General features: G+C 73.0%; 53 protein-coding genes and 1 pseudogene (2 of these 54 running past the window's edge). 14 read left to right on the top strand and 40 right to left on the bottom strand.

The window, feature by feature from the left end:
- Positions 1-306, top strand: the 3' portion of a protein-coding gene (locus V4Y03_RS32980; RefSeq protein ID WP_317877757.1) for a MarR family winged helix-turn-helix transcriptional regulator. Its footprint begins 150 nt before the window's first position; 306 of the gene's 456 nt are visible here — the last part of the coding sequence; its start codon lies beyond the left edge, outside the window; its stop codon occupies positions 304-306.
- 58 nt (positions 307-364) lie between these two features.
- On the opposite strand, the gene V4Y03_RS32985 is transcribed toward V4Y03_RS32980, so the two are convergent.
- Positions 365-733 (bottom strand): YrdB family protein, encoded by a 369-nt coding sequence (locus V4Y03_RS32985; protein WP_332437634.1) that lies wholly within the window; start codon positions 731-733, stop codon positions 365-367.
- Positions 734-940: 207 nt separating this feature from the next.
- Here V4Y03_RS32985 and V4Y03_RS32990 point away from each other — a divergent pair, with 207 nt between their 5' ends.
- Positions 941-3,931 carry a carbohydrate binding domain-containing protein gene (locus tag V4Y03_RS32990; protein WP_332437635.1) on the top strand — a complete coding sequence of 997 codons (2,991 nt, stop codon included), beginning with the start codon at positions 941-943 and terminating at the stop codon, positions 3,929-3,931.
- 18 nt (positions 3,932-3,949) lie between these two features.
- Here V4Y03_RS32990 and V4Y03_RS32995 read toward each other — a convergent pair whose 3' ends face one another.
- Complete coding sequence (locus V4Y03_RS32995; protein ID WP_317877754.1) at positions 3,950-4,528, bottom strand: TetR/AcrR family transcriptional regulator; 579 nt, start codon at positions 4,526-4,528, stop codon at positions 3,950-3,952.
- Entirely contained in the window at positions 4,525-4,887 is a 363-nt protein-coding gene (locus V4Y03_RS33000) for a DUF1304 domain-containing protein (protein WP_317877753.1), read from the bottom strand. The genes V4Y03_RS32995 and V4Y03_RS33000 overlap by 4 nt, the downstream gene beginning before the upstream one ends.
- 207 nt (positions 4,888-5,094) lie before the next feature.
- Between V4Y03_RS33000 and V4Y03_RS33005 the strand changes: the two genes are divergently transcribed.
- The 3 genes from V4Y03_RS33005 to V4Y03_RS33015 all read left to right on the top strand — a co-directional run bounded on the left by V4Y03_RS33005 (position 5,095) and on the right by V4Y03_RS33015 (position 9,761).
- The gene (locus tag V4Y03_RS33005) at positions 5,095-6,870 is read left to right on the top strand and encodes a S8 family peptidase (protein ID WP_332437636.1); all 1,776 of its coding nucleotides are present in this window, start codon (positions 5,095-5,097) and stop codon (positions 6,868-6,870) included.
- 229 nt (positions 6,871-7,099) lie between these two features.
- A complete protein-coding gene (locus V4Y03_RS33010; RefSeq protein WP_317875393.1) occupies positions 7,100-8,005 on the top strand; it encodes an AurF N-oxygenase family protein in 906 nt (301 codons plus the stop codon).
- A gap of 91 nt (positions 8,006-8,096) precedes the next feature.
- The gene (locus tag V4Y03_RS33015) at positions 8,097-9,761 is read left to right on the top strand and encodes an FAD-dependent oxidoreductase (RefSeq protein WP_332437637.1); all 1,665 of its coding nucleotides are present in this window, start codon (positions 8,097-8,099) and stop codon (positions 9,759-9,761) included.
- Positions 9,762-9,944: 183 nt separating this feature from the next.
- Here the strand turns inward: V4Y03_RS33015 and V4Y03_RS33020 are convergent, their stop codons facing one another.
- Together V4Y03_RS33020 and V4Y03_RS33025 are read right to left on the bottom strand one after the other, a co-directional pair.
- Entirely contained in the window at positions 9,945-10,523 is a 579-nt protein-coding gene (locus V4Y03_RS33020) for a Type-2Aa cytolytic delta-endotoxin (protein WP_332437638.1), read from the bottom strand.
- Between the two features lie 64 nt (positions 10,524-10,587).
- Entirely contained in the window at positions 10,588-11,430 is an 843-nt protein-coding gene (locus V4Y03_RS33025) for a LysR family substrate-binding domain-containing protein (protein WP_442809666.1), read from the bottom strand.
- A gap of 64 nt (positions 11,431-11,494) precedes the next feature.
- Between V4Y03_RS33025 and V4Y03_RS33030 the strand changes: the two genes are divergently transcribed.
- Positions 11,495-11,896, top strand: coding sequence for a DUF5997 family protein (locus V4Y03_RS33030; protein WP_317875397.1), 402 nt, complete (start codon positions 11,495-11,497; stop codon positions 11,894-11,896).
- Between the two features lie 98 nt (positions 11,897-11,994).
- Positions 11,995-12,936 carry a universal stress protein gene (locus V4Y03_RS33035; RefSeq protein ID WP_332437639.1) on the top strand — a complete coding sequence of 314 codons (942 nt, stop codon included), beginning with the start codon at positions 11,995-11,997 and terminating at the stop codon, positions 12,934-12,936.
- A gap of 25 nt (positions 12,937-12,961) precedes the next feature.
- Here the strand turns inward: V4Y03_RS33035 and V4Y03_RS33040 are convergent, their stop codons facing one another.
- Positions 12,962-13,639 (bottom strand): formylglycine-generating enzyme family protein, encoded by a 678-nt coding sequence (locus V4Y03_RS33040; protein ID WP_332437640.1) that lies wholly within the window; start codon positions 13,637-13,639, stop codon positions 12,962-12,964.
- 118 nt (positions 13,640-13,757) lie between these two features.
- Here V4Y03_RS33040 and V4Y03_RS33045 point away from each other — a divergent pair, with 118 nt between their 5' ends.
- The gene (locus tag V4Y03_RS33045) at positions 13,758-14,558 is read left to right on the top strand and encodes a VOC family protein (protein WP_332437642.1); all 801 of its coding nucleotides are present in this window, start codon (positions 13,758-13,760) and stop codon (positions 14,556-14,558) included.
- Between the two features lie 61 nt (positions 14,559-14,619).
- On the opposite strand, the gene V4Y03_RS33050 is transcribed toward V4Y03_RS33045, so the two are convergent.
- The 11 genes from V4Y03_RS33050 to V4Y03_RS33100 all read right to left on the bottom strand — a co-directional run bounded on the left by V4Y03_RS33050 (position 14,620) and on the right by V4Y03_RS33100 (position 25,919).
- Positions 14,620-16,206 (bottom strand): hypothetical protein, encoded by a 1,587-nt coding sequence (locus V4Y03_RS33050; RefSeq protein WP_332437643.1) that lies wholly within the window; start codon positions 16,204-16,206, stop codon positions 14,620-14,622.
- Between the two features lie 136 nt (positions 16,207-16,342).
- Positions 16,343-16,537: a hypothetical protein gene (locus V4Y03_RS33055; protein WP_317875402.1), complete on the bottom strand. Its 195-nt coding sequence runs from the start codon at positions 16,535-16,537 to the stop codon at positions 16,343-16,345.
- A 113-nt stretch (positions 16,538-16,650) separates the two neighbouring features.
- Positions 16,651-17,316, bottom strand: coding sequence for an ABC transporter ATP-binding protein (locus tag V4Y03_RS33060; protein WP_332437644.1), 666 nt, complete (start codon positions 17,314-17,316; stop codon positions 16,651-16,653).
- Entirely contained in the window at positions 17,309-18,304 is a 996-nt protein-coding gene (locus V4Y03_RS33065) for an ABC transporter ATP-binding protein (protein WP_332437781.1), read from the bottom strand. Before V4Y03_RS33065 ends, V4Y03_RS33060 begins: the two co-directional genes overlap by 8 nt.
- A 29-nt stretch (positions 18,305-18,333) precedes the next feature.
- Positions 18,334-19,170: an ABC transporter permease gene (locus V4Y03_RS33070; protein ID WP_317875404.1), complete on the bottom strand. Its 837-nt coding sequence runs from the start codon at positions 19,168-19,170 to the stop codon at positions 18,334-18,336.
- Complete coding sequence (locus V4Y03_RS33075; RefSeq protein WP_317875405.1) at positions 19,163-20,155, bottom strand: ABC transporter permease; 993 nt, start codon at positions 20,153-20,155, stop codon at positions 19,163-19,165. Before V4Y03_RS33075 ends, V4Y03_RS33070 begins: the two co-directional genes overlap by 8 nt.
- The gene (locus V4Y03_RS33080) at positions 20,152-21,768 is read right to left on the bottom strand and encodes an ABC transporter substrate-binding protein (RefSeq protein ID WP_332437646.1); all 1,617 of its coding nucleotides are present in this window, start codon (positions 21,766-21,768) and stop codon (positions 20,152-20,154) included. Before V4Y03_RS33080 ends, V4Y03_RS33075 begins: the two co-directional genes overlap by 4 nt.
- Positions 21,769-21,902: 134 nt before the next feature.
- Positions 21,903-23,117 carry an acyl-CoA dehydrogenase family protein gene (locus V4Y03_RS33085; protein WP_332437647.1) on the bottom strand — a complete coding sequence of 405 codons (1,215 nt, stop codon included), beginning with the start codon at positions 23,115-23,117 and terminating at the stop codon, positions 21,903-21,905.
- Positions 23,114-24,298 (bottom strand): acyl-CoA dehydrogenase family protein, encoded by a 1,185-nt coding sequence (locus tag V4Y03_RS33090; protein ID WP_317878495.1) that lies wholly within the window; start codon positions 24,296-24,298, stop codon positions 23,114-23,116. The genes V4Y03_RS33085 and V4Y03_RS33090 overlap by 4 nt, the downstream gene beginning before the upstream one ends.
- Complete coding sequence (locus V4Y03_RS33095) at positions 24,295-25,263, bottom strand: NADPH:quinone oxidoreductase family protein (RefSeq protein ID WP_332437648.1); 969 nt, start codon at positions 25,261-25,263, stop codon at positions 24,295-24,297. The genes V4Y03_RS33090 and V4Y03_RS33095 overlap by 4 nt, the downstream gene beginning before the upstream one ends.
- 68 nt (positions 25,264-25,331) lie before the next feature.
- Positions 25,332-25,919: a helix-turn-helix domain-containing protein gene (locus tag V4Y03_RS33100; RefSeq protein ID WP_317878497.1), complete on the bottom strand. Its 588-nt coding sequence runs from the start codon at positions 25,917-25,919 to the stop codon at positions 25,332-25,334.
- A 66-nt stretch (positions 25,920-25,985) separates the two neighbouring features.
- Between V4Y03_RS33100 and V4Y03_RS33105 the strand changes: the two genes are divergently transcribed.
- A complete protein-coding gene (locus V4Y03_RS33105; RefSeq protein WP_332437649.1) occupies positions 25,986-26,969 on the top strand; it encodes an NAD(P)/FAD-dependent oxidoreductase in 984 nt (327 codons plus the stop codon).
- A 126-nt stretch (positions 26,970-27,095) separates the two neighbouring features.
- A complete protein-coding gene (locus V4Y03_RS33110) occupies positions 27,096-27,869 on the top strand; it encodes a VOC family protein (protein WP_317878717.1) in 774 nt (257 codons plus the stop codon).
- A 48-nt stretch (positions 27,870-27,917) separates the two neighbouring features.
- Here V4Y03_RS33110 and V4Y03_RS33115 read toward each other — a convergent pair whose 3' ends face one another.
- The 18 genes from V4Y03_RS33115 to V4Y03_RS33200 form a co-directional block, all read right to left on the bottom strand.
- Positions 27,918-28,670 (bottom strand): PIG-L deacetylase family protein, encoded by a 753-nt coding sequence (locus V4Y03_RS33115; protein WP_317878718.1) that lies wholly within the window; start codon positions 28,668-28,670, stop codon positions 27,918-27,920.
- Positions 28,667-29,599, bottom strand: a complete 933-nt coding sequence (locus V4Y03_RS33120; RefSeq protein ID WP_332437650.1) for an SIS domain-containing protein — start codon at positions 29,597-29,599, stop codon at positions 28,667-28,669. Before V4Y03_RS33120 ends, V4Y03_RS33115 begins: the two co-directional genes overlap by 4 nt.
- A gap of 93 nt (positions 29,600-29,692) precedes the next feature.
- Positions 29,693-30,826 carry a GntR family transcriptional regulator gene (locus V4Y03_RS33125; protein ID WP_332437651.1) on the bottom strand — a complete coding sequence of 378 codons (1,134 nt, stop codon included), beginning with the start codon at positions 30,824-30,826 and terminating at the stop codon, positions 29,693-29,695.
- Between the two features lie 57 nt (positions 30,827-30,883).
- Positions 30,884-32,215 (bottom strand): alpha/beta fold hydrolase, encoded by a 1,332-nt coding sequence (locus V4Y03_RS33130; protein ID WP_332437652.1) that lies wholly within the window; start codon positions 32,213-32,215, stop codon positions 30,884-30,886.
- Between the two features lie 127 nt (positions 32,216-32,342).
- Positions 32,343-33,476, bottom strand: a complete 1,134-nt coding sequence (locus V4Y03_RS33135) for a glycoside hydrolase family 5 protein (RefSeq protein ID WP_332437653.1) — start codon at positions 33,474-33,476, stop codon at positions 32,343-32,345.
- A gap of 159 nt (positions 33,477-33,635) precedes the next feature.
- Positions 33,636-34,598, bottom strand: a complete 963-nt coding sequence (locus V4Y03_RS33140; protein ID WP_332437654.1) for an ABC transporter substrate-binding protein — start codon at positions 34,596-34,598, stop codon at positions 33,636-33,638.
- On the bottom strand, positions 34,595-35,269 hold the full coding sequence (locus V4Y03_RS33145) for an ABC transporter permease (RefSeq protein WP_332437655.1): 675 nt from the start codon (positions 35,267-35,269) through the stop codon (positions 34,595-34,597). Before V4Y03_RS33145 ends, V4Y03_RS33140 begins: the two co-directional genes overlap by 4 nt.
- Positions 35,266-35,946, bottom strand: coding sequence for an ABC transporter permease (locus V4Y03_RS33150; RefSeq protein ID WP_317877416.1), 681 nt, complete (start codon positions 35,944-35,946; stop codon positions 35,266-35,268). The genes V4Y03_RS33145 and V4Y03_RS33150 overlap by 4 nt, the downstream gene beginning before the upstream one ends.
- A 58-nt stretch (positions 35,947-36,004) precedes the next feature.
- A complete protein-coding gene (locus V4Y03_RS33155) occupies positions 36,005-36,394 on the bottom strand; it encodes a VOC family protein (RefSeq protein ID WP_332437656.1) in 390 nt (129 codons plus the stop codon).
- 82 nt (positions 36,395-36,476) lie between these two features.
- Positions 36,477-37,307, bottom strand: coding sequence for an ammonia-dependent NAD(+) synthetase (gene nadE / locus V4Y03_RS33160; RefSeq protein ID WP_317877414.1), 831 nt, complete (start codon positions 37,305-37,307; stop codon positions 36,477-36,479).
- Between the two features lie 203 nt (positions 37,308-37,510).
- Positions 37,511-38,647, bottom strand: coding sequence for a sulfite oxidase (locus V4Y03_RS33165; protein ID WP_332437657.1), 1,137 nt, complete (start codon positions 38,645-38,647; stop codon positions 37,511-37,513).
- Positions 38,648-38,689: 42 nt separating this feature from the next.
- Positions 38,690-40,780: an ATP-binding protein gene (locus V4Y03_RS33170; protein WP_332437658.1), complete on the bottom strand. Its 2,091-nt coding sequence runs from the start codon at positions 40,778-40,780 to the stop codon at positions 38,690-38,692.
- A 51-nt stretch (positions 40,781-40,831) separates the two neighbouring features.
- Complete coding sequence (locus V4Y03_RS33175) at positions 40,832-42,448, bottom strand: molybdopterin-dependent oxidoreductase (protein ID WP_332437659.1); 1,617 nt, start codon at positions 42,446-42,448, stop codon at positions 40,832-40,834.
- A 127-nt stretch (positions 42,449-42,575) separates the two neighbouring features.
- Positions 42,576-43,490 (bottom strand): amino acid ABC transporter permease, encoded by a 915-nt coding sequence (locus tag V4Y03_RS33180; protein WP_332437660.1) that lies wholly within the window; start codon positions 43,488-43,490, stop codon positions 42,576-42,578.
- Positions 43,487-44,152, bottom strand: a complete 666-nt coding sequence (locus V4Y03_RS33185; protein ID WP_317877933.1) for an amino acid ABC transporter permease — start codon at positions 44,150-44,152, stop codon at positions 43,487-43,489. Before V4Y03_RS33185 ends, V4Y03_RS33180 begins: the two co-directional genes overlap by 4 nt.
- A 13-nt stretch (positions 44,153-44,165) precedes the next feature.
- Complete coding sequence (locus tag V4Y03_RS33190) at positions 44,166-45,038, bottom strand: glutamate ABC transporter substrate-binding protein (protein ID WP_332437661.1); 873 nt, start codon at positions 45,036-45,038, stop codon at positions 44,166-44,168.
- A gap of 46 nt (positions 45,039-45,084) precedes the next feature.
- Positions 45,085-45,840, bottom strand: a complete 756-nt coding sequence (locus V4Y03_RS33195; RefSeq protein WP_332437662.1) for an amino acid ABC transporter ATP-binding protein — start codon at positions 45,838-45,840, stop codon at positions 45,085-45,087.
- 153 nt (positions 45,841-45,993) lie between these two features.
- Positions 45,994-46,689, bottom strand: coding sequence for an alpha/beta hydrolase (locus tag V4Y03_RS33200; protein WP_332437663.1), 696 nt, complete (start codon positions 46,687-46,689; stop codon positions 45,994-45,996).
- A 214-nt stretch (positions 46,690-46,903) separates the two neighbouring features.
- Between V4Y03_RS33200 and V4Y03_RS33205 the strand changes: the two genes are divergently transcribed.
- Both V4Y03_RS33205 and V4Y03_RS33210 read left to right on the top strand, forming a co-directional pair.
- A complete protein-coding gene (locus V4Y03_RS33205; protein WP_317877936.1) occupies positions 46,904-47,362 on the top strand; it encodes a Crp/Fnr family transcriptional regulator in 459 nt (152 codons plus the stop codon).
- Positions 47,363-47,411: 49 nt separating this feature from the next.
- A complete protein-coding gene (locus V4Y03_RS33210; RefSeq protein ID WP_332437664.1) occupies positions 47,412-48,809 on the top strand; it encodes a carboxyl transferase domain-containing protein in 1,398 nt (465 codons plus the stop codon).
- A 75-nt stretch (positions 48,810-48,884) separates the two neighbouring features.
- On the opposite strand, the pseudogene V4Y03_RS33215 reads toward V4Y03_RS33210, so the two are convergent.
- A pseudogene (locus tag V4Y03_RS33215) lies at positions 48,885-48,989 on the bottom strand (response regulator transcription factor); the annotation flags it as partial.
- 73 nt (positions 48,990-49,062) lie between these two features.
- Positions 49,063-49,749, bottom strand: a complete 687-nt coding sequence (locus V4Y03_RS33220; protein WP_332437665.1) for a 4'-phosphopantetheinyl transferase family protein — start codon at positions 49,747-49,749, stop codon at positions 49,063-49,065.
- Positions 49,750-49,918: 169 nt separating this feature from the next.
- On the opposite strand from V4Y03_RS33220, the gene V4Y03_RS33225 reads away from it, so the two are divergent.
- Positions 49,919-51,595 (top strand): FAD-dependent monooxygenase, encoded by a 1,677-nt coding sequence (locus V4Y03_RS33225; protein WP_332437666.1) that lies wholly within the window; start codon positions 49,919-49,921, stop codon positions 51,593-51,595.
- Between the two features lie 43 nt (positions 51,596-51,638).
- Here V4Y03_RS33225 and V4Y03_RS33230 read toward each other — a convergent pair whose 3' ends face one another.
- Positions 51,639-53,288: a glycosyl hydrolase family 8 gene (locus V4Y03_RS33230; protein ID WP_317877027.1), complete on the bottom strand. Its 1,650-nt coding sequence runs from the start codon at positions 53,286-53,288 to the stop codon at positions 51,639-51,641.
- 147 nt (positions 53,289-53,435) lie between these two features.
- Positions 53,436-54,500 (bottom strand): AI-2E family transporter, encoded by a 1,065-nt coding sequence (locus V4Y03_RS33235; RefSeq protein WP_317877028.1) that lies wholly within the window; start codon positions 54,498-54,500, stop codon positions 53,436-53,438.
- Positions 54,501-54,637: 137 nt separating this feature from the next.
- Here V4Y03_RS33235 and V4Y03_RS33240 point away from each other — a divergent pair, with 137 nt between their 5' ends.
- Entirely contained in the window at positions 54,638-55,330 is a 693-nt protein-coding gene (locus V4Y03_RS33240; protein ID WP_332437667.1) for a hypothetical protein, read from the top strand.
- Between the two features lie 20 nt (positions 55,331-55,350).
- Here V4Y03_RS33240 and V4Y03_RS33245 read toward each other — a convergent pair whose 3' ends face one another.
- Positions 55,351-56,410, bottom strand: the 3' portion of a protein-coding gene (locus V4Y03_RS33245; RefSeq protein WP_332437668.1) for a serine/threonine-protein kinase. The gene runs 449 nt beyond the window's last position; 1,060 of the gene's 1,509 nt are visible here — the last part of the coding sequence; its start codon lies off the right edge, out of view; it ends in the stop codon at positions 55,351-55,353.

Genomic DNA, 56,410 nt, shown 5'->3' on the forward strand with positions numbered 1-56,410 from the left:
TCCATCGGACAGCTCAGCGAGGCCTTCGGCCTCGACGCCTCCACCCTCAACCGGCAGACGGCGGCGATGCTGCGCGCCGGAGTCGTGGAGCGCATCCCCGACCCGGACGGCGGGATCGCCCGCAAGTTCCGCATCACGGACGAGGGCGAGCGCCGCCTGGAAGCCGACCGGACCTCGAACATCGAAGGCCTGGAACGGGTGATGGAGCACTGGTCCCCCGAGGACGTGGCCCACTTCGCCGCCTACCTGGAACGCTTCAACCGGGACATCGAACGCCTGGAGGGCCGCCCCTGGCCCCGGCCGTGACCCACCCCGTCAGGCGTGGCGCGGCGCCACCTCCCAGGCGCCGCGCCGACCGAACCCCTCAGGCGCCCCGCCGCATCGCCGCCCGCCGGTCCGTCGCCGCCAAGGCCGTGTTGACCAGCGCCACCGCCGCGAACGTCACCGCCCACCCCGGTCGGTCCAGAGCGTAGAGCGCGAGTGCCGCCGCGCCGAAGACCAGGGCCTTCACCGCCAGGACTGCCGCCAGCGACACTTGGAACCGCGCCTTCGGGGCGGCGAACAGGCCCCAGACGACGGCCGCCAGCGCGGGCGCGGCTGCCGCCAGCAGGAGTCGTAGCGCCGTGTTCTCCGCGCTCTCCCAGCCCCACCAGGCCAGCACCGCCAGGGCCGCGAGCTCCAGCAGGAACGCCAGCCCTTCGTTGAACACGCTCAGCGGGGCGGGCAGCTTCATCGGGAACCTCTCGACGTCCATCGCACACGCGGGCCGCCCCGAGCGTAGACGCCGCTTCCGTCAGAAGTCTTTACCTCCGGGTCCCGGCAGCGGTAACTTCCGCCCGACGCAAGACGTTTCAGAAACTTTCCGACTGTGTTTCCAACGGCGCCGATCCCCGTCCCCCCAACCGGCCCGTACGGAACGCGCCTCCGCCTGGAGCATCAGATGAGCCGCATCCCCACCCGTCCGCCCGGACGCCCGCTGGCCGTCCTGGCCGTGGCCGCCGGCCTGGTCGGCCTGCTCGCCGCCCCACCCGACGCCCCCTCCCCCCGCACCGCCCCGGCCGCGGCCACCGCCGACACCACGGCGACCGTCTTCTACTGGACGAAGACGAAGAACTGGGCCGCCTACAACCTGCATTACGCCCCCGACGGCGGCGCCTGGACCACGGTCCCCGGTGTCGCCATGGAGCCCGCCTGCACGGACTGGGTGAAGAAGACCGTCACCCTGGGCACCGCCACCGGGCTGGCGGCCACCTTCAACAACGGCAGCGGTACCTGGGACAACAACGGCGGCAAGAACTACGCCCTGGGCACCGGGAACATCACTGTCAAGGACGGGGTCGTCGCCCACTCCGACCCCTGCGCCGGAACCGGTCCGGACCCGACGCCCTCCCCCGGCGCCAGGGCCACCGTCTACTACTCCACCGAGGCCCTCGGCTGGTCCACCGCCAACATCCACTACCAGCCCGCGGGCGGCGCCTGGACCGCCGTCCCCGGCGTCGGCATGCGGGCCGCCTGCGCGGGCTGGTGGAAGCGCGAGATCGACCTCGGCACCGCCACCTCCCTCAAGGCCGCCTTCAACAACGGCAACGGCACCTGGGACAACAACAAGGGCTCCGATTACGCCCTCGGCACCGGCGTCAGCAGCGTCAAGAACAACGTGGTGACGGCGAACGCCGCCGACCCGTGCGCCGCCGAGGCACCCGACACCCAGGCCCCGACCGCCCCCGCGCGGCTCACCACGGTGGCCGACGGCACCTCGGTGCTGCTCACCTGGGACCCCGCCACCGACGACAGGGGCGTGACGAAGTACCAGGTCACCCGGGTCGGCGGCAGCGGCGGCACGGTCGTGACGGACATCGCCTCCACCGTCTTCTCCGACACGGGCCTCGCCCAGCGGACCGCGTACACCTACACGGTGAGGGCCGTGGACGCCGCCGGGAACGTCTCCGCCGCCTCCGCCCCCGCGACCGCCACCACCGGGGACGCGCCCACGACGCCCGCCACCGGGAAGCCGCTGGGCACCGACCCGCGCAAGGACCCGATCTACTTCGTCCTCACCGCCCGCTTCAACGACGGCGACCCGTCGAACAACCGCGGCGGCAGCCAGCACACCAAGTCGGGCAACGCCGCGAACGACGACCCCATGTTCCGGGGCGACTTCAAGGGCCTCATCCAGAAGCTGGACTACGTCAAGGGCCTCGGGTTCTCCGCGATATGGGTCACCCCGGTGGTCCTCAACCGTTCGGACTACGACTACCACGGCTACCACGGCTACGACTTCTACAAGGTCGACCCGCGCCTGGAGTCCGCGGGCGCCTCCTACCAGGACCTGATCGACGCGGCCCACGCCAAGGGCATGAAGATCTACCAGGACGTCGTCTACAACCACTCCTCCCGCTGGGGCGCCAAGGGCCTGTTCGTCCCCACCGTCTACGGCGTGCGCGACAGCCAGTGGAGCTGGTACTACGACGAGAAGCAGCCCGGCTTCGAGTACGACGGCCTGACGATCGACCCGAAGAGCGGGAAGTCGTACTACAACGGCGACCTGTGGTCGACGGCCGAGCCCACCGGCAACACCTGCGTCAACTGGGGCAAGCCGACCGGCGGGAAGAGCGCCGAGGGCTACACGGTCTACAACTGCCAGTGGCCGAGCCCCACTTCGGGCATGTTCCCGAAGTCGCTCTACCACCAGTGCTGGATCGGCAACTGGGAGGGCGAGGACTCGCGCTCCTGCTGGCTGCACGAGGACCTGGCCGACTTCAACACCGAGAACCCGACCGTGCAGAACTATCTGATCGGCGCGTACGACAAGTACATCGACATGGGCGTCGACGGCTTCCGCGTCGACACGGCCGTGCACATCCCCCGGACGACCTGGAACCGCCGCTTCCTGCCGGCCGTCCAGGAGCGGGTGACCCAGCGGCACGGGGCCGAGGCGGCGAAGAACTTCTTCGTCTTCGGCGAGGTCGCCGCTTTCGTCAACGACAAGTGGAACCGCGGTTCGGTGAACCACTCCGCGCAGTTCCACACCTGGAAGGAGCGCAAGGAGTACGACGCCGACGACACCAGGGCCGCCCTGGAGATGTACGACTACGAACAGCAGCAGGGCACGGGTAACCAGCCCACCTCGACGAACGCCTTCCTGTCCGGGAACAGCTACCACACCCCCGACCACAGCCGGTTCTCGGGCATGAACGTCATCGACATGCGCATGCACATGAACTTCGGCGACGCGTCGAACGCCTTCTTCAACGGCAAGGACTCGGACGACAGTTACAACGACGCCACCTACAACGTCGTCTACGTCGACAGCCACGACTACGGCCCGAACAAGTCGAGCGAGCGGTACGCGGGCGGCACGGACGCCTGGGCCGAGAACATGTCCCTGATGTGGACCTTCCGGGGCATCCCGACGCTCTACTACGGCTCCGAGATCGAGTTCCAGAAGGGGAAGAAGATCGACTGCGGGCCGGCCTGCCCGCTCGCCGACACCGGCCGCGCCTACTTCGGTGACCATGTCGCAGGATCCGTCACGGCCTCCGACTTCTCCCGGGTCGCCTCGGCCTCCGGTGCGGTCGCGACGACCCTGCAACAGCCCCTGGTGCAGCATGTGCAGCGGCTCAACCTGATCCGGCGCGCGATCCCCGCGCTCCAGATGGGCCAGTACTCCACCGAGGGCATCTCCGGCGGCATGGCTTTCAAGCGGCGCTACACCGCGGGCGGCACGGACAGCTTCGCTCTGGTCACGGTCACGGGCAGCGCCACGTACACGGGCATCCCCGACGGCACGTACACGGACGCCGTCACCGGCGAAGTCCGCGTCGTCACCGGCGGCACCCTCACCGTCGCCGCCCCCGGCAAGGGCAACCTGCGGGTGTACGTCCTGAACGGCCCCGGCAGGATCGGGACTTCGGGCCCGTACCTGAAGTAGCCGAAGGGCCCGGCCCCGCTACCCCAGCGGTGTGCGGTGCAGGGTGACAAGGAGGCGCCAGACCTGGTGGGCGATCCGGTCGGGGTCACCCTCGACCAGGCCGTGCAGCCAGTCCGCCAGCACCCCGGCGAAGGTCGCGGCGACGGCCGAGGCGATCAGCTCCGGCTCGGGCGCGCCCGCCAGGCTGCGCTCGTGGAAGCTGCGGGCCCGCAGGTCCTCGTGGAGCACGAGACCGAGCGGCCCGCCGCCCCCCGGGCGCAGCAGGGCGCGGTAGAGGCCCGCGTGCGGGGCGAGGCCGGTGAGGAACTCGCGGAGCGCGGGCGGCGGGGCCGCCGGGTCGGGGACGCCGCGCCAGGCGTGCAGTGCGTCGACCGCCTCGCGGACCACGTCGGCGCAGGCGTCGACGGCCAGCGCCTCCAGGTCGGCGTAGTGGACGTAGAAGGTGGCGCGGCCGACTCCGGCCCGGCGGACCAGGGTGGCGATGGTGACCTCCGGCAGCGGGCGCTCCGCGCACTCGTCGAGGAGGGCCTGCCTCAGCTTGGCCCGGGTCCTGGCGGCGCGGGGGTCGCCCGGCGCCGGCTCCGTCGGCCGGTTCACCGGCTGAGGAGTACGGCGCCGAGGGCGAGCGCGCCGGGGAGCGCCTGGGCGACCAGGATGCGGCGGTTCGCGGTGGCGCCGCCGTACAGGCCGGCGATGACGACGAAGGCGAGGAAGAAGATCTGCACCCGGTGTCCGGTGGGGTCCCCCGCGATCAGCCCCCAGACGAGTCCGGCGGCGAGGAAGCCGTTGTAGAGGCCCTGGTTGGCGGCGAGCGGCGCGGTGGCGCGGGCCATCTCGGCGTCGAAGCCCGACAGTTCGCGCCCCGGCTTCCGCTCCCACAGGAACATCTCCAGGACCAGGATGTACGCGTGCAGGGCGGCCACCAGGCCCACCAGCACGTTCGCGGTCGTCTCCATCGCCTACTCCTTCACCCTGATTTCCTGGACAGATGTCCAGCATACATGGACACCTGTCCAGGATCTCCCTGGGCCGTGTCTGAACGCTTCCTTCCGCCCGGGGAGTCTGGGATCTTGCCTCCACCCCACACACCACAGGGCCCGGCGGGCGCCACCCGCGCCACCGGGCCATCGGAGGACGCATTGTTTTCCCACATATCCGGCCGGATGAGACTCTCGGCCCTCGCGCTCGGCACGACCCTGGCGCTCGGCACGACCGTCGGCCTGGCACAGGCCGCCCCCCTGGACAACGAGCCCCTCGCCGCCCGCTCGGCCGGTCCGGCCGCGGCACCGGCAGCCGCCGCGGCGCCCGCCGCCTGGGCCGCGGGCACCCGCGCCTACCTGGTCGTCACGACCCCGGGCGACACCACCGCCGTCCGCACCGCCGTCGCGAACAACGGCGGCTCGGTCTTCGCCTCGTACGACGCGATCGGCGTGATCGTCGCGCACTCGGCCTCCGCCACCTTCGCCGCCACGATGCGCGGCGTCTCCGGCGTCCAGAAGGTCGGCGCGACGCGCACCTCCGACGTCCCCGCCGACGCCTACAACCCGGCGCTCCCGGCCAATCCGGCACAGTCCGCCGCCCCCACGACCGAGCCGGTCCGCTCGGACATGACCCAGATCAAGGCCGACCAGGCCTGGGCCGTCAACCCGGGCTCCGCCTCGGTGAAGGTCGGCATCCTGGACACCGGCGTGGACGACCAGCACCAGGACCTGGCGCCGAACTTCAACGCCGCGGACTCGGTCTCCTGCGCGTACGGCAAGACGGACACCCGCGCCGGAGCCTGGCGCGATGTCGACCAGCACGGCACCCACGTCGCCGGCACGGTCGCCGCGGCCAAGAACGGCAAGGGCGCCATCGGCGTCGCGCCGGGCGTGAAGATCTCCTCGGTGCGCATCGCCGAGCCCGGCAGCACCCTGTTCTTCGCCGAGAACACCATCTGCGGTCTGGTGTGGGCCGGTGACCACGGCTTCAAGGTCACCAACAACAGCTACTACACGGACCCGTGGCAGTTCAACTGCCCGAACAACCTCGACCAGGCGGCCATCCTGGAGGGCGTGGGCCGCGCCCAGGCGTACGCCGAGAGCAAGGGCTCGCTCCAGGTCGCGGCGGCCGGCAACTCCAATGTCGACCTGGCCAACAAGACCACGGACTCGTCGAGCCCCAACGACTCGACGCCGGTGACCCGGACGATCACCAACGACTGCCTCGACATCCCGGCCGAGCTGCCGGGCGTGGTCACGGTCGCGGCGAACGGCACCAGCGGCTCGTCCAAGGCCTCGTTCTCCAACTACGGCCGTGACGTCATCGAGGTCTCGGCTCCCGGCGAGTCCGTCTACAGCACGATCCCCGGCGGCAAGTACACCTCGATGAGCGGCACGTCGATGGCCTCCCCGCACGTGGCGGGCGTGGCCGCGCTGCTGGCCGGCGCCAACCCGGCGTACACCCCGGCGGACATCCGGGCGAAGCTCGGTGAGCAGGCCACCGACCTGGCCTGCCCGGCGGACAACCGCTGCACCGGCACCACGGCGAAGAACAGCTTCTTCGGCGAGGGCCGCGTCGACGCCCTCAAGGCGATCGGCGGCTCCACCACGCCTCCCGGCGCGTACTTCGAGAACCTCACGGACGTCACGATCGCGGACAACTCCACGGTCGAGAGCCCGATCACGGTCAGCGGGGTGACGGGCAACGCCCCGGCCACCCTCAAGGTGGGCGTCGACATCAAGCACACCTACATCGGTGACCTGAAGGTCGACCTGGTGGCCCCCGACGGCACCGTGTACACGCTGCACAACCACACGGGCAGCGGTACGGACAACATCACCCAGACCTACACCGTCAACGCCTCCGCGGAGGTCGCGAACGGGGTCTGGAAGCTCCGCGTGAACGACAACGCGACCCAGGACTCGGGCAGGATCGACGCCTGGAACCTGACCTTCTAGCACCTCCCGAACAGCACCTCCCGAACAGCACGTCCCTGCCCGGGGAACGGGGCCGGAGCCGCCATGGCTCCGGCCCCGTTCGCGTACCCCGGGTAACCCGGTGGAGAGAAAGTCCGTACCGAGGGGTAGGCCTCCCGCGGCTCTTGCTATACGTTCCGTCTAACAAGCTTGCTAGACGCGGCGTCTAACAAGCGCCCGAGCCGACCGAGCGACCCCGAGGAGCCGCACCATGGCAAGCAGCACCGTTCGCCCGGAGAACCACGACCAGGACGACGTCGCCGAGCGGCTGCTCCGGTCGGCCGCCAAGCTCTCGTACGACCCCGCCGTCGAGGTGGACTGGGACACTCCCCTCGACAAGGACTTCCACGGCCAGAGCCCCGAGTGGAACAGCCTCTACGGCACCGCGTACTGGAACGAGATGACCGAGGACCAGCGCAAGGAGCTGACCCGGCAGGAGTCCGCCTCGGTGGCCAGCACCGGCATCTGGTTCGAGATGATCCTCCAGCAGATGGTGCTCCGCGACATCTACCTCATGGACCACACCGACCCCCGGTTCCAGTGGGCCCTGACCGAGATCGCCGACGAGTGCCGGCACTCCATCATGTTCGCCCGCGGCTCCCAGAAGCTCGGCGCACCCGCCTACCGGCCCCGGCGCGCGGTGCTCGAACTCGGACGCTTCATGAAGACCGTCGGCTTCGGCGAGGCCGCGTACGCCGGCATCCTCGTCGCCGAGGAGGTCCTCGACGTCATGCAGCGCGACTGGATGCGCGACGAGCGGGTGGTCCCCTTCGTCCGCACGATCAACAACATCCATGTCGTCGAGGAGTCCCGGCACATGAAGTTCGCCCGGGACGAGACCCGCCGCCACCTCGCCCGCGCGAGCCGCGCCCGCCGCCAGTTCCAGTCCCTCGTGGTCGCCATCGCCGCGTACTACATCATCACCAACCTGGTGAACCCCGAGGTGTACGTGCGCGCCGGGCTCGACGCGGAACGCGCCCGCCGCGAGGCCGCCGCCAACGAGCACTACAAGTCCCAGCTCCGCGCCAGCTGCGCCGGGCTGATGGAGTTCCTCTCCGACGTCGGCATGCTCACCCGCCCGGCGCTCTTCTTCTACAAGCGCGCCCACCTCCTCTGAGCCGGACCCGAGGACCCGACGCGCGCGCACGCCGCGCGGGACCCGACGCGCCCGACCCGCAGACCCCGACGAGCAGAGCCGAGCCGCTGCCATGACCTACGCCATCACCCAGACCTGCTGCAACGACGCGACGTGCATCGCCGTCTGCCCGGTCAACTGCATCCACCCGACGCCCGAGGAACCGGACTTCGGCACCACGGAGATGCTGTACATCGACCCGCAGACCTGCATCGACTGCGGGGCCTGCGCCGACGCCTGCCCGGTCGACGCGATCTTCCCCGCGGACCGGCTCACCGGACGGCTCCGCGCGTACGAGGCGATCAACGCCGCCTACTACGCGGGCCGGACACCCGCGCCGACGCCCGTCTCCCCCACCTTCCACCCCTGGGGCGCGCCCGCCTTCCCCCGGTCGTTGCCCGCCGACTTCGCGCCGCTGCGCATCGCGGTCGTCGGCACCGGACCGGCCGGCATGTACGCCGCCGAGGACCTGCTCCTCCACACCAACGCCCAGGTGACGCTGATCGACCGGCTCCCGGTCGCCGGCGGACTCCTCCGGTACGGCGTGGCACCCGACCACCCCGCCACCAAGGGCGCGGGCGACACCTTCGCCCGCTTCCACTCCCACCCCCGGGTCACGATGCGGCTCGGCGTGGAGGTCGGCAAGGACGTCACCGCGGGGGAACTCGCCGCACACCACGACGCGGTGGTCTACGCGGTCGGCGCGCCCTCCGACCGGCGGCTCGGCATCCCCGGCGAGGAGCTGACCGGCAGTGTCTCGGCGACCTCCGTCGTCTCCTGGTACAACGCCCACCCCGAGACCGGTGCCGACGCCGTCCCCCTGGACGCCTCCACCGAACGGGTCGTCGTCGTCGGCAACGGCAACGTCGCCCTGGACGTCGCCCGCGTCCTCGTCATGGACCCCGCCGAACTCGCCGCCACGGACATCGCCGACCACGCCCTCGCGGCACTGCGCGCCGCCCCGGTCCGCGAGGTCGTACTCCTCGGCCGCCGGGGCCCCGAGCACGCGGCGTACACCGGCTCCGAACTGCTCGCCCTCAAGCACCTGCCGGGCGTGGACCTCGTCGTCGACGACCGCGACCCGCGCACCGGCGCGGCCGTCGACGCGGCGGCCACCGGCGAGAAGGCGGCGCTACTGAGCGATGTCGTCCGCGAGACGGTGGACTGGACGCGGCCCCCCGCGCCGGGCCGGCGCCGGATCGTCCTCCGCTTCCACTCGGCCCCGGTCGAGGCGGTAGGCGACGGTTCGGTACGGGCGGTGCGGGTCACCGAGGAGGGTTCGCCCTCGGGTACGGAGATCGGCACGGGACTCCTCGTCCGCGCGATCGGCTACCGGGGCGTCCCGCTCGCCGGGCTGCCCTTCGACGAGGCCGGCGGAACGGTGCCGCACGAGGCGGGACGGGTGACCGGGCTGCCCGGGAGCTATGTCGTCGGCTGGATCAAGCGGGGGCCGTCCGGCGGCATCGGCGCCAACCGGTCGTGCGCGGAGGAGACGGTCGGGACACTGCTCGCGGACGCGGTCGCCGGGGCGCTGCCGAAGCCCACGGGTACGGCCCGGGAATTCCGCCGGCTGACGCGGAGCCGCAGCCGGCACCTCGTCGACGCCCGCGGGCTCGCGGCCATCGAACGGACCGAGCGGGCCAGGGGGAGGGACGCGGGGCGCCCCCGGGTCAAGATCGCCACGGTTCCCGAGCTGGTCGCGGCGGCGCGGGCGGGCCGGCGGCGGCTCAAGGGCTGAGGTGTCGCGGGGGAAGCACGGGGGTACGGGGGCACGGGCGGGCGCCCGGGTGCTTGCGCTGCGCGGGGGCTCGTACGGGGTTCCGGCCCGGGACGGCGGGCCGGTACGGCGTAGTACGGCGTACGTCCACGGAGGACGTACGACCTGCCCACGGTCGCGTACGACGGACGGCGACGTGGAACGTCAGGCCGCGAGGCCCAGGGCCTGGCGGACCACGATCGCGTCGAGCCGCACCGCGAAGGGCACCACGTCCGTCAGCTCGAGGGCGACGGCCTCGGCCTTCGGCAGCTCGACGGTCACGTCGATACAGAAGGCAAGCGCGTACATGTGCTCGCCCGTCTCCTCGTCCTGGAGGGCGAAGAACAGGTCCCGGTAGAAACGGGTCCGCTCCCCCGACTCCTCGTAGAAGGAGAGCCCGGGCTGTCCCTCCTGCGCGGCGAGGCCCGTGAAGGCCCGGACGAGTTCCCGCTCGACGGTGGCCCAGAAGCCGGCCTCCGCGCACTCCGGAGGCAGGGCCTGCCGGACGGCCTCCTTGAGCGAGAGCACCATGACGAGGACGGGGGCGTACTCCTGGAGCCCCCAGCCCCGCACCATCTTCACCACGGTGCTGTCGGGGACGGCCGAGGCGGCCTCCCGTATCGCGTCGAAGTCGAAGTTGACGGTCGCCGGGGCGATCGCTTCCTGGAACACCCGGTCGATGGACCGGGCCTGATCGAGGTGGTCCGGTGCGACCTCGACGACGGTCCTGAAACTGGCGGCCAAAGCTCCTCCTGCGTGATCTCGGTGATCAGGAGGGGTCAGTATGCAGGAGGGGTGATGCGGAGGATCAGGACTTCCGGCGCGGCTTCCCGCCGGTACGGCCCTTGCCGGCGCCCCCGGCGGCGCCGCCGCTCCTGCGGGCCGTGGGCCTGCCCGCCGTACGGGAGCCGCTCGCCGGCTTCCCCGCCCTGGCGGGCTTCCCCGACTTCTGGCCGCCCTTCTGTTCCTTCGGCTGCTTCTGGCCCTTCTGGGCCTCGGCGCGGCGGCCCCGGGTGCTATTCACCGTGCGGCCGCGCACGATGCCGATGAACTCCTCCACCAGGTCGGGCGCCTCGTCCGCGGCGAGCCAGGAGAGCGCCACCCGCGACTGCGGGACCTCGGTGAGCGTCCGGTAGGTGAGGTCCTTGCGGTGGTGCAGCCGGGCGAGCGACTGGGGGAGGGCGATCAGACCGACACCGGCGGCGACCAGTTCGATCGCGTCGGCGGTCGTCTCCGGGCGCTCGTTCGCCGCACGGCCCGGCGGGCGCTCCCAGCCGAGGGTGTCGTCGAGGGGGTGCAGGACCAGCTCGTCGGCGAGGTCGTCGGCCGACACCTCCTCGGCGGCGGCGAACAGGTGGTCCTTGGGGAGGACCACGACGGTCGTCTCCGTGTAGAGGGGAATCGCGCTGAGGTCGTCCCCGTCCACGGGCAGCCGGACCAGGCCGGCGTCGGCCGTGCCCTCCCGGAGCGCGCCGAACGCCTCGGCGGGCGTCACGGCGAGAAGCGCCAGCGGCACGTCGGGCAGGCGCTCGTTCCAGACCCGCACCCACTTCGAGGGGGTCACACCGGGCACGTACGCCAGCCGGAACGGCGGGGAGCCGGCGGGGGAATCCGTACGGGGATCTGAGGGGGAAGCGTCCGAGCCTGTCACCCGGCCAGGTTACCGGTAGCTGCCGTGGTCGGAGTTCGTCCGCACGCTCGATACCCTTGACCCCATGACGTCGCACCAGAACACCCAGACGATGAAGCCCGCCACCGCGGCGAAGAAGCTGGGTGTGTACCTCGAGGCCACCCCCGCAGAGTTCCAGGAGGGTGTCGTCTCGCGCACCGAGCTGACCGAGCTCCAGGCGAACCCGCCCGCCTGGCTCCAGGAGCTCAGGAAGAACGGTCCGCACCCCCGCCCGGTGGTCGCGCAGCGACTCGGCATCTCCATCGCCGGTCTGGCGCGCGGCGGCATCACCGAGCCGCTCACCACCGAGCAGATCGACGAGCTGCGCCAGGAGCTGCCCGAGTGGCTCCAGAAGGAGCGCGCCACCCAGGCGGAGGTCCGCAAGGAGACCGTCCGCATCAAGGAGCGTGACGCGGAGCGCGCGGCGCGGAGCGAGCAGGGCGCCTGACCGCCGCGTCCGGGGACCGGGCGGCCCGCCGGGCCGCGACCGGTCCCGACTGCTTCTGACCGGCGTGGCGTACGGGCGGGTGCGGGAGTCATTCCTCCATGAGTGACACGAGCACCGCGCCCGAGCCGCCGGTCGTCGTCGGCGTGGACGGGTCAGAGCACAGCCTCCGCGCCCTCGAATGGGCCCTGAGCTCCGCCGAGCACCTGGGATCACCGCTGGTCGTGGCCCATGTCCGCTCCGACGCCCTCCAGCTCGGCGCCGCCCGCATCGCCTCCCTGGGCCCGGCCCCCGAGCTGCCCGACACGGTGCTGGACGCCGTGCGGACCGTCGTCGAGGAGCGCGGGCACCGCGCACCCGTCCGGTACGAGTCCCTGGACGGGACCGTGAACGACGCCCTGCCCGCGGCGGCGCGAGGCGCCCGGCTCCTGGTGACCGGATCCCGTGGACACGGGGGCGTCGCCTCCCTGCTCCTGGGTTCGACCAGCCGTACGCTCGCCGCGACCGCGCCGTGCCCGCTCGTGGTCGTCCCGCACGAGGCACGGGCGGCCTCCCTGGACGGTGGGGCGGAGGCCGGCCGGGTCCTGCTCGGCCTGCACGTGGAGGAGACGCCGGACGAGGTAGTGGCCTTCGCGTTCGAGGCGGCGCACCACCGGGGCGTACCGCTGGAGGCCGTGACCGCCTTCCGGTTCCCTCCGCAGCCGGGCGCGCTCGTCGTCGCCCCCTCCCCCGCCCTCCAGGTCCCGCCGCCGCCGGCCTTCGCGGACGACACGGAGGAGCTCGTAGGGGAGGCGGAGCGGGAGCAGTCCGAACGGCTGCGCCCCTTCGCCCAGCGCTGGCCCGGGGTCGAGCTGGTCCCGACGGTGGTCCCCGGCGACGCGGCGGGCCGCCTGGTGGAGGGCTCGCGCGACGCGGCCCTCCTGGTCGTGGGCCGCCACCACCGCCACCACCTGGGCTCCCTGCTCATCGGCTCGGTGGCCCACGCGGTCCTCCACGAGGCCCACTGCCCGGTGGCGGTGGTACCACCGCCACCGGCGGGCTGAGAGGACGGAAGGCCCGGGTCGGCTGTCAGCGCCTGCGGGCCAGGCGGAAGCCCACGTCGTCCAGGGTGAGGGTGGGGTGGCTGCGGCGGCGGACCGAGGCGCGGCAGCTCCAGTGGGGGTCGAACCAGCCGCCGCCGCGCAGGACGCGGTACGAGCCGTAGACCTCGGCGTCGTACACGTCCCAGCACCATTCCCAGACGTTGCCCAGCATGTCGTGGAGGCCCCAGGCGTTGGGGCGCAGTCCGGCCACCTCGTGGAGGCGTTCGCCGGAGTTCCCCCGGTGCCAGGCGATCTCGTCGAGCGGGCCGTAGCGGGGCTCGGTGGTGCCGGCGCGGCAGGCATGCTCCCATTCGGCCTCGGTGGGGAGGCGATAGCCCTCGGCGGTCCGGTCCCAGGCGGGCCCGTACGCGTCATCGGGGTCGGTGGGGACCCCGTATGCGGGCCTGAGTCCCTCCCTGGCCGAGAGGGCGTTGCAGAAGCGGACCGCGTCGTGCCAGGACACGCCCTCCACCGGCAGCCGGTCGCCGCGGGCGGTGCCGGGGCGGTCGCCCGTGACCTGCTCGTACAGCTCCCGGGTGACCGGGACGGCGCTCAGGCCGTACGGGGCGAGGTCGACCGTCCAGCTCCGCTCCGTGCGCCGGTCCGACAGCGTGACCCGGCCCCCGGGCACCTCGATCATGGCGTCGCCCCCCTGTGTCCTCATGCCGTGCATGGTCGCAGCATTCGGGGCGGTCACGTCGCGTCACCGAGCGCTCCGGGGCGACCGTGGCTAGCGTGGCACACAGGAACACGTCATCGAATCGGAAGTGGGAGTCACCGTCATGGCCGCACGACCTGAAGGCACGCCGGTCTGGACCGACGCGATGTTCACCGACGTCGAGGGCGCCAAGACGTTCTACGGCGACGTGCTCGGCTGGACCTTCGGCGAGTCCTCGTCGGAATTCGGCAACTACACGCAGGCGTACAAGAACGGCAAGGCGGTCGCGGCCGTCGTGCCCCCGATGCCGGGCCAGGACGGGGAGCCGCAGTCGGCCTGGTGTCTGTACTTCGCCTCCCCGGACGCCGCCGCGACGGCGGAGAAGATCCGCGGCGCGGGCGGCACGGTCCTGATGGAGCCGATGCAGGTCGGCGACTTCGGCTCGATGTGCCTCGCCCGGGATCCGTCGGGCGTGACGTTCGGCATCTGGCAGGCGGGGCAGCACGAGGGCTTCGAGCTGGAGGGCAAGACCGGCTCGTACGCCTGGGCGGACGTCTTCACCCGGGAGCCCGCGAAGGCGGACAAGTTCTTCACCGAGGTCTTCGGCTACGGCTCGAAGAAGATGCAGGACGAGCACATGGACTACCGGGTCTTCGACCTCGGCGGCCCGCAGCCGGTGCTCGGCCGGATGGTGATGTCGGCGGAGGACTTCCCGGCGGAGGTCCCGCCCTACATCCAGCTGTACTTCGGCGTCGACAACTGCGACAAGGCCGTCGAGGCAGCCGAACGGCTCGGCGGGCGCAAGGTGTTCGGTCCGATGGACAGCCCCTTCGGCCGGTTCGCGGCGATCCTGGACCCGCAGGGTGCCCCCTTCGCGGTGATCGACATGAAGACCACCGTCGGGGAGATGCCCGAGATGGTGTGAGCGGTACGGGAGACCGCCCCGGGACGCGCGTCCCGGGGCGGTTCCGTGTGTGCGGGCGGGGTCAGGCGCTGTCGCGGACCGCGACGATGCCGTTGAAGACGCCCACGTACGCGGTGCCGTCGGGCCCGAGGGTGATCGGGGCCCAGTTGTTGTCGTAGGCGAGGCCGGTGCCGGTGAAGCGGCTGAAGACCCGCTGCCCGGTGCGGAAGTCGACGGCCGTGAGGTACCAGGCGTCGATGCCCCAGGAGTTGGGGCGCTTCTCGTAGAAGTAGAGCAGTCCGTTGGCGGTGGACAGCTTCGGGACGGTCGACGGGGAGCGGACGTCGCTCTCCCAGACGGTGTCGCAGCCGCTGCCGTCGGCGCGGACGTCGATCCGGGTCGCGCCGCCGACGACGCTGCGGCCGAGAAGGAGCGTACTCGGGTTCTCGTAACCGTAGTTGTTCTCGACGACGAGGCTGTTGCCCCAGCTGATCAGGGAGTTGTCGGTGGTGGACGCCCCGGATCCGAAGACCGGCACCCGGCAGACGAGGCGTTCGGCGGCGGGGACGCCGGCGCCCCGCCGGTAGACGAGGACGTTCATCCGGTCGTCGGCGTTGTCGGTGATGGCGACGTACTCGTCGTGGAGGCCGAAGAGGTCGGGTGTGGTGCCCGAACCCTGGTTCACCGAGCCGGGTTTGGTGCCGGTCCCCCGGTCGTACGTCTCGCGCCACCGCACGCGCGGGACGCCGTCCGCGTCCGCCTCGAAGCTGTACAGGGCGTGGTCGGTGACGAGCGAGACACCGTCCTCGGCGACGGAGAAGGAGTTCTGGATCTCCTCGCCTTCGAGGCGGACCGCCCGCAGCGCGCCCGTGGCGGGGTCGACGGTGCCGACGCGTCCGAGGCGGGTGACCCACCAGATGCGGCCGTCCCAGTCGGGCATGACGGAGGTGACCGGGTCGCAGACCCCGCTGGGGAGGAGGTTGGTCCAGGTGACGCAGTCGTGGGGGACGAGGGAGGTGAGGTCCCAGTCGTTCTCGACGACGAACTCCCACGCTCCGTCGGCCTTCTGACGGTGGGAGATGCGCTGGATGTGCTGCCGGGAGTCGGCGAGGACGACCCGATCCTGGTCGTCGAGGTAGAAGTAGGCGCCGCCGGAGGTGTCCTTGAAGATCTTCTCGAAGTCGAGGCGGGTGATGGCCTCGACGGTGGAGGAACGCTGCGGCAGCTTGTACTCGGCGAGAGTGTCCAGAGTGCGCGGGTCGAGCAGTTTCAGCAGGAAGCCGCTGAAGGTGCCGCAGACGGTGACGAGCCGGCCGCCGGAGTCGAAGGTGACGGTCGCGCACTCGCCGCCGACGGGCGCGATCCTCTCGCTGTCCACCTTCGGGTCCCGGCCGAGCGGCCCGGGAGAGGGATGGGTGCCGCTGCCGGCACCGTCGGCGTGCATGCCGCTGCGCCCGTTGGGGGCGAGGTACGGGTGCTGGGCGGTGCCCTTGCCGGGCACAGGTCGCGCGGTGCCGGGGGCGCCCTCGTAGTGGTCGACGAGCCGGTGGCCGAGGCCGAGCGGGATCTCCTCGGCCTGGGCGACGGGGGCGGCGCCCGCGAGGAGGGTCGCGGCGAGCGCGATCAGGGCCAGCGCGCGGGCTCGTCTTCGGGGCGGATGCGTGGTCAAGGCGGGCTCCTCGGGGTCCGTACGTCGGTCGCGCCGACGGCCGACGCTAGGCCCGGGTGCTTGAGATGTACATGAAACCGCCCCTCGTTTCATGGGCGGTTCACGGCGGTTCACCTCCGTTCACGCCCCGCGACGATCACGGCCTGAGGCTGGAGACCACGTTGGCGGTGGCGGCGACACCGTTGTGGATGGTGGGCGCCATGCTGGTCCCGGCGAGGAAGAAGCCGAGCAGGGCGCAGACGAGCGCGTGGCTGAGCTTGAGCCCGCCGCTGCGCAGGAAGATCGAGGCCAGCACCAGCAGCAGCACCACGACAGAAATGGAAACGGCCATCGCGTTCACGTCCCTCCGTCGCCGCACCGGAATTGCGGCGTTCGGCGGACAGTGTGGCGGAATGTACGTTCCGTCCGGGCGTATGGCGGGGCGGCCATACGGGTGAGATCCGGTCAGGAGGCGGTGGGCAGGCAGTCCTTCCACTCCACCGTGCGGTCGCACCAGCGGTTCAGCAGGACCCTGTCGTGGCCGGCGGCGAGGAGGCCCGCGCCGGTCTCGGTGCGGTAGGTCCCGACGGCGGCGACCAGGGCGGCCGTGGTGGAGGCGTCGAGCATGGCGGTCATCTCGTCGCAGATCAGCCAGCGGGGGCGCAGGGCCAGGGCGCGGCCCAGGCAGGCGCGTTGCAACTGGCCGTCGCTGACCTCGTGGGGGCGGCGGACGAGCAGGTCGGGGGTGAGGCCGACGGCGGGGGCGAGTTCGGCGAGGCGGGCGGCGGCCTCGGCGCGGCGGCCGGTGGCGCGGAGGGGTTCGACGACGAGGTCGGCGAGGGTGAGCCGGGGGTCGGCGGCGGTGCGGGGCTGCTGGAAGACGACGCCGACGGCGGTGCGCAGTTCACGCGGGGCGCGGTGGCGCCAGGCCGTGACCTCGACGCCGTCGAGGACGAGACGGCCGGCCTCGGGGCGGTGGAGGAGGGCGGCGACGCGGGCGAGGGTGGACTTGCCGCAGCCGCTGGGGCCGAGGAGTCCGACGGATTCGCCGGGGGCGACGGTGAGGGAGGCGCCCCGGAAGACGGGGGCGCGGCGGTCGTATCCGGCGGTGACGGTGTCGAGTTCAAGCACGGGGGTGCTCCGGGTGGTGGCAGGCGACGCCCGTGGTGAACGCGGGGCGGTCGGCGCAGAGTTCGGTGGCGAGCGGGCAGCGCGGGGCGAAGGCGCAGCCCCCGGGCAGTGCGGAGAGTTCCGGGGGCATGCCGGGGATCGGGGTGAACGCCCGGTCGGGGAGGGCGTCGAGGAGGCCGCGGGCGTAGGGGTGGCGGGGCCCGGTGGGGCCGAAGAACCGCCGGGCGGGGGCGATTTCGACGATGCGGCCCGCGTACATGACGGCGACGCGGTCGGCGATCCGCGCGGCGGCGGCCAGGTCGTGGGTGATGAGGAGCAGGGCGCGGCCGTCGTCGGCGTGGCGGCGGAGTTCGTCGACGGTGCGGTCGACGAGGTCGCGGTCGAGGCCGGTGGTGGGTTCGTCGGCGAGCAGCAGGGGGGCGCCGCCGATGAGGGCGAGGGCGGTGGCGGCGCGCTGGGCGAGGCCGCCGGAGAGTTCGTGCGGGTAGCGGTCGAGGTGCCCGGCGGGGAAGGCGGCCCGTTCGGCGGCCTCTTCGGCGGCCTTGCGGCGCGCCCGGCGGGCGGTGCGAGTGAGGGCGCGGACGGTCTCCTCAAGCTGGGACCGTACGGTGCGGACGGGGGTGAGATGGGCGGCGGGGCTCTGCGGTACGAGGCCGACGCGGCGCCCCCGTACCGTGCGGGCGAGGGTCTTCTCGTCGGCGGCGAGCAGATCGACGCCGTCCTCGCCCGCCGGGCCCGCGAGCAGGGCCGTACCGGAGGCCTCGGCGTTCCCGGGCAGCAGCCCGAGGAGGGCCGAGGCGAGGACGGACTTGCCGCAGCCGCTCTCGCCGACGAGGGCGAGACACTCCCCCGCCCCGAGGTCGAAACCGGCACCGCTGACGGCGGCGACGCTCCGCCCGCCCCGCAGCCGGAACCGGACGCTCAGGTCACGCACGCTGAGCACGGCCCCCTCGGCCCGCTCGGCCGTGACGGCGTCGAGCGCGCGCAGGACCCGGTCCTCGGGGGCGTACGGGGCGTTCACAGCATCAGCTCCGATCGGCGGCGCGGGTTGAGGCGGTCGCGCCAGGTGCCGGCGAGGCCGGCGATGGCGAGGGTGGGGACGATGAGAAGGAGGCCGGGGAAGAGGGTGGGCCAGCCGTGGCCGGCGAGAAGTGAGGAGCGGGCGTTCTGGACGAGGTTGCCGAGGCTGGCCTGGTGGCTGGGAAGGCCGAGGCCGAGGAAGGACAGCGCGGATTCGTGCCACATGGCGTGCGGGATCATCAGGACGGCGGCGAGTCCGGCCTGTGGCAGGACGGCGGGGAGCAGGTGCCGGACGGTGACGCGCCAGCGGGTGGCGCCGCCGGAGACGGCCGCGTCGACGAAGGGCCGGGTGCGCAGGGAGAGGACCTCGGCGCGCACGATCCGGGCGGTGGAGAGCCAGTGGGTGACGGCGACGGACGCGATGACGGGCCAGACGCCGGGCCGGAAGAGGGCGACCACGAAGATGCCGAGCAGCAGGTGCGGTACGGACGAGAACGTGTCGACGATCCGCATCAGGGTGCGGTCGGTCCAGCCTCCGAGCGCCCCGGCCGCCGCGCCCACGGCGGTGCCGACGACGGTGGCGACGAGGGCGGCGACGAGGCCGACGAGAAGGGAGATCCGCAGGCCGTAGACGCAGCGCAGGAGGAGGTCGCGGCCGAGGTCGTCGGTGCCGAAGGGGTGTTCCCAGGACGGCGGGAGCAGCTTGCGGGAGAGGTCGACGGCCTGTTCGTCGAGCTGGACGAGCGGGGGCACGAGGAGGACGGCGAGGACGATCACGCCGACGACGAGGGCGGAGCTCCAGAGCCGTAGGCGGTGGGTGCGCGGGTCAGCCATCGAAGCCCACCCTCGGGTCGGCGAGTCCGTAGAGGAGGTCGGAGAGGAGATTGCCGAGGAGGACGGCGGCGGTGGCGAGCACGGTGAGGGCCGCGAGCAGCGGGAAGTCCACGGAGGTGGCGGCCTGGACGGTGGCGGCGGCGATGCCGGGCCAGCTGAAGACGGTCTCCACGAGCAGCGCGCCGGTGATGAGTTCGGGGACGCGGGAGCCGACGAGGGTGAGCATGGGCAGCATTCCGGAGCGGAGGGCGTGGCCGGTGAGGACGGTGCGTTCGCGCAGGCCGCGGGCGCGGGCGCCGCGCACGGGGTCCTCGTCGAGGGCGTCGCCGACGCCCTGGCGGACGTACAGGAAGAACCAGGGCAGCTGGGAGACGCCGAGGACGAGCGCGGGCAGCACGAGGTGGCGGGCGACCTGGTCGGCGGTGACGGTGTCGCTGCCGGTGTCGGTGAGTCCTCCGGCGGGCAGGGCACCGAGTTTCAGGGCGAAGAACCAGATGGCGAGGAGGCCGAGCCAGAACGCGGGGGCGGCTTCCAGGGTGTACGCGGCGGAGCTGACGGCCCGGTCGACGAGGCCGCCGCGGCGGCGTCCGGCGAGGACGCCGAGGAGGGTGCCGAGCGCGATGGCGACGAGGAAGGCGGTGACGGCGAGGAGGACGGACCAGCCGAGGCGTTCGCCGATGACCTCGGCGACGGGGCGGCGCATGACGGCGGAGTCGCCGAGGTCGCCGGTGAGGGCCGAGGTGAGCCACTCCCACCAGCGGGTGAGGAGGGGCCGGTCGACGCCGAGGTTGGCGCGGAGCTGGTCGAGGTTCTCCTGCGAGGCGGTGAGTCCGGCGGTGCCGGCGTAGGCCTTGACGGGGTCGAAGGGGGAGGCTTCGGCGACGGCGAACACCGCGAGGGTGACGGCGAGGAGGACCGGGACGGCGGCGAGGGCGCGGCGTCCCGTCATCCGTGCCATGGCGCCCCAGGGGAGGCGGCGCTTCACTTCTGCGTCGCCCCGGCCTGCTTCGGCTTCCAGCTCTCGACGTTCCACCAGGGGCCGGAGGCGAGTCCGTGGTCGTGGGGCTCGGTCTGGGTGCCGGGGCCGTCCCAGGCGTCGTTCATGACGTAGAGGTGGTCGATATGGGTGAGGAAGGTGTAGCCGGGGTTCTTCACCAGTTCGCGCTGGACGGTGCCGTAGGCGGCGCGGCGCTCGGTGAGGTCGTCGGTGCGGCGGCCGTCGTCGAGGGCGCGGTCGACGGTCTTGTTGTCGTACCAGGCCATGTTGTTGAAGCCGTCGCCGGCGAGGGTGGACCTGAGCAGCAGGTACTGGTCGAAGTCGGGGTCGCCGGGCGAGCCGCCGCCCGCGAGGACGGCGTCGGTCTTCATCCGGGGCTCGATGACCTCCCAGGTGCCGGCCTGGGCGGTGATGTCGATGCCGGCCTTCTTGGCGTCGGAGGCATAGGCGAGGGCGTGGTCCTGGCGGAGCTTGTCGCCGGAGAGGTACCAGAGCGGGAAGGCGGCGCGGACGCCGTTCCTGACGCGGACGCCGTCGGGGCCGGGCTTCCAGCCGGCCTCGTCGAGGATCTTCTGTGCGCCGGAGAGGTCGTGGCGACGCTCGGTGCCCTTCGCGAACCAGGGGCTGTCGGTGGGGACGGGCCCGTACGCGGGCTTTCCGGCGCCTTCGAGGATCTTGTCGACCATGGTCTGCCGGTCGACGGCGAGGTCGAGGGCGCGGCGGACGGCGGTGTCCCCGGTGACCGGGTGGTGGGTGGGGAGGGTGACGGTGCGGTAGTCGTAGGTCTTCGCCGTCCAGGTCTTCTTCGCCCGGTCGCCCTTGAACCCGGCGGCGAGGTTGGGCGGCAGGACGGCGCCGTCGAGGTCCCCGGCGCGCAGCCGGGTGGCGCGGACGTCGTCGTCCTTGATGATCGCCATGGTGAACTTCTTCACCGCGGGCGCGCCGTTCCAGTAGGACGGGTTGGCCTTGAAGCTGAGCTTCTCGCCCTTGGACCAGCCGGTGAGGACGTACGGGCCGGTGCCTATCGGCTCGGTGGCGAAGGCGCCGGTGTTGACGTCCTGCTTCGCGGCGATGTGCTCGGGGGCGATGGCGTGGACGGTGCGCTGGGCGAAGGGCGCGTAGGGGTACTTGAGGTGGAAGACGACGGTGTCCTCGCCGGTCGCCTCGACGCTCTTGAGGGCGTCGAGTTCGGTGCGGGAGGGGTTGTTCGTCTTCGGGTCGAGGATCGTCCGGTACGTGAAGACGACGTCCTCGGCCGTGAAGGGGGCGCCGTCGCTGAAGGTGACGCCCTTGCGGAGGGTGTACGTGTAGGTGAGTCCGTCGGCGGTGATCCGGGGCAGCTCCGTGGCGAGCGCCGGCTTCAGCTTCATGTCGGCGTCGAAGGCGAGCAGCCCGTCGAAGATCTTGGAGTTGCCGTCCTTGCCGTAGCCGAGGAGGGGGCTGAGGGTCTCGGGCTCGTAGGCGATGCCGACGACCGCGGAATCCTTGGGTCCGCCGGAGCCTCCGGCGGTGCTGCCGGGGTTCGTGCAGGCCGCCGCGGCGAGCGCGACGGCCCCCGCGAGTGTCGCGGCGGCCGCGCCGCGGACGGATCGGGCGGTCATCGTGTCCACACCCCTCTTGGAGATCAACTGTTATTGCGAACGACTCGCAATTAAACAGTATGTAAAGGGGTGTGAACACAGGGGCCCCTTACCCGGGAATCACACAGGGGCCCCCGCGGGGCTTCTCGCGGGGCCTACCGAGGGGGCTCCAGTCCGACCAGGGCGGCGATCGCGTCCTGGTGGCGGCCCGCCGACCCCAGGGCGATCTGGTCGGACTTGGCCCGCTTCAGTGCCAGGTGCGCCGGGTGCTCCCAGGTCATCCCGATCCCGCCGTGCAGCTGTACGCACTCCTCGGCGGCCCGGACGGCCGTCCTGGAGCAGTACGCCTGGGCGACGGCCACCAGCAGCGGGGCGTCACCGCGCCCGGTGGCGAGGGCGTCGGCGGCGGCGCGGGCCGCCGCCCTGGCCCCGACGAGATCCAGCCAGAGCTGCGCCATGCGGTGCTTGAGGGCCTGGAAGGAGCCGACCGGCCGGTTGAACTGGTGGCGCTCGCGGGTGTACCGGACGGTCTCCTCAAGACACCACTCGGCGAGGCCGAGCTGCTCGGAGGCGAGGAGACCGGCCCCGGCGAGCAGTCCGCGCCGGACCGCCGCGCGGGAGGCGCCGGGGCCCGCGAGGCGGGTGCCGCTCCCGGCTCCGGTGGTGACGGTGGCGAGCGGACGGGTGAGGTCGAGCGGGCTCTGCGGCACGACGGTCGCCGCCGCGGCCGGAACGGCGTACAGACCGTCGGCGCGCGGGACGAGGAACAGGTCGGCGGCGACGGCGTCGGCGACACCGGGGACGGAGTCGGAGGCGGGGACGCCGGGGACGGTGGGCGGGAACTCCGCCCCGGGCGCCGTCGACAGCGGTACGGCGAGGACCGCGACCGTGCGCCCGCTCGCGAGGTCCGCGAGCAGTCCGGCCACCTCCTGGCTCGCCGCCTCCCGGTCCTCCGCCTTCTGGCTCCTCGTCTCCTGGCTCCCCGTCTCCTGGCTCCCCTCCGCCAGAGCGAGCAGCGTCTCGGTGGCCACCACCGCGCTCGTCAGATACGGCAGCGGCGTCACCGCACGGCCCAGCTCTTCCAGTACGACGGCGGCCTCCCGGTGGCTCGCCCCCTGGCCGCCGAGCTTCTCGGGGACGAGGAGGCCCGCGGCGCCCATGTCGGCGGCGAGGGACTTCCACAGACCGGGGAGGTACGGGTCACCCGTCTCGATCCGGCCGAGGACCGCCTGGTGCCCGGCCCGGTCCGCGAGCAGCGCGCGGACGGCCGCCCGCAGATCCTCCTCGGTCTCGGAATGGAGGAGGTCCAGCGGCTGTTCCGTCGGGTCCGCCGGGTCCGTCGGCTCTGTCGGTTCCGTCGGTTGTTTCATCGGGCGAGGTCCTTCCAGGCGACGTCCTTGTCGTTGCGGGGCTCCGGCGGCAGCCCGAGGACCCGCTCGGCGACGATGTTGAGCAGCACCTCGCTCGTACCGCCCTCGATCGAGTTGCCCTTGGAGCGCAGATAGCGGTAGCCCGCGTCACGGCCGGTGAAGTCGACGAGTTCGGGGCGGCGCATCTCCCATTCCCCGTACAACAGACCCTCGTCGCCGAGGAGTTCGACCTCCAGACCACTGATGGCCTGGTTGAGCCGGGCGAAGGCCAGTTTCATCGCGCTGCCCTCCGGGCCGGGGCGGCCCGCGACGAGCTGCTGCCGGAGCCGCTCCCCGGACAGCCTGGCCACCTCCGCGTCGACCCACAGGTCGAGGAGGCGCCGGTGCAGGTCATGGGTGCGCAGCTCGGGGCGTTCGCGCCAGGTCGTGGCGGCCTTCCCGATCATGCCGCCCTCGCGCGGGACGCGGGCGCCGCCGATGGAGACCCGCTCGTTCATGAGGGTGGTCTGCGCGACCCGCCAGCCGTCGCCGACCTCGCCGAGGCGGTGGGCGTCGGGGATGCGGACGCCGGTGAGGAAGACCTCGTTGAACTCGGCCTCGCCGGTGATCTGGCGCAGCGGCCGGACCTCCACACCGGGGTCGGTCATGTCGCAGACGAAGTAGGTGATGCCCCGGTGCTTGGGGGCGTCCGGGTCGGTGCGGGCGATGAGGATGGCCCAGCGGGCGACGTGGGCGCTGGAGGTCCACACCTTCTGTCCGTCGACGATCCAGTCCCCCGCGTCGTCCCGGACGGCCCGGGTGGCGAGCGCGGCGAGGTCGGAGCCGGCGCCTGGCTCGCTGAAGAGCTGGCACCAGACCTCCTCGCCGACCCAGAGGGGCCGGAGGAACCGGCGCTTGACCTCGTCGGAGCCGTGGGCGAGGACGGTGGGGGCGGCCATGCCGAGGCCGATGCCGATCCTGCGCGGGTCGTTGTCGGGGGCGCCGGCGGCGGCGAGTTCGGCGTCGACGACGGACTGGAGCGCGCGGGGCGCGTCGAGTCCGCCGAGGCCGACGGGGTAGTGCACCCACGCGAGTCCGGCGTCGAAGCGGGCGCGCAGGAAGTCGGTGCGGTCGGTGCCGGCGGGCGGGTGCTCGTCCAGCAGCTTCCTGGTGAGTACGCGCAGTTCCTCGGCGCCGGTCATGCGCGGGCCCCTTCCGGAAGGACGACCAGGCGGCCGGTGGTGGTGCCGTCGACGACGCGCTGGACGGCGTCGGCCGCGCCCGCGAAGGGGACGCGCTCGCCGATGAGCGGCCTGATGACGCCCTTGGCCGCGTACTCGGTCAGGGTCTCGTGGCAGCGCGCGATCGAGGCCGGGTCCTTCGCCGCGTAGAGGCCCCAGTGGAGGCCGAGGACCGAGTAGTTCTTCACCAGGGCGTGGTTGAGCGCGGGGGCGGGGACGGCGCCGCTGGCGAAGCCGACGATCACGATCCGGCCCTCGAAGGCGACGCATTTGGCGGACTGCTGGTAGGCCTCGCCGCCGACGGGGTCGTAGATCACGTCGGCGCCGCGTCCGCCGGTCGCGGCCTTGACGGCGGCGACGACGTCCTCGGCACGCCGGTCGATGACGAGGTCGCAGCCGAGTGCGCGGGCGACCGCTGCCTTCTCGGGTCCGCCGACGACGCCGATGACGGTGGCTCCCGCGGCCTTGCCGAGCTGGACGGCGGCGCTGCCGACGCCGCCGGCCGCCGCGTGGACGAGGAGGGTCTCGCCCGCCCGGAGGGCGGCGCGGCGGTGCAGGCCGAACCAGCCCGTCTGGTAGCCGATGTGGAGGGCGGCGGCCTCCGCGTCGTCGAGCGACTCGGGGGCGGGGAGCAGTCCGGCCGCGTCGGCGAGCACGAGGTCGGCGAAGCCGCCGTGCGGGAGGGCGGCGGTGGTGATGACCCTGCGACCGTCCTCGGTCTCGGCGCAGACCTCGACGCCGGGGGTGAAGGGCAGCGGGGGGCGGACCTGGTAGTGGCCGCGGCAGAGCAGCGCGTCGGGGAAGTTGACGTTCGCGGCGCGGACTCTGAGGAGGACCTGGCCGTCGCCGGGCGTGGGCGGGTCCACCTCCTCGCGGCGCATCACCGCGGCCGGTTCCCCGTTCTCGTACACACGCCATGCCTGCATCCGGAAGCCTCCTCCGTACCGAGCGGTCGGTTGCATACTAAGCGGTCGCTTGCCTTCGGGGGAACGACTCAGCCGGACTTCTTCGGGCGGGCCCTGACGTGCATCCGTTCCCCCTGCGGCCCGTACAGGCTCAGGAACTCCACCGGTCCGTCGGCCGTCGGCCCGAACCAGTGCGGGACGCGCGTGTCGAACTCGGCCGCCTCCCCCGCGGCGAGGACGACGTCATGCTCGCCGAGGACCAGCCGGAGCTTCCCGGAGAGTACGTAGAGCCATTCGTAGCCCTCGTGGACACGCGGGTCCGGCTCCCCCTGGGTCTCCTCCTGGATCACCTTGTACGCCTGGAGGCCGCCGGGCTGCCGGGTCAGCGGGAACATCGTGCGGCCGTTGCGCACGATCGGCTTGGCCTTGACCCTCGGGTCGCCGGTGGCGGGGGCGCCGACGAGTTCGTCGAGCGGGACCTGATGGGCGCGGGCGAGCGGCAGCAGGAGTTCGAGGCTGGGTTTGCGCTGTCCGGACTCCAGGCGGGACAGGGTGCTGACGGAGATGCCGGTGGCGGCGGAGAGTTCGGCGAGGGTGACGCCCCGGTCGCGGCGGACGCGGCGGAGCCGGGGGCCGACCTCGTTCAGGACGGCGTCTATGCGGTCGTCTTCGGTCATGCGTCCAATATTGCAGAAACGGCAACATAGCTTGCCGTACTTCCGGGTCCGGGCGACTCTCGCCGTATGAACGCACATCTGGACGACACGTACGACTACGAGGCCCTGGTGATCGGCGGGGGCGCGGCCGGGCTCAGCGCCGCCCTGATCCTGGGCCGGTCACGGCGCAGGACCCTGGTGGTCGACGCCGGGGAGCCGCGCAACGCTCCCGCCGCGCACATGCAGGGCGTCCTGTCCCGGGACGGCATGAGCCCGGCGGACTTCCTCGCGGCCGGGCGGGCCGAGATCGCGGGGTACGGGGTCGGCTTCCGGACCGGTGAGGTGACGGACGCGGCACCCGACGGGCACGGCGGCTTCACCCTCACCCTGGCGGACGGCGGCACGGTGAGCGCGCGCAGGCTCGTCGTCACCACCGGGCTCGTCGACGAGCTGCCCGCCGTCGACGGGCTCGCCGGACGGTGGGGCCGTGACGTGCTGCACTGCCCCTACTGCCACGGCTGGGAGGTCCGCGACGGGGCCTTCGGCGTCATCGCCCATCCGACGATGGCCGCCCACCAGGCGCTCATGGTCGCGCACTGGTCGAAGGATGTGACCCTGTTCCTCCACACCGCCGCCGAGCCCTCCGCGCACGAGGCGGCCCTCCTCGACGCGGCGGGCGTCCGGATCGAGCGGGGCGAGGTGACGGGGCTCGCGGTGCAGGACGACCGGCTGACCGGGGTGCGGCTCGCCGACGGCCGGACCGTGGCCCGCTCGGTGGTGTTCGCCGCCGCCTCGCGCCTCGCGCCCAGGGACGGGCTGCTGCGGCGGCTCGGCGCGGAGCTGCGCACCACCCCCTTCGGCGAGTTCGTGGCGGTGGACGAGACGGGCCGGACGAGCGTGCCCGGCGTGTGGGCCGCCGGGAACGTGACCGGCCCGCAGGAGCAGGTGGTCAACGCGGTCAGCCGGGGGTACCGGGCGGGCGCCGCGCTCAACGGCGAGCTGGTCTTCGCCTGTCTGGAGGCCGCGGTGGCGCGCCGGCGGAAGGACGGGGCCGGTCGGCCGACCGGATGAACCCGTGGGGCTGCGGCTGCGAGGTCCGGGGCGAGCGACGAGGATCGGCCATGGTGGCCGAAATGCCGGAGAAACCGACGGCGCGGCCCCGGCAGCGACGGACGACGGAAGGACGGGACACCTCCCATGCTCGGTACGCAGTTCACCAAGGGTTCGCCCTGCTGGATCGACCTCGGCAGCCCCGACACCGACGCGGCGGCGGCCTTCTACGGCGCCGTCCTCGGCTGGGAGTTCCGCTCGGCGGGCCCCGAGGCCGGGGGCTACGGCTTCTTCCAGCAGGAGGGGCGTACGGTCGCCGCGCTCGGCCCGCTCACCGAGGAGGGCGCGCACAGCGCCTGGACGGTCTACTTCCGGACCCCGGACGCGGACGCCACCCAGAAGGCCGCCGAGTCGGCGGGCGGCACCGTGCGGGCGCCGGCCCTCGACGTCATGGAGGCGGGGCGGATGGCCGCCCTCACCGACCCGGGCGGCGCGGAGTTCGCCGTCTGGCAGCCGGGCACCACCCAGGGCCTCGAACGGACCTCGTCGACGAACACCCTGGTCTGGGTGGAACTGCACGTCCCCGACCCGGAGGCCGTCCTCGGCTTCTACGGGGGCCTGTTCGGCTGGCGCTGGGCGGAGATGGAGACGCCGGGCATGACGTACCGGGTCGTCTCCACGGCCGAGGGCGACCAGCAGGACGCCTCCTTCGGCGGCGCCGCCGAGCTCCAGAGCGACACACCGCGCTGGATCCCGTACTTCGCGGTGGAGGACGCCGACGCGATGGCTGCCGCGGCGCAGGGCAACGGCGGTTCGGTCCTGATGCCGGCGGCCGACATCCCGGACGTGGGCCGCATCGCCTGGCTGGCCGACCCCTTCGGGGCGCCCTTCGCGGTCCTCAAGCCCGCGCCGATGGGCTGACCCGGCCGCCGCCGAGTTCAGCCCCCGGGGCGGCCGGGCCGGGCTCCGTCAGCGGGCGAAGAGTTCGAAGGCCACCGCGGGCCGGCCGCCGAAGCGGTCGGCGGCGCGGCCCGTCGCGCCGGTGAGGAAGGAGCGGACGTACTCCTCCGGGTCCTCGTCCGTGAGGGCCTCGATGTAGGCGCGGTGGCAGAGCAGCGAGCGGATCGCCCGGTCCAGGCCCCGGCTCGCGTCGACGGCGTGCGTCGGGGTGCTGGAGGCCGCGACCGCCACCCAGCGCACGCCGTTCCAGGGGTCGAGCCCCCGCTCGGTGAGTTCGGGGAAGATCCAGCGGTTTCCCGCGTCGGCCGCCGCGTCGAGCGTGGCACGGCCGACGGCCAGGTGGTCCGGGGTGTTCCAGGGAGCGCCGGGGCCGCCGCCCCAGGTGTCCCGGTGGTTGAGGGTGAGGACGAGTTCCGGGCGGTGGCGGCGGATCGCTGCCGCGATGTCACGGCGCAGCCCCAGCCCGTACTCGATGGTCCCGTCCCGGTGGTCGAGGAACTCGACGGTGTCCACTCCGACGACGGCGGCGCTGTCCCGCTGCTCGCGCTCGCGCAGCGGGCCGCAGACGTCGGGGGCGAGGGTGTCGATGCCCGCCTCGCCGCGGGTGGCGAGGACGTACACGACCTCCTTGCCGGCGTCGGTCCACTCGGCGACGGCCGCCGCGCAGCCGTACTCCAGGTCGTCGGGGTGGGCGACGACGGCGAGGGCGCGCTGCCAGTCGCCGGGCATCTCCGCGAGGTCCGTGACATCGGTTCCGGTCATGCCCGCAGGATACGGGCCGCCTCCGCAGCGGTCGGGCGGAACGCTCCGGACAGGATCACCGAACGCGAGACGTTCCTGGGCCGGTCGGGATTGAGTCCGCGCCGGTCCGCGAGGGCGACCGCGAGCCGCTGGGCGCGGACCAGCGCGGCGACCGGGTCGATCGCGTCGGCGGCGAACAGGGCGCCGGTGGACTCCACTTCGTCCCGCAGCCCGGAGGGGGCGGGGCCGAGGCACCAGACGAGGCTGGACCGGTCGCTGATGCTGATCGGGCCGTGGCGGTACTCCATCGCCGCGTACGACTCCGTCCAGGCGCGGGCCACCTCGCGGAGTTTGAGCGCCGCCTCGTCGGCGAGGCCCACGGTCCAGCCGGTGCCGAGGAAGGTGAACTGGCCGCGCCGCTCCCAGGCGGCGGGCAGCCGCTCGTACAGCACGAGTTCGGCGTCGGCGATCGAGGGCGCCAGATCCACGCCGAGTCCCGCGCGCAGGAGTTGGAGGGCCGTGGTCGCGAACCGGGTCTGGACGACGGAGCGTTCGTCGGCGAAGCCGAGGTCGATCACCCGGTCGGCGAGCCGGCCGGCCGGGCTGTCGGGCACGCCGGTGAGGACGAGCGTCGGGATGCTCCCCGCCGCGCGGGCGAGCAGGTCCCCGACCTCCGTCGTGGTGCCGGAGCGCGTGAGGGCCACGATCCGGTCGTAGCCGCGGCCGAGCGGTGTGGAGTCGGAGGCCGGGAAGGCGTCGGTCTCGCCCGCGCCGAGGGACTCGCGCAGGGCGGCGTAGGCGCGGGCGATGAAGTACGAGGTGCCGCAGCCGACCACCGCGACGCGCTCGCCGCGGGCCGGGAGCGGTTCGGGGTGCCGGTCCGCGATCTCGGCGGCACGCCGCCAGCAGTCGGGCTGACCGGCGATCTCCGCGCTGACGTGGGTGCTCATGTCGGGGTCCTCTCCTCGCAGGGCTCCCCCGCGGGGCCCGGACCGAGTTCTACCGGCAGTCGTCCGGAGCACTCCATGAGCAATGTCGGACGATCACTTGGACTTTCGCGCGCCGCCGGTTCCCGGCCGTCCCCCGCAGGAGGCCCGGACGACCAGCCGGGGGCGCAGCTGCACCTGGTGGAGCGGGGCGGCCTCGCCCTCGGCGAGCCGGCGGAGCAGGATCTGCGCGGCGAGCCGGCCGAGCTGGTACTTGGGCGGGGACACGGCCGTCAGCGGGGTCTCGGCGATGTCGGCGAACTCGTTGTCGTAGCTGATCAGGGCGAGGTCCTCCGGGACGCGGACCCCGGCGCGGCGGGCCGCGGCCAGCATCAGCGCGGCCTCCCGGTCGCCGAAGCAGAGGGCGGCGGTGACCCCGGCGGCGCGCAGTGCGGCGAGGGCCCGGTCGGCGCGGTCGGGGTCCCAGTGGGCCATCACGTCTCGCTCGGGGGGCGGCGCCTGGGGCAGTCCGAGGTCGTGGAGGGCGCGGGCGAAGCCGGACTCGATGGGGGCGGTGGTGGGCGCGTCGGTACGGGCGACCAGGCCGAGCCGCCGGTGGCCGAGGGCGTGGAGGTGGCGGACCGCGTCGTAGGCGCCGCCCTCGTGGTCGGTGCAGACGTGCTCGGTGGGGTCGCCGGGGCCGTGGGCGGCCAGGCGGCGTTCGACGAGGACGGCGGGGACGGGCAGGGCGAGGAGTTCCTCGACGCGCCGTCCGGGGTCGGTGGCGGTGTGCAGGCCGGGGACGAGGAGGAGGCCGTGGACGCCGGCGGAGAGGAGGCGTTCGACGGCGGCGTCCTCCTCGTCGGGGTCGTAGTGGGAGCAGGCGAGGACCAGCCGGGCGCCGGCCCCCGCGAGTTCCTTCTCGATGCCCTGGAGAACCCGGGGGTAGTAGAAGGTGGTGTCGGGGACGAGGACGCCGACGATCCGCCGCCCCGCGCCGTCCCGTTCGGGGCGGTGGGCGGCGAACGTGCCGGCGCCCTGGCGTCGTTCGACGAGGCCGAGGGCGACGAGGTCCTCGTAGGCGCGGCGGACGGTCGTGACCGACAGGCCGGTCTCGGTGGCGAGGGCGCGTTCGGTGGGGAGCTTGCTGCCGGGCGGCCAGGTGCCGTCGAGGATGCCGCGCCGCAGTTCGGCCATGAGGGCCCGGAACTTCAGCTCCCGGCCCGATGCCGGTGTCTCGCGTCCCGTCATCCGGACCTCCTCGCGCTCCCGGCGTCCGTGCTCGTTCGTCCGGACGCCCGCCGCATCCTATGCGGGGGTGGCCGGAGCGATCAGAGCTCCCCCCCGGGAGAGGGCGAGCAGCCGGTCGAGTACGCGGGGGCCGCCCGCCCGCAGCCCGTCGTGCTCGAACTCGTCCGTCACCCAGGTCCGCAGGCCGTGGATCGCGCGCGCGGTCTCCAGGGAGTGGGCGGTGTCCACGTACATGTCGTCGTGGTAGACGGCGGCGGCGACCGGGACCCGGTTGGCGGCGAGGGCTTCGGGGTCGTAGAGCGGTGCCCAGTCGGTGCGCGCGGCGAGGAGTTCGGCGGTGTCGCGCAGGGGGCGCAGGGCGGGGTCGGTGGTGAAGTGCCACGGGTGGACGGACTCGCCGGTGAAGAGGAACGGCCGGCCCTCGGCGAGCGCGGTGCGGGCGTCGAACTGGGGGTGCTCGGCCCGGACCCGCTCGGCGGCCCAGTCGGTGGGGCCCTGCCCCTGGGCGTAGATGGCCTCGTGGAGCACGGCGTAGAGCGGATGACCGGCGAACGACAGGTGGGCCTGGACCTGCTCCAGGAAGGCGTCGGAGAGTTCGGGGCCGCCGGTGGTGGGGACGAACGCGCCTTCGAGGAGCAGATGGAGCTGGTGGGTGCCGTCGCCCGAGCCGAGGAGGATGCCGAGGGACTGGAAGGCCTCGGCGGTGAGCTGACCGCCGCCGGGCAGGGTCACCTCGCGGTCGAGGAGGTGGGCGGCGATGGCGCGGGCCCGTTCGGCGTCCTGCGGGTAGCGGGCGAAGTGGGCTTCGTTCTTGCGCCGGATACGGGGGTAGGCGGCGCGGTAGACCTCGTCGGCGGTGGCGTCGAGGGAGGGCAGGCCGCCGGTGACGAGGACCCTTTCCAGGCCCTCGGGGGCGGTGGAGAGGTAGTGGGTGGCGCAGAAGCCGCCGAAGCTCTGGCCGAGGACCGTCCAGGGGGCGCCGCCGGTGAGGCGGCGGCGGATGAGTTCGCAGTCCTTGACGATCGAGTCGGCGCGGAAGTGGGCGAGGTGGTCGGCCTGCTCGGCCGGGGTGCCGCGCAGGGGCAGGGTCTGGCGGTTGGCGGGGGTGGAGCGGCCGGTGCCGCGCTGGTCGAGGAGGAGGACGCGGAACTCCTTGACGGCGCGGCCGAGCCAGGCCTGCGGGCCGATGAAGCGGCGGGCGCCGAAGCCGGGGCCGCCCTCCAGGTAGAGCAGCCACGGGAGCCGGTCCCGGTCCGCTCCGTCGCGACCGGCCGCGACGACCTCACGGCCGAAGACCTCGATGCGCTCGCCGTCGGGGCGGGAGTGGTCGAGGGGGACGGGGAAGCGGTGGTCGGTGAGGACGAGTCCCGGCTGCCGGAAGGTGGTCACGGTGTTTCTGCTCCTGTTCGGTACGCCCCCGCGAGGACAGTGGATCACACGGCGGGGGCGTACCGGAGGCGGGGCGCCTCAGGAGGCGGCCGGCAGTGTCAGCCGGCCGGGTCGCGCGGTGGGGGCGTCAGGAAGTGGGGAAGTCGTCCGGCGTCCTGACGCGGTCCCGGATCCAGACGCCGGCGGGCTTCAGCGAGCCGGTGCCGGTCCAGGGGCCGCCGTCGTCGCAGGTGCCGGTCTTGAAGACCGCGCCGGTGCGCTCGTCGTCGGAGAAGTTCCAGTTGACCCAGCTGATCTTCTTCGCGGCCATCAGGTCGAGGTACTTCTGCGACATCGCGAAGTCGTTGCTGCCCTCGCCCGCGTAGTTCTGGGTGCCGAACTCGGTGACGAAGACGGGCAGCTTGGCGGCGGCGCGGGACAGGGTGTCCAGGTACTCCTCCCGGTGCGAGTACGCGTAGAAGTGGAAGGTGTACATGATGTTGGCGGCGTTCACGGGGTTGGACACGACCTCGGACTCGTTCGCGCCGTCGGAGACGCCGAACGAGGACCACGCGCGTGTGCCGACGAGGATCGGGGTGTCGGCGTCCTTGGCGCGGATGACCGGGATGAGCTTCTCGGCGTAGCTCTTGATCCGGGACCAGGAGACGCCGTTGGGCTCGTTGGCGATCTCGTAGAGCAGGTTGGTCTTGGCTCCGTGGCGCTGGGCGATCTCGGTGAAGAAGGTCTTGGCGCGGGCGAGGTTGTAGTGCGGGTCGCCCGGGTCGAGCATGTGCCAGTCGACGATCACGTACATGCCGCGCGCGGTGGCCTGCTCGATGAGGGAGTGCACGAGGTCGGTGTACTTGCGGGGGTCGGTCTCGTAGCCCTCCTCCTGGACGTATGTGGAGACGCGCAGGACGTCGGCGTTCCAGTCCTTGGCGAGGGCGTCGAGGGAGCCGCCGGTCAGGCACTGGCTGTACCACTGGGTGCCGTGGCTGGACATGCCGCGGAGCTGGATCGGCTTGCCGTACTGGTTGCAGAGCTTGGTGCCGCAGACCTTGAGCTGTCCGTTGATCGAGGCGGGGGTGGCCGCGGCGGGGGCCTTGGCGACGGCGGACCCCGCCGACTGCGGGGTGACGGGGGCGGCGCCGGCGGTGGTCGGCGCGGTGGCGAGGCCGAGGAGCAGGGCTCCGAAGGCGGCTCCGGCGACGCCGAGGCGGCGGGTGCCGGGCCGCAGCCGGGAACGGAGGGGTCGGGGTCGTGCGGATCGTGCCGAAGTCATGGGGGTCTCCCGGTACGACGAACGAGGGGTGGGGGATGGAGGATCGGGTTCAGGAACCTTCGACTGGAAGGAAACTTTCCTAACGGATAAATAGCAGGGTCGTGAGCGCCCCGCAAGGGTCAGGGCAGGAGACTCTGTTCAGCGGGCTGACCGTGCGGGTCAGTCGGGACGGTCCTTCAGGAGGCCCTTGGCCACGAGGTAGTTGCGCGCCACGTCCTGCGGCAGACGCCGCCAGCTGTCCACCTGTTCGTTGAGGTGCGCGAGATCCTCCGTGGTCAGGACCGTGTTGAGACGGCCGAGCGCCCCGGTGACGCCTTCGCCTCCGGCGCGGGCCCGGTTGACCACGGGGACGATGTGGTCGGCGTTCTGCAGGTTCTTGTCGTCGGCCAGCAGGACGAGCCCGAACTCATCGAGCGTCGCGTCGGTGGTCGTGGTCAGCACCAGCTGGTCCTGGCCGTTCTGGACGGCCTGCTTGGCCTGGGTGGTGCCGACGCCCTTCGGGTCGACGGCGGTCACGTCGATCCCGTAGACCTCCTTCAGACCGGGGGCGCAGTACGGCCGCCGGACGCACTCGTCGCCCGCCGCGAGCCGTACGGGGAGGCCGGTGGCGCCGAGGTCGCTCAGGGTCTTCAGACCGTGCTCGGCGGCGAAGACGGCGGTCACCGCGAAGGCGTTCCGGTCGACGGCCTCGCCCGGGTCGAGGACGGTCAGCCCGCGCGGGGCGGCGAGCGCGCGGAGCGCGGTCATCGTGGCGGCCCGGTCGGGCGAGCCGACGGTCGGCGCGTCCGGCCCGTGGGCCTTGGCGTTCAGCCAGTCGGCGAACGTCGCCGCGTACTCCGGCACGACATCGATCCGGCCCCGTTCAAGGGCGGGTTCGTACAGCTCGCGGTTGGTGACCGAGAGGATCTCCGTACCGTGACCGGCGTCCTGGAGCAGCAGGGCGTACATCTGCGCCAGCAGGTCGCTCTCGGTGAACCCGGCCGAGCCCACGGTCAGCCGGCGGCTGTCGCCGGGCGGGGCGGTGACCTCGCCCTGGTCCTCCAGGGCCGGGCCGGTGCCGCAGCCTGCGCAGACCGCCAGGAGGAGGACGAGGGCGGCCGGGGTACGGGCCGGGAGGCTCACGCGCCGCTCACCCGGACCCCCGCGGGGGCCAGGCGCTGGACGCCCTCGAAGACGCCCTCCACGAGCAGGGCGAGGGCCGCGACGAGGCACGCGCCCGCGACGACCTGCGGGGTCGAGGCGAGGTTGAACCCGGCGGTGATGATCCGGCCGAGCCCGCCGCCGCCCGCAAGCGCCGCCACGGTCGCGGTCGCGACCAGCTGGACGGCGGCGATCCGTACGCCGGTGAGGACCAGCGGCAGCGCGAGCGGGAGTTCGACCCGGGCGAGGGTCTGGCCGCCCGTCATGCCCATGCCCCGGGCGGCCCGTACGACATCGGCGTCGACGCCCCGCATCCCCACGTACGCGTTGGTGAGCAGCGGGGGCACGGTGAACAGGACGAGGGCGATGACCGTCGGCCAGGAGCCGTACGAGCCGATCGGGCTGAGCAGCAGCAGGACGAGGACGGCGAAGGTGGGCACGGCCCGGCCCATGTTGGAGAGGTTCACGGCGAGCGCGCCGCCCTTGCCGAGGTGGCCGAGGACGAGCGCCACGGGCAGGGCGATCGCGCAGCTGAGGGCGAGGCAGACGACGGTGAGGAACAGGTGCTCGCCGAGCCGGTGCCAGACGCCGTTCTCGCCGAACCAGTTGCCGGAGGTGGTGAGCCAGGACCAGGTGTCGGCGAGGGTGGTCACGCGCCCTGCCCACGGGTCCAGGGGGTCAGCAGCCGCTGCGCGCCGAGGAGGAGCAGGTCGGCGGCGACGGCGATGAGGACGCAGAGGGCCGAGGCGGTGAGGACCTGGGCCTTGAAGTAGCTGTTCATCCCGGAGTAGATGAGGTTGCCGAGGCCGCCGTGGCCGACGATCGCGCCGATGGTGACCAGCGAGACGGCGGAGACGGTGGCGATCCTGAGCCCCGCCATGGCGGCGGGCAGGGCGAGCGGCAGCTCGACGGTGAGCAGCAGGCGCACGGGCCCGTACCCGAGGCCGCGCGCGGCCTGCCGGGTCTCCTCGGGGACGGCGCGGAGCCCGGCGAGGATGTTCCGCACGAGCAGCGTCAGCGAGTACAGGACGAGTCCGGCCACGACGAGCGCGGCCGAGAGGCCGTACACGGGCAGGAGCAGCGAGAACATCGCGAGCGCCGGGATCGTGTACAGCAGGGTGGTGATCCCGAGGACGGGGCCGGCCGCCCAGCGCCGGCGGCGGGCCGCGACCGCGAGGGGCAGGGCGAGCAGCAGGCCCAGGGCGACGGACACGACGGTCAGCTGGAGGTGCTGGACGACGGCGTCGGCGAGGATCTCGCGGCGGGTGGAGAGGTAGTCGCCGCAGATCCACTCGTTGCGGGCGAGGCAGTCGTCGGGCGGCGCGGTCACCCTCCCATTCGAGGCGGTACGAGGCGGCCGCGCACCCGGGCCGGGCCGTTCGGGGCCGTCAGCCGAGGTCCTGGAGGACCGACAGCACGTTGCCCGCCGGGTCCTTGAACCAGGCGACGGCCGGTCCGCCCCCGGCCCGCACGACGCCCTTGTCGTCGGCCTCGAAGCCGGGGTAACGCTCCAGGGTCACTCCGCGCCCGGTCAGCTCGTCCACGGCCCGGTCGATGTCGTCGACCGCGAAGTTGAGGACGGTGAAGCTCGCGGGGGCGTGGTCGTCCTTGGGGTAGAGGAGGACCCGGGCCCCGCCGGCCAGGGTCAGGAAGAGCATCCGCATCTCCCCGTCGCCCTGCTCCTCCACCTTCAGACCGAGGGTCTCCCCGTAGAAGCGCCGGGCGGCGTCGAGGTCGTCGACCGAGAAGCCGCTGAACGCAGAGGTCTCGCCGAACATGGCGTACTCCCTTCCGGGGCCCTCCGGCGAGGTCCCCTTCCAGGATCCACCGATGGGCGGCGGCGCGCCGCCCATGGAGCGGTCAGGGGGCGATCGGCAGCTGTCGCTTGTGCTCGGTGAGGCCGTAGCGGCGGACGATCGTGGCGAAGGCGGCCTCCGCGACCGGCTTCCCCTCCAGGAAGTCGTCGATGTCGTCGTAGGTGACACCGAGCGCGTCCTCGTCGGGCTTGCCCGGGTCCAGGGTCTCCAGGTCGGCCGTGGGGGTCTTCCACACCAGCCCGGCCGGGGCGCCCAGCTCGGCGGCGACCGCGCGGACCCGCCGCTTGGTGAGACCGGTGAGCGGGACGACGTCGGCGGCACCGTCGCCGAACTTGGTGAAGAAGCCGGAGACGGCCTCGGCGGCGTGGTCCGTGCCGACGACGAGCCCGTCGCGCGCTCCGGCGACCGCGTACTGGGCGATCATCCGCTGGCGGGCCTTGATGTTGCCCTGCACGAAGTCCTGGTGGTGGGCGTCCCGGAAGGTCACGCCGCCGGCCACGCAGGCGTCGAGGGCCGCGTCGCTCGCCGCCTTCACGTCCACCGTGAGGACGTCGTCCGCGCCGATGAAGTCGAGAGCGCTCCGCGCGTCCTGCTCGTCGGCCTGGACGCCGTACGGCAGGCGCATCGCGTAGAACGTGGCGTCGTGGCCGGCGGCGCGGGCGCGCTCGACGGCGAGCTGGCAGAGCCGCCCGGCGGTGGTGGAGTCGACGCCGCCGCTGATGCCGAGGACGAGCGAGCGCAGACCGGTGGAGATGAGCCGCTCGGCGAGGAAGGCCACCCGGCGCTCGATCTCCGCCCCGGGGTCGAAGGACTCCGACACCTGGAGGTCCCGGGCGATCTGCTGCTGGAGGGCGGTGGACGCCGGGTCGGTCACGGGGGTCTCCTCGTCAGGGTCGGTGGGGCCGCCGGGGTGGGTGGGGCTGCCGGAGTCGACTCTACGCAACCGGGGCGGCGGGCCGTCGCCCTGGCCCGTGCGGTACGGCTCCGGGCCGCGCGGCCGGCCACCGGATCTCCTCGGGGGGGGCGCTCCCCCGCTGGTCAGCCGTGTGCCGGGAGGTGGGGGTGTGCCCGCTTCCCTCAGCCGGCCGTCGGCTCCGGGACGCAGAGGACCTCGACCCGCTGGACGAGGTTGTTGGCGAAGCCTCCCCGGTTCCACGGGGCCACCAGCGGCTGCGTACGGCCCGCCGCGTCGGTGGCCCGCACGGTCAGGTGCCGCAGCCCCGGCGTCGCCATCCAGCCGGTGCGCCAGGCCGACCACGCCCAGGGGTGCGCCGGGTCCCGGACGATCTCGGCCTCCGTCCAGGCCGCCCCGCCGTCCTCGCTGACCTCGACGCCGGCCACCGGCCCGTATCCCGACCAGGCCCGCCCGGTGAGGGTGACAGGACCGGGGCGGACGACGCGGGTCCTGGACATGAAGTCCGGGAACCCGGGCGGGACCATCAGGGCCCGGGGCTCGATGAGGGTGACGGGCTCCCCCGGTTCGGCGGTCGCCTGCCGGACCCGGTAGGCCACGCTCTGCTGGAAGCCGGTGAACGGGGTGGCGGCGAGCGTGATGTCACGGAGCCACTTCACATGGGCCATGCCGTACCAGCCGGGGACGACGAGCCGGAGCGGGCTGCCGTGCTGCGGGGGCAGCGGCATCCCGTTCATCTCGTACGCCACCAGGACGTCCCGGGCCGGGTCGGCCGCCGTCGCCAGCGGGAGGCTCCGCCGGTAGTCCTGCTCCACGCCTCGCTCCACCCCGTGGTCCGCGCCCGTGAAGACCGCCTCGGCGGCGTCCTCGGCGGGCCCGGCGTCCGCGAGCAGGGCGGCGAGGGGGACTCCGGTCCAGTCGGCGGTGCCGACGGCCTCCACCAGCCAGGGCTGGCTGACCGGACGCGGCGCGAGGCGCGCCCGGCCGTTCCCCGCGCACTCCAGGGTCACCCGGCGGGTGACGGCGGGCCGGGCGCGCAGGGCATCCATGTCCAGGGTGAGCGGGCGCAGCACCCGGCCGCCGACGGTGAGCCGCCAGCCTTCGGGGTCCGTGGCGGGGATGTCGTAGTGGACGAGGACGTAGTGGAGCCCCGGCGGGGTGACGTCGTACCGCATGGCCTCCAGTGGGAGCCCGTGGTTGCGGGCCGCGAGGCCCAGTTCCTGGGTGCTGAAACCCTCCTCGGGCCCCGCCAGGCGCGCCGGTGCGCTGATGTCGCCCAGACCACGCGGTGATCCGTCCATGCCCTCATGGTGCGCCGTGCCCCGGGCCCCGGCACCTCGGGTTCAGGTCTGGCGGACGTCGCGCAGGGCCCGGTCGAGGCCGTCCTGCGGGAGGCCGGTGAGGGCCCGGAGGAAGATCTCCTCGTAGGCGGGCTCGCCGATCGTCGCGCGGGCCGTGTCCGTGTACTTCTCGTGCAGGGCCCGCAGCCCGGGCAGACCGCGCCGGGGCTGACCGGTGGAGCGCCAGTAGGCCTCGCCGGTGCCGGAGACGTCGGCGGCGCGCTCGCCGTCGCCGGCCGCCGCGAGGGCCGTGGCGAGGACGTCGAGCCCGAGGGCGACGCCGAGGCTCGCGCCGAGTCGGCGGGTCCCTTCGAGCATCGCGCGCGCGTGGCCCGCGGCCGACGCCGGGTCGCCCTCCAGGAGGCCGGTGAGGGCGAGGTGGTACTCCAGGGCGGTCCGGGTCCAGTGCTCGTCGAGTTCCACGCACTGGGCGCGCAGGGCGAGCGCCTCCTCGTGGGCCTCGGTGAACCGGCCGAGACCGATGAGCGCGAAGACGTGGACGAGCCGGCAGCGGAGCCGGGCGGCGGAGTCGGCGGGGCCGCCCCGGGCGGCGTCGAGGACGTGGCCGACGACGACGTACGCGGCCGTCGGGCGGCCGGTGGTGAGCGCGAGGAGCCCGGCGAGGGCGGCGGCGTCGAGTGTCAGCTCACCGGGCCGGCCGTCGGGGCGGTGAGTCCGCTCGGCGTCCTGGGCGCGTTCCGCGCACTCCGCGTACCTGGCCTCCCGGGCGCACCGCTCGCTGACCTCCTGGGCGGGGCCGGACTCGCCCTGGAGTACGAGGGTGACGCCGAGCGCCCACAGGGCGCGGGCCCGGGTGGGGCCGCGCGCGCCGCTGAGGAGGAGGGCCTGTTCGAGGCCGTCGCGGGCCTCGCGGAGGCGGCCCCGGCAGGACCAGGCGAAGGCGACGGAGCCGACGAGGTCGAGGGCCGCGTCGGGGTCGGTGCGCAGCAGCCGGTCGAGGGCGGTGCGCAGGTCGGTGTGGTGGGCGTCGACGGTCCGGTACCAGCGGAGTTGGCGGGCGCCGTGCCACTCGGTGTCCGCCCGGCGGGCAAGGCCCCGGAAGTGGGCGGCGTGCCGGTCGGCGACGGCCGCGGTGCCGCCGGTGCGGTCCAGCCAGGTCGCTCCGTACGCGCGGATCGTGTCGAGCATCCGGTGCCGTCCGGCGGCGTCGGCCGGGCGGACCACGGAGGCGCGGACGAGTCCGTCGAGCGCGTCCCGCAGGGTCGCCCGGTCGAGGGGGCCGCCGATGCACACGGCGGTCGCGGTGGCGAGGTCGAAGGGGCCCCGGAAGACGGAGAGCCGGGACCAGAGGAGGCGTTCGAGGGGGGCGCTGAGTTCGTGGCTCCAGCCGATGGCGGCGCGCAGCGTCTGGTGGCGGCTGGGCCAGACCCGCTCGGGGTGGGCGAGCAGGTCGAAGCGGGCGGAGGGCGGGGCGTCGAAGCGGGTGCCGAGCTGGTCTCGGACGGCTTCGACGCCCTGGAGGCGGATCTGCGCGGCGGCCAGTTCCAGGGCGAGCGGGATGCCCTCCAGGCGTACGCAGATCTCGCCCGCGGGTCCGGCGGCGGGGAACTCCTCCCCCGCGGCCCGGCGGAGCAGTTCCAGGGCGTCGTCTCCGGCGGCGGGGAGCGGGTCGAGGACGACGACCCGCTCGCCCGGCACGCCGAGGGGCCGGCGGCCGGTGGCGAGGACGGTGAGTCCGGGGGCGGCGGCGAGGAGTTCGGAGACGAGCCGGGCGCAGGGTTCGGCGAGGTGCTCGCAGGAGTCGAGGACGAGCAGGAGGCGGTCGTCGGCGAGCCGGCGGCAGAGCCCGGTGGTGGCCATGCCGGGGGTGTGGTCGGAGAGGTCGACGGAGTCGGCGACGAGGGCGACGAGGAGCCGGTCGCCGTCGAGCGGTCCGAGGTCGGTCCACCAGACGCCGTCGGGGTACCCGTCGGCGGCGCGGTGCGCGGCGCGCAGGGCCAGCCGGGTCTTGCCCACTCCCCCGACGCCGGTCACGGTGACGAGCCGGTGCTCCGCCAACGCGGCGGAGACGGACTCCAGTTCCGTGCGGCGTCCCACGAATCCGGGGTTCTCGTCCGGCAGATGTCCACGCACGGGTGCAGTCTCCCTCATATGGGCGACGAACGGGCGTACGGGACCGGTTCGTTACCCGGCGTCGACCGTGACCTCCACAGAATGCCATCCCTGGGCGCCGTTCGGCATGGTGTCGGTGCGTTCCTCCGGCTGGGTGGTGCCGGTGCCGTCGGTGGCGCGGACGGTGAGGGTGTGCCGGCCGTGGGTGGCCGCCCATGGGTACACCCACTGCCGCCAGGTGTCGCTGCTGTCCTCGGCGGCGAGCCGGGCGACCTGCCAGGGGCCGTCGTCGACGCGTACCTCGACCTTGCTGATGCCCCGGTGCTGGGCCCAGGCGACCCCGGCGACCATGACGGTGCCCGCGGCGGCGCGGGCGAAGGCGCGCGGGGTGTCGATGCGGGACTGCGTCTTGACGGGCGCCTGGGCGGACCAGCCGCGTGGGACCCAGTAGGCGTCGTAGGCGTCGAAGGTGGTGAGCTCGATCGACTCGATCCACTTGCAGGCGGAGACGTAACCGTAGAGGCCGGGGACGACCATGCGGACGGGGAAGCCGTGGGTGAAGGGCAGGGGTTCGCCGTTCATGCCGAAGGCGAGCAGGGCGTCCCGGCCGTCCATGACCGCCTCGACGGGGGTGCCGATGGTCATGCCGTCGACGGAGCGGGCGACCAGCTGGTCGGCGGGGCCGCCTTCGGAGGGCGGCCGGACACCGGCCTCGCGGAGCAGGCCGGCGAGGGGGACGCCGAGCCAACGGGCGTTGCCCACCAGGGGTCCGCCGACCTCGTTGGAGACGCAGGCGAGAGTGATGTCCCGCTCCACGGCCGGCCGGGCCGTCAGTTCCCGCAGAGTGACGGTGAGTTCCCGGCTCACCCCGCTGCCGTGCACGCGCAGGCGCCAGCGGTCGGCGTCGACCCGGGGGACGACGAGGGCGGTGTCGACCCGGTAGAAGTCGCGGTTGGGGGTGAGGAAGGGGCTGATGCCGGGGACGCGGAGCCCGGCCCCCGCGGGTACGGGCGGTGCGGGGGACGCGGGCCGGGGCAGGCGCAGGGCCTCGCGGGAGGCGGCGGCGTTCTCCTCGACGGGGCTGCCGACCGATCGGGCGATGGCGGCGGCGCCGGTCGCGACGAGGCCGGCGGAGGCGGCGACGACGAGGAACCCCCGGCGGTCGGCGCGGGCGACGGCGTCCTCCGCACCCCCCGGACGACCCGCGCTCCCGCGCCCCGGACGCCCGGCGAGCAGGCGGCTGATCAGGACGTACAGGAGGAGCGCGCCGGCGGCGGCTCCGACGAGCGAGGGCACGGCGTCCGTGGCCGATTCCGAGTCGGGGCGGGTGACGGCGGCGAGCGCGCCGAGGACGCCGAAGGCGCCGACCGCCGCCGAGCCGAGGAGCCGGTGCCGGAGCGCGAGGAGTCCGACGGCGGCGGCGAGCACACCGAGGATGATCAGGATGCCGAGCTGGAGGACGGCCTTGTCGTTCTCGCCGAAGGCGCGGATCGCCCACTCCTTGACGGCCGCCGGGGTCCGGTCGACGACGGCGCCGCCCACGGCGGGGACCGGGCCGGCCTCGGGCCGTACCCAGAAGGAGGCGAGGTCAGCGACGGCGAGGGAGACGTACGCGGAGACGAGGCCGCCGAGGGCGGCCAGGAGCCGGTCGGTGCGGGTGGGCTCACGCGGGGGCTGCGAGAAGGTCATGCTCCTCAATCGGCAGGGACGGGATCCCGGATGGGCGGTTTCACCTGGAAGGGGGAGAGCGGGCGTCCGGCGCGGGGCGGGGCACACCGCTCGTGCGCCGCCCGCGCGGTCCATGGGCCGGGTCTCCTCACCTCTTCGTGTCGGTGGGGCCCGGGCGCTCGCCCGGTACGGCCAGTTCCGCGACGGCCTCGGCTCCGACGACCGCCCCGGTGGACTTCCTGCCGCGCCGGAGGCGGCCTTCGAGCCAGGAGGCGAAGGTGGTGAGGGCGAAGTTGAGGACGACGAAGATCACGGCGACGACGGTGAAGCAGGCGATGGTGTTGGCACCGTAGTTGGCGCTCATCGGGCGGACCGACGCGAGGAGTTCGGAGAAGCCGAGCATCGCGCCGCCGAGCGCGGTGTCCTTGACGATGACGACGAGCTGGCCGACGAGCGCGGGCAGCATGGCGGTGACGGACTGGGGCAGCAGCACGTACGTCATGGTCTGGCCCTTGCGCATGCCGATGGCCTTCGCCGCGTCGGTCTGGCCTGCGGGGAGGGCGAGGATGCCGGCGCGGACGATCTCGGCGAGGACGGAGGCGTTGTAGAGGACCAGGCCGGTGACCACGGCGTAGAGGGGGCGGGTCTCGGGGCTGATCCCGGTGAACTGGGAGTAGGCGGCGTCGGCGAAGAGCATCAGGATCAGGACGGGGATGGCGCGGAAGAACTCGACGACGGTGCCGGCGGTGGCGCGTACGGCCCGGTGGTCGGAGAGCCGGAAGATGCCGAGGAGGGCGCCGAGCGGCAGGGCGATCGCCATGGAGAGCCCGGCGGCGATCACGGTGTTCTTCAGGGCGGGGAGGATGTACGTCTCCCAGACGCGGGCGTCGGTGAAGAACGGGGCCCACTTGTCCCATGCGAGCTGGTTCTTGTCGACGAGGCTCGCCACCACCCACCACAGCACGGCGGCGAGCGCCAGCAGGAACAGCAGGGTCCACAGGAGGTTGCGCCGCCGGGCGCGCGGCCCGGGGACGTCGTAGAGGACGGTGGGGCGGGTCTTCACCGTTTCACCGCCACCTTCTTGGCGACCCAGCCGAGGAAGAGGCCGGTGGGCAGGGTGAGACAGAGGAAGCCGAGGGCGAAGATCGCGGAGATGAGGATGAGCTGGGCCTCGTTCTCGATCATCTCGCGCATCAGCAGGGCGGCTTCGGCGACGCCGATGGCGGCGGCCACGGTGGTGTTCTTGGTGAGGGCGATGAGCACGTTGGCGAGCGGGCCGACGACGGAGCGGAAGGCCTGCGGGAGCACGATGATGCGCAGGACCTGGGGGAAGCCGAGTCCGATGGCGCGGGCGGCCTCGACCTGGCCCAGGGGGACGGTGTTGATGCCCGACCGGAGTGCCTCGCAGACGAAGGCGCTGGTGTAGGCGGTGAGTCCGAGGACGGCGAGGCGGAAGTTGATGGTGGTGAAGCGTTCGGCGCCCAGGCTGACGCCGAGGGTCTGGAAGAGACCCAGCGAGGTGAAGACGATGATGACGGTGAGCGGGATGTTGCGGACGATGTTGACGTAGACGGTGCCGAAGCCCCGCATGAGGGGGACGGGGCCGACGCGCATGGCGGCCAGCACCGTCCCCCAGACGAGGGAGCCGATCGCGGAGTAGACGGTGAGCTGCACCGTCACCCAGAAGGCTCCGAGCAGGTCGTACCCCTGGAGGAAGTCGAACACGGCGGCGGTCCGCTCACTTCACGATGACGCCGATCTTCGGGGCGGGTTCGTTCTTGTACCCGGCGGGGCCGAAGTTCTTCTTGACCGCCGCCTCCCAGGAGCCGTCGGCGACCATCTTCTCCAGGGCCGTGTTGATCTTGCCCTTGAGGTCGCTGCCCTTCTGGACGCCGATGCCGTAGTTCTCGTTGCTCATCTTGAAGCCGCCGAGCTTGAACTTGCCCTTGAACTCGGGCTGCGCGGCGTATCCGGCGAGGATCGAGTCGTCGGTGGTGACGGCGTCGATGACACCGTTCTCGAGTCCGGTCAGGCACTCGGAGTAGCCGCCGTACTCCTGGAGTTGGGCGTCGGGGGCGAGCTTCGTCTTGACGTTCTGCGCCGAGGTCGAGCCGGTGACGGAGCACAGCTTCTTGTGGTCGAGGTCGGACGGCTTCTTGATGGAGTCGTCGTCGGCGCGGATCAGGACGTCCTGGTGGGCGAGGAGGTAGGGGCCGGCGAAGTCGACCTTCTTCGCGCGCTCGTCGTTGATCGAGTACGAGGCCGCGATGAAGTCCACGTCGCCGCGCTGGAGCAGCGTCTCCCGGTCGGCGCTCTTGGCCTCCTTCCAGACGATCTGGGAAGGGTCGTGGCCGAGCTGCTTGGCGATGTACGTGGCCACGTCGACGTCGAAGCCGGTGTAGGTGCCGTCGGGGGTCTTCAGTCCGATGCCGGGCTGGTCGAACTTGATGCCGACGGTGATCTTGTCGCCGTTGCCGTGGTCGCGTGGCGTTCCGCTTGCCGCGGCGTGCGCGAATCCCGTCGAGGTGAAGGAGAGGACGACGGCCGCGGCCGCGGCCACGGTGGCCCTTCCGGTCCTGACGGCATTCCTGCGGGTCCTGGTCGGGTTCATGAGGCTCACCCCTGGGGGCTGTGGGTCGGACTGCGGCCGGCCGTGCTCAGTGGTGGAGGATCTTGGACAGGAAGTCCTTGGCCCGCTCGCTGCGCGGGTTGCCGAAGAACTCGTCCGGGGTCGCCTCTTCGACGATCCTGCCGTCGGCCATGAAGACGACGCGGTTGGCGGCGGAGCGGGCGAAGCCCATCTCATGGGTGACGACCACCATCGTCATGCCGTCCCGGGCGAGTTGCTGCATGACCTCCAGGACCTCGTTGATCATCTCGGGGTCTAGCGCGGAGGTCGGCTCGTCGAAGAGCATCACCTTCGGATCCATGGCGAGGGCGCGGGCGATGGCCACGCGCTGCTGCTGGCCGCCCGAGAGCTGGGCGGGGTACTTGTCCGCCTGTGAGGCGACGCCGACCCGGTCCAGGAGGGCGCGGGCGCGCTCCTCGGCCGCCTTCCTGTCCTTCTTGCGGACCTTGATCTGGCCCAGGGTGACGTTGCCGAGGACGGTCTTGTGGGCGAAGAGGTTGAAGGACTGGAAGACCATCCCGACGTCCGCGCGCAGGGCGGCGAGTTCGCGCCCCTCGGCGGGCAGCGGGCGTCCGTCGACGATGATCTCGCCGTCGTCGACGGTCTCCAGGCGGTTGATGGCCCGGCAGAGCGTCGACTTCCCGGAGCCCGAGGGACCGATGACGACGACGACCTCGCCGCGGTGGACGGTCAGGTCGATGGAGCGGAGGACGTGCAGGCTGCCGAAGTGCTTGTCCACCGCGCGCAGCACGACGAGCTCGTCACCTCCGTCCGGGACGGGCATGGCACCTCCTGGGTCACGCCCCCGATTGCCGGTCCTCCTCACGTTCATGCTCCGCCCTCCGTCCGGCGCCCGCACTCCGGACGGCGGCGGGACCCGGGACGGCCGCGTCCCGGGTCCCGTACCGCCGGCCAGGGGGTGACCCCCGGCCCGGCCTCAGAGCGCCGTCTCGCGTGCGGCCAGTTCGATCAGGTCGCAGACCTCGATGGGCCGGGAGGCCAGCGAGGCGTGGCTCGCGTCGAGCTCGACGGTCTTACGGGGGTTCATGCGCGCGGCCATGCGGCGCTCGTTGTCGGGGTGGATCATGCGGTCCTGGGTGGAGACCTGGTAGTAGCTCGGCTTCGCGCGCCAGGCCGGGGCGGTGACGGTGTCGCCGAAGGTGGAGCCGAGGGGCGCCTTCTGTGTGACGGCCATGACCAGGGCCTCCTCCTGGCTCAGGTCCTGGTCGAAGCTGTCGTGGAAGGCGTCCTGCCTGATCCAGAGGTAGCCGTCGGAGTCGGGCACGATGTTGTCGAAGGCCGCCGGCGGCATCTCCTGGCTGAGCTTGCCCGGGCTCTCCCCGGTGTCCGGGGCGAAGGCGGCGATGTAGACGAGGCCGGTCACGTTCGGCAGGTCGCCGGCCTCGGTGATGACGACGCCGCCGTAGGAGTGGCCGACGAGGAGCACGGGGCCGGCCACCTGGTTGACCATCTTCCGGGTGCGTTCGGCGTCGTCGGCGAGGGAGGTGAGCGGGTTCTCGACGGCGTGGAGCCTGTCGAAGCCGCGCCGGTGGAGTTCGACGATGACCTTGGACCAGTGTGCGGCGCCGCCCCAGAATCCGTGCACGAGGACGATCGTGGGCTTGTCCGCCATGGTTCCGAACCGATCTGCGCGAGGAATGGGATCCGCCCCCGGTCCCGCCCCGTGCCCCCGCGGTCACGCTACGGGAGCGGAGAGGGACCCGCACGTCCGGCCTGCGGGCCCGCGCGGGCCCCGGGAGCGGCCCTCCGGGGCCCCGCGCGGGCGCGCGCGGCGGCGGCCTGGCGGACACTGGGGGTGGGAGCCGAGTGTGCGAGGAGGGTCCGCCATGAGCAATGCCGCGCCCAAGGTCAGCACGTTGCCGCCGGAGCACCGGGAGCGGCTGATGGCCTTCGCCGAGGACGTGTACTTCGAATCCGGCCACCGGCTGTTCGAGGAACAGCAGCATGCCGACCGGTTCTGGATCCTGAAGACGGGCGCGGTGACGCTCGACGCGAAGGTGCCGGGCCGTGGTGCTCCGGTCATCGAGACCCTGCACCACGGTGAGCTGGTCGGTCTGTCGTGGCTCTTCCCGCCGTATCTGTGCCAGTCGGGGGCGGAGGCGATGACGCCGGTACGGGCACACGAGTTCAACGCCCCGGCGGTCCGCTCCATGTGCCACTCGGACCCCGAGTTCGGGGCCTCGGTCATGTTCTGGGTGGGGTCTATCCTGGCCCACCGCCTTCATGTGACCCGGGTCAGGCTCCTGGACCTGTACGCGCCGCACGGGAGCGGCATCCTGGCCTGAGGGCCGGGCGGCGGGGCGCGAGGGTCCGGCGACGAGCTGCGAGGTCCGCATGGGGGAACCGACGACGACGGCACGCGGGGCGATCACCCTGGTCGCCGACGACTTCACCGAACTGCCTTTCGCCGAGGGGCCCTTGGCCGGTGACGGACCGATCGGATGGCCCGGGTACGCCGACGCGCACGCTCGGGCCGCCGCGCGTTCCGGCGAGACCGAGTCGGTGGTCTGCGGCACGGGCGTGGTGGGCGCGGTGCCGGTGGTCCTGGTCTCCTTCGAGTTCGGGTTCCTCGGTGGTTCGCTCGGGGAGCGGACGGGGGCGCGGATCGCCGTCGCGCACGCGGTGGCCCGGGAGCGCCGGCTGCCCGTGGTCGTCCTGCCCGCCACCGGGGGCAGCCGGATGCACGAGGGCATGCGGGCGCTGCTCCAGCTCCAGTACCTGGCCGGTGAGTCGGAGCTGACCCGGGCGGCCGGGCTGCCGCAGATCGCGGTCCTGCGGGACCCGACGACGGGCGGCGGCTGGGCCACGCTCGGTGCCGGATCCGATGTCGTCCTCGCCCTGCCGGGCGCCCAGGTCGGCTTCGCAGGCTCCCGGGTGAGGCCGCCGGACGCGGACCCCGCCGCGTACACCGCCGAGGCCCAGTTCGCCCACGGCCACGTCGACGCGGTCGTGGCCCCGGCCGAGCTGCGCGCCGTGCTCGGCCGCTGGCTCTCCCTGCTGACCGGCCCCGTGGGGGACGGCCCTGTCCGGCCGCCGGACGCGCTCGCGACGCCGGGGGCGGCCCCCGACGGCGCACCCGGGGCGGCCGTCCCGCACGCCACCGGTGGCCGGGAGGCGGTGGCGCGGGCGCGGCATCCCGGGCGGCCCCGGGCGGACGACTACCTCGACGCCCACTTCACCGTCCGGTCGGAGATCTGGGGCGACCGCTGCGGCGGCGTCGACCCTGGCGTGCGGTGCGGGTTCGGGCGGCTCCCCGACGGCCGTACCGTCGCCTACGCGGCGCAGTGCGGGACCGCGACCCGGCCGGCCGGTTTCCGTACGGCCGCACGGCTCGTGCGCCTCGCCGGGCGGCTGGGCATCCCGGTCCTCACGCTGATCGACACCCCGGGCGCGGCCAACGACGAGGCGGCGGAGCACGCGGGGGCGGGTCCGGCGATCGCGGATCTGTTCGCCGCCGTCGTCTCCGCCCGTACGCCCCTGACCTCGCTCCTCATAGGCGAGGGCGGCTCGGGCGGGGCGCTCGCGCTCGCCGCCCCGGGGAATCTGTGGGCGACCCCCGACAGCTACTTCTCGGTGATCGCCCCGGAACTCGCGGCGTCCATCCTGAAGCGTCCGCCGGAGGAGTCGGCCGAGGTGGCGGACCGGCTCCGGCTGAGCCCGGGGGATCTCCTCGATCTGGGCGTGGTGCGGGGTGTCGTGGAGGCAGGGCGGGCGGACGGGTCCGCTCCGTGATGCGGAGTCCGTGAATCCGGACACCCCGCATCGGTGGGCCCGTCCGCGTTCCCGAGTCCTGTCCATGCGCTTGCCGTGCCCTGCACGGGGGTTGTACGTGGTGACCCACTCCGCCTCGAACCCGTAGCGCAGCAGGCCGCGCCGCAGGGACTCCGCCACCGGCTCGTCGTCTTGCACCAGGCGTACACGCCCTGGTTCGAGTCCTCACGGGCGGGCGAGGTCGGACAACAGGTGGACGAGACCGGGCAGGTGCTCATCGGGGTCCGTCCCGGGTCAGGACGATCGCGGTCAGTACCAGTCCCTCGCGTACGAGCCACCGTCCGGTGAAGTGGTCCCGCCGGGTGCCGTCCACCACGGGGCCGGGGACGGAGAGCCCCGCGCGGAACGTTCCCGTGTGGGGGTCGGCGGCGCTGTCCCGCGTGAACTCCAGCGTCGCTTCCTCGAATTCCAGGCCGCGGCCCGTGAGCGGGTACCAGGTCTTGAAGACGCTCTCCTTGGCGCTGAACAGGAGGCGCCCCCAGGGCAGTTCCGGCGTCCGGTCGGCGAGCGTCGCGAGGTGCCGCCGCTCCTCGGGGAGCGTCACCCCCTCGAACACCCCCTCGGGCAGCGCTTCGGCCGGCTCCGCGTCGATGCCGATCGAGACGACGTCCGTCGTGCGTGCCAGGGCGGCGGCCCGGTAGCCCGCGCAGTGGGTCATGCTCCCGGCCACGCCGCGCGGCCAGCGCGGCTCTCCGCGCGGTCCCGGCGTCAGGGGGGTCGCGGGGAGGCCGAGGTCGCGCAGGGCGAGCCGGGCGCAGAGCCGTACGGTCGCGAACTCCCGCCGCCGCTTGGCCACCGCGCGCGCGACGACGGCGGTCTCCTCGGGGAAGAGGGACACCGGTTCGGTGTCGTCGTGCCGCCAGGCGGTGGCCACGACTCCCGGCACGAGCCGCGCGATCACCGGTCCGCCACCGACCGGCCGGGGGCGGCTCCCGGCCCGGGGGCGGCCGGGCGGCGGACGGGGGCGGCCCGGCGTACGGCCGGGGCGGTCGACTCGATCATGCCCGTGACCCTATCCATCCGGGGGCGGCCCCGGACACGGCTCGCAGAACGGGCGGTGCCGGGTGACCATGGAGTACGGGACGGCCGGGCAGTACTGGGAGGCACCCGTGGCGCACACCGGCACCACCACCGACGTACTGATCGTGGGCGCGGGGCCGGTCGGCCTGAGCGCGGCCGGCGAACTGCGCAGGCACGGCGTGCACTGCCGGATCGTCGACCTGTCGCCGGCCCGTCCGCCGTACGCGAAGGCTGTCGGGATCCAGCCGCGCACCCTGGAGCTGTGGGACCGGATGGGGCTGGTCCGCGCCGTACTGGAGGCCGCCGTCCCGTTGCGCGGCCAACTGACGTACGCCGACGGCCGGGAGACCTCCCGGCTGGAGTTGGAGCTGCCGCCCGAGGTGCCCTACGGGTTCGCCGCGCTGCCGCAGTACGAGACCGAGCGCCTCCTCGAGGAGTACCTCGCCGGGCTCGGGACGGTCGTCGAACGCGGCACCGGGCTCGTGTCGTTCACCCAGGACCGGGACGGTGTCACCGCCCGGCTGCGGGCCGCGTCGGGGGCCGCCGAGGAGGTGCGGGTCCGCTATCTGGTCGGCTGCGACGGGGCGCACAGCCTGGTCCGCAAGACCCTGGGCCTGTCGTACGAGGGCGGCGCGTTCCCGGAGTCGTACATGCTCGGCGACGTCGTGGCCGACTGGGACCTGCCCGACGGCTATGTGGTGCGGTCGGTGCGACGGGCGGCCGACGGGTCCACCGGCGACGTGCTGGTCTGCGTACCGCTGCCGGGAGCGGGCCGCTACCGGATGTCGATGCGCGTCCCGTCCGCACCCGCCGGGCCGGCGCCGGCGCCGGACGGTGTCGCGCACGGTCTCGACGGGGGCGACGGCCCGGACCTCGACGGGCTCCAGGCGGTCGTCGACCGGCTGTCACCCCGTCCCGCGCGGCTCTCCGGCCTGCGCTGGTCCTCGGTGTTCCGGGTCAGTCATCGCATCGTCGACCGGTACGGCGTGGGGCGGGTCTTCGTCGCGGGAGACGCCGCCCACATCCATCCGCCCACCGGCGCCCAGGGCATGAACACGGGTGTCCAGGACGCCGTGAACCTGGGCTGGAAGCTGGCGCTCGTGGTGCGGGGCGAGGCCGGTCCCGGCCTGCTCGGCAGTTACGACGCCGAGCGCCGCCCGGTGGGCGAGGAGGTCGTCGGGCGCACCGTCCGGCACGCCACCCGGGGCATCGACGCCGACCCGGACGACTCCCGGACGCTGATGCTCCGTGAGGCCCAGCTGCTCGTCGGGTATCGCGGCGGTCCGCTCTCCGGTGTCCCGTACGGCCCGGTCGACGCGCCGCAGCCCGGCGACCGGGCGCCGGACTGCGGTGGGCTCACGACACCGGTCGCCGCGTATCCGCTGCGCCTGCTCGATGTGCTGCGGGGGCGGCCGGGGCATGTGGTCCTGCTGTACGGGGAGGATGCCGCCGGTCTCGCGGGGGCGGTGGCCGAGGTGTCGCGGGCCCCGGGGGGCCTGTGCGCCGTCGCGGTCCTGCCCGGCGGGAGGGCGGGCGCCCCGCCGCCCGGATCCCTGGGTGTGCCCATGTACCGGGACGCCGCCGGGGAGTTCGCACGGCTGTACCTCCCCGACGGCGCCACGGGTTTCGTCGTCCGCCCCGACGGGCAGCTGGGTGCCCGCTTCCCGCTCGGCGGCACCGGGGCCGCCCTGGCCGGATATCTCACCGCCCTGTCCGTACGGTGGTGATGTCCGGCGGCCCTGTGGGGCTACGGGGCCCGGTGGTCACCGCCTACGGGACCCAGTGGTTCCCCGAGACCGTGAGCATGACCTGGAGCTGGATGCTCGCGGAGTAGTAGCTGCTGGTGTCGATCGGGGTGGCCAGCATCTTGTTCCACAGGGCGTCCAGCCAGGCCTGGCTTCCCGAGTCGGTCATCGCCGCCACCGCGAACGGGGCGAAGAAGGCGGACTCGCTGCCCGCGGAGATCTGGGTGCCGTTGAGCTTGTAGCCGATGGCGATCTTGTTCGGGTCGCCGCCGGTCTTCGTCTTGATCCAGCTGTTCATCTTCCGCGCGGCGGCGAGCGAGGTGCTGTCCCCGCTGGTCACCGCGTCGTCCGCGATGCGCCACGGCGTACGGCAGGCGTTCCACCAGTAGGCCCCGTCGTTCGGGTCCTCAAGGACCTGGCCGGGTGCGGGCTTGGGCGTGGTGTTGGTGTCGACGACGAAGTCGGGCAGCAGTCCGGTGCCGGACGCGTAGGTCGACTGGAGGCGGGAGATCTGGGTCTGGTGCGCGGTGCGCACGGAGTCCCAGGTCGTGTCGCCGGAGGCGGTCCGGAAGGCGCGGAAGTGGTCGACCATCCAGTCCGAGGTACGGGTGATCCAGTAGTACTGGTCGCCGGAGCTGCTCCAGTCGCCGAGCTTCAGCAGCTTGGTGGTCGGGTTGACCTCGTCCTTCTTGATCGCGGCGATGTGCTTGAGCGCGAGGTCCTTGTAGTTGTACGTGCCGGTGCTGCCCCACTGCTTGTCGGCGAGGAGCAGGCCGTAGGCGACGTCCATGTCGCCGTCGGTGGCGCCGTCGCCGCCGTTGACGCTCTTGCAGGCGGTGTCCTGTTCGGCGGCGAGCAGGTTCGGGTTGACCGAGGACGGGTGGTCGATCTTCCACTTGACGAGGCCGTCGAAGATCTTCTTGGCGTCGGGGTCGGCGCCGGCCATGGTGGCGGTGACGACCATGCCGTAGCCCTGCGCCTCGGCGACGTAGGGGTGGTCGGCGTCGGGCGAGATGATCTGGTACCAGCCGTTGCCGCAGTTCTGGCGGACGAAGGCGGACTTCCACCTGTTGTAGTAGTCGACGACCTTCTGGTCGACGGTCGCCTGGGAGCCGGAGGGCTTCAGCATGCCGGCGGCGTAGGGCTTGAGGTGGCTGCCGAAGGGCACGGCCGTGCCGCCGCCACCCTCTCCGCCGCCGCTGGGCGCGCCGTACACCTCGAACTCCCAGAGGGAGTAGCCGTACGCGGTGCCCCGCCCGGTGCCGTACATCCGGACGTACCGGCCGCTGCCGGAGACCGTCAGGTCGTCGGTCGCCCCGTCACCGGCGGTGGTGGAGTAGACGTCGGTCCAGGTGGACCCGTCGGCCGAGGTCTGGATGCGGTACGTCTTGCCGTACGCGTCCTCCCAGTTGAGTTTCACCCGGGAGATCGTGTGGTTCGCCCCGAGGTCGACGCGGATCCACTGCGGATCGACCCCTTCGAGGCTCGCCCATCGGGTCCCCGCGTTGCCGTCCACCGCGAGTCCGGCCCCGAAGGCCGAGGTCTCGACGGACGAGGCGGTCACCGCCTTTCCGGTGGAGACCAGGCCGTCGGCGGCCTGCGCCTGTGGCATGACCGTCAGGGGCAACGCCAGCAGACCCGCGAGCCCGAGAAGCGAGACGCTTCGTCGACGCATGACAACTCCCTTTCCCTCCATGGCCAATGGTTAGGAAATATTCCTAACCATTGGCCGGGAGAGTAGAGAGGCCCGAAGCCCGGCGCAAGACCCCGGACGGCAACGGGAACGTGGACATCCGGTGCGCACCATGAGATTGACGTTCCGTCACTTCAGCACCGCCGCCCTCCGGAACTCCCTCAGCGCCGTGTGGACCGACCAGACGACCGAGACCAGCGGCACCGCCACCACCGCGCCCACGATGCCCGCGGCGATCGATCCCGCGATGACCGAGATGGCGACCACCAGCGGGTGGAGCCGTACGGCCCAGCTCATGACGAGCGGGTGCAGCAGATGCCCCTCGATCTGGCCGATCACCACGATCAGGGCGATCACGATCCCCGCGACCAGCGGCCCCTGGGCGGCGAGCGCCACGACGGCGGCGACCGTGAGGGCGATCGGCGAGCCGATCAGCGGCACGAACGCGGCCAGGAACTCCAGCAGCGCCAGCGGCACGGCGAGCGGGACGCCCAGGATCCACAGCGCCACCCCGACGAGCACCGCGTTCACGGCGGCCACCAGCACGATTCCGTGGGTGTAGCCGGTGAAGGTGCGCCAGGCAGCGCGTCCGCCGATCGTCACCCGCTCGCGGACGGAGCCGGGCAACTGGTCCTGGAACCAGGCCCACTGGCGGTCCCCCGAGTGGATGAAGAACACCGAGCTGAACAGCGCCAGGGCCAGCATCGTCAGCACCGCCACCACCTCACCGGCCCCGCTCAGCGCCGTACTGACCAGGGCCGACCGGTGGCTGGAGAGGAAGTCACCGATCTTGGACTGGAGGTCGGAGAGCGTCCCGGGGTCCAGACGGAACGGCGGGCGCTCCAGCCAGTCCTCGATCCGCCCGACCCCGTTCCGGAACTCACGCACCAGGGTCGCGCTCTCTCCGGCGACCGCCTCGCCGACGAGGGTGAGCACACCGAGGACGAGCGCGATGCTCCCCAGCAGGGTGAGGGCCACCGCCGGCGCCCGGGGCACCACCCGGGCGACCACATCGGCGACGGGGCGGAGCAGTGCGGTGATGACGAGCCCCAGGAAGACGGCCACGCCGATCTCATGGAAGCGCCCGAGCACCGCGAACAGGCCGTAGACGAGCGCGCCGACGACGAGAAGGCGCCATGCGTAGGCGGCGGCCGTGCGGAGGAAGGGGGTCACCGTCGGTGTGCCTGGCTGCATGGCCAAGGGCCTACCACCCCCGGTGCCGGGCTGTCGCAGGGATCACAGGGGAGATCATGTGAACTCCGCCGATCGGCGGTGCGGCCGGGCACAGAATGGCCCCCCATCCAGCGTCTTCACTCCCGGGGGAATGTGACGTGTCCAGGCTGAACCGTTGGTCCGCCGTCCTTGCCGTCCTCGCTCCGCTCGCACTGGCGGGGTGCGACAGCCCGCCGCCCGCACTGGAGTTCGGTTCCGCCGGGCCCTCCGGCCCCGAGCTCGCCGCCCAGCCCGCCCACGGCGGTTCGCTGCCCGTCGCCCAGTGGCCGAACGCCTGCGAGGTGCTGAGCGACGACGAGATCCGCGCGATCCTGCCGCAGGCGACCGGCTTCACCCGCGAGCCGGTGAAGGTCACCGTCATGAACTTCAACCCGCTCGAACAGTCCGCCCCCGGCACCACCGGCGACGTGGCCGCGGGCGGCTGCACGTACAAGTTCGGTCTCCCCTCCGAGTACAAGAGCGAGCGCAACAGCAGCATCAGGCTCACCTTCACGGCCATCGCCGACCCCGCCCTGGTCCGGCAGAGCTACGCCGAGGACCTCGCCGACGCCCGCAAGGAGGCGGCCCGCCGGAAGAAGGAGTTCGGCGACCTCGGTACCTCGCTCGGCGCGGCCGGGTGCTTCCTGCCGGACGTCTCCGAAGGGCCGACCTGCCACCGGGGCCCGTACAAGTTCGAGGTGGACGGCATGTCCACGGCGGACGGCGTCGGGGAGTACGCCGAGTCGGACAAGAACTGGAGCGCGAAGGTCCTCACCGAGGTGGTGCGGACGGTGAGCGCCCGTATTCCGTAGCCCCGTCGGCCGCCGGCCGCTCATGGGGCCGGCGCGTGCCGCGCGCACGGGGGAAGGGTCGGGCGGTCCTTCGTCCGGACGGCGGGCAGCCACGCCGTGGCCGGAGGCCCGGCCTCGCGCGCGTCCTCCCGTACGGCCGTGTGCGGGAGGCGGACGCGGAACCAGCGGGTGGACACCAGATCCTCCTCGTCGATGATCGTCTGCCCCTGCCGGACCTCGCACTCGGCCTCCAGGACGTCTCCGTGCCAGACCCTGGTGGGTACGACGTTCTCGGCGGTGTACGGCCGTCCTGGGTCGACCGCCAGTCCCAGGCTGCACTGCAGGTCCCGGTCGCTGCGGTCCTGGCAGCCCCGTTCGGCGTTGAACACCCGGATCCGGACCGGGGATCCACCGGAGCCGTCGGAGCGGGCCGAGTCCTCGCCCCCTCCCGCGTACGACCAGATCGCCACGCTCAGCGCAGCGCACGCCGTGGCGGCGAGGAACGCGCCCCCGATCCCGCGTCTCCGCCGTCCCGCGCGCACCGTGGGACCTGTGGGGCTCGTGAGGCACCTGCCGGACGTGGGGCCGGTGCGGCCCCCGAGTGCGGTGTCCGCGCTCCCGGCTGCCTCGTGGGCGCCGATCCGCTCGATCAGGCTCTCGGCCGTGTGCGCGGCGCGGGAGGCGTGGGCCGGGGCGAGGCAGTCGGCGGCGAGGGCCCGCCAGAACTCCGGGACCGCCTGGTCCAGCCGTAACGGCGCACGCCCCTCCGCGTACTCCTGCGCGGCGGCACCCCGCGCCATCGGAGTGGCGCCGGGGAACGGTGAGGCGCCGGACGCGAACACCTCGTGGACGACGATGCCCAGGGCCCAGATGTCGGCGCTGGGCCGGACCTCCACACCGAGCTCGCCCAGCGGCGCCCTCCACCGCTCCGGGGGGAGATAGTCCAGGGTGCCCATCGGGGGCGCGTACCCGTGTGTTCCGGTCAGCTCGGTGGCGAGCCCGAAGTCCGAGAGCTTCACCGAGCCGTCCGCGCCGATGAGGACGTTCTCGGGCTTGAGGTCGGCGTGCACCCAGCCGGCTCGGTGCAGATGGGCCAGTCCC

It is taken from the genome of Streptomyces sp. P9-A4, from assembly GCF_036634195.1.
In the GTDB taxonomy this organism is placed as follows: Bacteria; Actinomycetota; Actinomycetes; order Streptomycetales; family Streptomycetaceae; genus Streptomyces.

Coding starts and splice junctions, on each gene's coding strand:
- V4Y03_RS33055 (WP_317875402.1), bottom strand. CDS start 16,537: ATGGCCGTTTCCATTTCTGTCGTGGTGCTGCTGCTGGTGCTGGCCTCG.
- V4Y03_RS33100 (WP_317878497.1), bottom strand. CDS start 25,919: ATGACCGAAGACGACCGCATAGACGCCGTCCTGAACGAGGTCGGCCCC.
- V4Y03_RS33200 (WP_332437663.1), bottom strand. CDS start 46,689: ATGGCGGACAAGCCCACGATCGTCCTCGTGCACGGATTCTGGGGCGGC.
- V4Y03_RS33125 (WP_332437651.1), bottom strand. CDS start 30,826: ATGACGGGACGCGAGACACCGGCATCGGGCCGGGAGCTGAAGTTCCGG.
- V4Y03_RS33230 (WP_317877027.1), bottom strand. CDS start 53,288: ATGCGTCGACGAAGCGTCTCGCTTCTCGGGCTCGCGGGTCTGCTGGCG.
- V4Y03_RS33115 (WP_317878718.1), bottom strand. CDS start 28,670: ATGACCGGAACCGATGTCACGGACCTCGCGGAGATGCCCGGCGACTGG.
- V4Y03_RS33040 (WP_332437640.1), bottom strand. CDS start 13,639: ATGAGGACACAGGGGGGCGACGCCATGATCGAGGTGCCCGGGGGCCGG.
- V4Y03_RS33225 (WP_332437666.1), top strand. CDS start 49,919: ATGGAGTACGGGACGGCCGGGCAGTACTGGGAGGCACCCGTGGCGCAC.
- V4Y03_RS33120 (WP_332437650.1), bottom strand. CDS start 29,599: ATGAGCACCCACGTCAGCGCGGAGATCGCCGGTCAGCCCGACTGCTGG.
- V4Y03_RS33190 (WP_332437661.1), bottom strand. CDS start 45,038: ATGAACCCGACCAGGACCCGCAGGAATGCCGTCAGGACCGGAAGGGCC.
- V4Y03_RS33085 (WP_332437647.1), bottom strand. CDS start 23,117: ATGAAACAACCGACGGAACCGACAGAGCCGACGGACCCGGCGGACCCG.
- V4Y03_RS33030 (WP_317875397.1), top strand. CDS start 11,495: ATGACGTCGCACCAGAACACCCAGACGATGAAGCCCGCCACCGCGGCG.
- V4Y03_RS33235 (WP_317877028.1), bottom strand. CDS start 54,500: ATGCAGCCAGGCACACCGACGGTGACCCCCTTCCTCCGCACGGCCGCC.
- V4Y03_RS33205 (WP_317877936.1), top strand. CDS start 46,904: ATGAGCAATGCCGCGCCCAAGGTCAGCACGTTGCCGCCGGAGCACCGG.
- V4Y03_RS33070 (WP_317875404.1), bottom strand. CDS start 19,170: ATGGCTGACCCGCGCACCCACCGCCTACGGCTCTGGAGCTCCGCCCTC.
- V4Y03_RS33015 (WP_332437637.1), top strand. CDS start 8,097: ATGACCTACGCCATCACCCAGACCTGCTGCAACGACGCGACGTGCATC.
- V4Y03_RS33210 (WP_332437664.1), top strand. CDS start 47,412: ATGGGGGAACCGACGACGACGGCACGCGGGGCGATCACCCTGGTCGCC.
- V4Y03_RS33035 (WP_332437639.1), top strand. CDS start 11,995: ATGAGTGACACGAGCACCGCGCCCGAGCCGCCGGTCGTCGTCGGCGTG.
- V4Y03_RS33005 (WP_332437636.1), top strand. CDS start 5,095: ATGAGACTCTCGGCCCTCGCGCTCGGCACGACCCTGGCGCTCGGCACG.
- V4Y03_RS33155 (WP_332437656.1), bottom strand. CDS start 36,394: ATGTTCGGCGAGACCTCTGCGTTCAGCGGCTTCTCGGTCGACGACCTC.
- V4Y03_RS33110 (WP_317878717.1), top strand. CDS start 27,096: ATGCTCGGTACGCAGTTCACCAAGGGTTCGCCCTGCTGGATCGACCTC.
- V4Y03_RS33090 (WP_317878495.1), bottom strand. CDS start 24,298: ATGACCGGCGCCGAGGAACTGCGCGTACTCACCAGGAAGCTGCTGGAC.
- V4Y03_RS33045 (WP_332437642.1), top strand. CDS start 13,758: ATGGCCGCACGACCTGAAGGCACGCCGGTCTGGACCGACGCGATGTTC.
- V4Y03_RS33080 (WP_332437646.1), bottom strand. CDS start 21,768: ATGACCGCCCGATCCGTCCGCGGCGCGGCCGCCGCGACACTCGCGGGG.
- V4Y03_RS32985 (WP_332437634.1), bottom strand. CDS start 733: ATGAAGCTGCCCGCCCCGCTGAGCGTGTTCAACGAAGGGCTGGCGTTC.
- V4Y03_RS33000 (WP_317877753.1), bottom strand. CDS start 4,887: ATGGAGACGACCGCGAACGTGCTGGTGGGCCTGGTGGCCGCCCTGCAC.
- V4Y03_RS33165 (WP_332437657.1), bottom strand. CDS start 38,647: ATGGACGGATCACCGCGTGGTCTGGGCGACATCAGCGCACCGGCGCGC.
- V4Y03_RS33095 (WP_332437648.1), bottom strand. CDS start 25,263: ATGCAGGCATGGCGTGTGTACGAGAACGGGGAACCGGCCGCGGTGATG.
- V4Y03_RS32990 (WP_332437635.1), top strand. CDS start 941: ATGAGCCGCATCCCCACCCGTCCGCCCGGACGCCCGCTGGCCGTCCTG.
- V4Y03_RS33195 (WP_332437662.1), bottom strand. CDS start 45,840: ATGCCCGTCCCGGACGGAGGTGACGAGCTCGTCGTGCTGCGCGCGGTG.
- V4Y03_RS33010 (WP_317875393.1), top strand. CDS start 7,100: ATGGCAAGCAGCACCGTTCGCCCGGAGAACCACGACCAGGACGACGTC.
- V4Y03_RS33175 (WP_332437659.1), bottom strand. CDS start 42,448: ATGACCTTCTCGCAGCCCCCGCGTGAGCCCACCCGCACCGACCGGCTC.
- V4Y03_RS33135 (WP_332437653.1), bottom strand. CDS start 33,476: ATGACTTCGGCACGATCCGCACGACCCCGACCCCTCCGTTCCCGGCTG.
- V4Y03_RS33105 (WP_332437649.1), top strand. CDS start 25,986: ATGAACGCACATCTGGACGACACGTACGACTACGAGGCCCTGGTGATC.